Annotated in this window: 42 protein-coding genes and 4 pseudogenes (1 of these 46 cut by a window edge); 37 read left to right on the forward strand and 9 right to left on the reverse strand. The window is 46.9% G+C overall.

The window, feature by feature from the left end; all coding sequences use genetic code 11:
* Positions 1 to 183 precede the first annotated feature (183 nt).
* The 15 genes from gltB to DWW13_RS09835 all read left to right on the forward strand — a co-directional run bounded on the left by gltB (position 184) and on the right by DWW13_RS09835 (position 18,055).
* The gene (gene gltB, locus DWW13_RS09770) at positions 184 to 4,722 is read left to right on the forward strand and encodes a glutamate synthase large subunit (RefSeq protein ID WP_118719983.1); all 4,539 of its coding nucleotides are present in this window, start codon (positions 184 to 186) and stop codon (positions 4,720 to 4,722) included.
* A 14-nt stretch (positions 4,723 to 4,736) separates the two neighbouring features.
* Positions 4,737 to 6,221 (forward strand): glutamate synthase subunit beta, encoded by a 1,485-nt coding sequence (locus DWW13_RS09775; RefSeq protein WP_118719985.1) that lies wholly within the window; start codon positions 4,737 to 4,739, stop codon positions 6,219 to 6,221.
* 139 nt (positions 6,222 to 6,360) lie between these two features.
* On the forward strand, positions 6,361 to 7,692 hold the full coding sequence (gene glnA, locus DWW13_RS09780) for a type I glutamate--ammonia ligase (protein ID WP_117761554.1): 1,332 nt from the start codon (positions 6,361 to 6,363) through the stop codon (positions 7,690 to 7,692).
* Between the two features lie 23 nt (positions 7,693 to 7,715).
* Positions 7,716 to 8,264 carry an ANTAR domain-containing response regulator gene (locus DWW13_RS09785; RefSeq protein ID WP_022462354.1) on the forward strand — a complete coding sequence of 183 codons (549 nt, stop codon included), beginning with the start codon at positions 7,716 to 7,718 and terminating at the stop codon, positions 8,262 to 8,264.
* Positions 8,265 to 8,291: 27 nt separating this feature from the next.
* The gene (locus tag DWW13_RS09790) at positions 8,292 to 9,506 is read left to right on the forward strand and encodes an LL-diaminopimelate aminotransferase (protein ID WP_118700408.1); all 1,215 of its coding nucleotides are present in this window, start codon (positions 8,292 to 8,294) and stop codon (positions 9,504 to 9,506) included.
* A gap of 166 nt (positions 9,507 to 9,672) precedes the next feature.
* Entirely contained in the window at positions 9,673 to 9,822 is a 150-nt protein-coding gene (locus DWW13_RS18835; RefSeq protein ID WP_158555021.1) for a hypothetical protein, read from the forward strand.
* A 194-nt stretch (positions 9,823 to 10,016) separates the two neighbouring features.
* Positions 10,017 to 11,345 carry an aspartate--tRNA(Asn) ligase gene (aspS, locus tag DWW13_RS09795; protein WP_118719987.1) on the forward strand — a complete coding sequence of 443 codons (1,329 nt, stop codon included), beginning with the start codon at positions 10,017 to 10,019 and terminating at the stop codon, positions 11,343 to 11,345.
* A gap of 39 nt (positions 11,346 to 11,384) precedes the next feature.
* Positions 11,385 to 11,678, forward strand: coding sequence for an Asp-tRNA(Asn)/Glu-tRNA(Gln) amidotransferase subunit GatC (gatC, locus tag DWW13_RS09800; protein WP_022462350.1), 294 nt, complete (start codon positions 11,385 to 11,387; stop codon positions 11,676 to 11,678).
* A 15-nt stretch (positions 11,679 to 11,693) separates the two neighbouring features.
* Positions 11,694 to 13,154 (forward strand): Asp-tRNA(Asn)/Glu-tRNA(Gln) amidotransferase subunit GatA, encoded by a 1,461-nt coding sequence (gene gatA / locus DWW13_RS09805; protein ID WP_118719989.1) that lies wholly within the window; start codon positions 11,694 to 11,696, stop codon positions 13,152 to 13,154.
* A gap of 15 nt (positions 13,155 to 13,169) precedes the next feature.
* Positions 13,170 to 14,606 carry an Asp-tRNA(Asn)/Glu-tRNA(Gln) amidotransferase subunit GatB gene (gatB, locus tag DWW13_RS09810; protein WP_055228256.1) on the forward strand — a complete coding sequence of 479 codons (1,437 nt, stop codon included), beginning with the start codon at positions 13,170 to 13,172 and terminating at the stop codon, positions 14,604 to 14,606.
* A gap of 163 nt (positions 14,607 to 14,769) precedes the next feature.
* The gene (locus DWW13_RS09815) at positions 14,770 to 14,982 is read left to right on the forward strand and encodes a DUF378 domain-containing protein (protein WP_055228257.1); all 213 of its coding nucleotides are present in this window, start codon (positions 14,770 to 14,772) and stop codon (positions 14,980 to 14,982) included.
* Positions 14,983 to 15,096: 114 nt separating this feature from the next.
* Entirely contained in the window at positions 15,097 to 15,246 is a 150-nt protein-coding gene (locus tag DWW13_RS18840; RefSeq protein WP_156327598.1) for a hypothetical protein, read from the forward strand.
* A gap of 485 nt (positions 15,247 to 15,731) precedes the next feature.
* Positions 15,732 to 16,538 (forward strand): transporter substrate-binding domain-containing protein, encoded by an 807-nt coding sequence (locus DWW13_RS09825; protein ID WP_055228259.1) that lies wholly within the window; start codon positions 15,732 to 15,734, stop codon positions 16,536 to 16,538.
* A 94-nt stretch (positions 16,539 to 16,632) separates the two neighbouring features.
* A complete protein-coding gene (locus DWW13_RS09830; protein WP_055217777.1) occupies positions 16,633 to 17,322 on the forward strand; it encodes an amino acid ABC transporter permease in 690 nt (229 codons plus the stop codon).
* Positions 17,312 to 18,055 carry an amino acid ABC transporter ATP-binding protein gene (locus tag DWW13_RS09835; protein ID WP_055217779.1) on the forward strand — a complete coding sequence of 248 codons (744 nt, stop codon included), beginning with the start codon at positions 17,312 to 17,314 and terminating at the stop codon, positions 18,053 to 18,055. Before DWW13_RS09830 ends, DWW13_RS09835 begins: the two co-directional genes overlap by 11 nt.
* 79 nt (positions 18,056 to 18,134) lie before the next feature.
* Here the strand turns inward: DWW13_RS09835 and DWW13_RS09840 are convergent, their stop codons facing one another.
* Positions 18,135 to 19,922, reverse strand: a complete 1,788-nt coding sequence (locus tag DWW13_RS09840) for an aminopeptidase P family protein (protein ID WP_118720021.1) — start codon at positions 19,920 to 19,922, stop codon at positions 18,135 to 18,137.
* A 288-nt stretch (positions 19,923 to 20,210) separates the two neighbouring features.
* Between DWW13_RS09840 and DWW13_RS09845 the strand changes: the two genes are divergently transcribed.
* Positions 20,211 to 22,940 carry a beta-mannosidase gene (locus DWW13_RS09845; protein ID WP_158579766.1) on the forward strand — a complete coding sequence of 910 codons (2,730 nt, stop codon included), beginning with the start codon at positions 20,211 to 20,213 and terminating at the stop codon, positions 22,938 to 22,940.
* A gap of 92 nt (positions 22,941 to 23,032) precedes the next feature.
* Here DWW13_RS09845 and DWW13_RS09850 read toward each other — a convergent pair whose 3' ends face one another.
* The gene (locus tag DWW13_RS09850) at positions 23,033 to 23,908 is read right to left on the reverse strand and encodes an AraC family transcriptional regulator (protein ID WP_022462373.1); all 876 of its coding nucleotides are present in this window, start codon (positions 23,906 to 23,908) and stop codon (positions 23,033 to 23,035) included.
* Between the two features lie 172 nt (positions 23,909 to 24,080).
* On the opposite strand from DWW13_RS09850, the gene DWW13_RS09855 reads away from it, so the two are divergent.
* The gene (locus DWW13_RS09855; protein ID WP_158579767.1) at positions 24,081 to 25,382 is read left to right on the forward strand and encodes an MATE family efflux transporter; all 1,302 of its coding nucleotides are present in this window, start codon (positions 24,081 to 24,083) and stop codon (positions 25,380 to 25,382) included.
* A gap of 76 nt (positions 25,383 to 25,458) precedes the next feature.
* Here DWW13_RS09855 and miaB read toward each other — a convergent pair whose 3' ends face one another.
* Positions 25,459 to 26,898 carry a tRNA (N6-isopentenyl adenosine(37)-C2)-methylthiotransferase MiaB gene (gene miaB / locus DWW13_RS09860; protein WP_118720023.1) on the reverse strand — a complete coding sequence of 480 codons (1,440 nt, stop codon included), beginning with the start codon at positions 26,896 to 26,898 and terminating at the stop codon, positions 25,459 to 25,461.
* Positions 26,899 to 27,582: 684 nt separating this feature from the next.
* On the opposite strand from miaB, the gene DWW13_RS09865 reads away from it, so the two are divergent.
* The 5 genes and pseudogenes from DWW13_RS09865 to DWW13_RS09895 form a co-directional block, all read left to right on the forward strand.
* A complete protein-coding gene (locus tag DWW13_RS09865; protein WP_118719997.1) occupies positions 27,583 to 28,083 on the forward strand; it encodes a TRAP transporter small permease in 501 nt (166 codons plus the stop codon).
* Complete coding sequence (locus DWW13_RS09870) at positions 28,080 to 31,454, forward strand: TRAP transporter large permease subunit (protein WP_118719999.1); 3,375 nt, start codon at positions 28,080 to 28,082, stop codon at positions 31,452 to 31,454. Before DWW13_RS09865 ends, DWW13_RS09870 begins: the two co-directional genes overlap by 4 nt.
* Before the next feature lie 205 nt (positions 31,455 to 31,659).
* Positions 31,660 to 33,045 carry a hypothetical protein gene (locus DWW13_RS09875; RefSeq protein ID WP_147398323.1) on the forward strand — a complete coding sequence of 462 codons (1,386 nt, stop codon included), beginning with the start codon at positions 31,660 to 31,662 and terminating at the stop codon, positions 33,043 to 33,045.
* A 389-nt stretch (positions 33,046 to 33,434) separates the two neighbouring features.
* Positions 33,435 to 35,011: pseudogene (locus tag DWW13_RS09880) on the forward strand (AAA family ATPase); the annotation flags it as partial.
* A gap of 475 nt (positions 35,012 to 35,486) precedes the next feature.
* Positions 35,487 to 36,176, forward strand: a pseudogene (locus tag DWW13_RS09895) (reverse transcriptase domain-containing protein); the annotation flags it as partial.
* 121 nt (positions 36,177 to 36,297) lie between these two features.
* On the opposite strand, the gene DWW13_RS19005 reads toward DWW13_RS09895, so the two are convergent.
* Both DWW13_RS19005 and DWW13_RS19010 read right to left on the reverse strand, forming a co-directional pair.
* Positions 36,298 to 36,807 carry a tyrosine-type recombinase/integrase gene (locus DWW13_RS19005; RefSeq protein WP_199674848.1) on the reverse strand — a complete coding sequence of 170 codons (510 nt, stop codon included), beginning with the start codon at positions 36,805 to 36,807 and terminating at the stop codon, positions 36,298 to 36,300.
* Positions 36,808 to 36,819: 12 nt separating this feature from the next.
* Positions 36,820 to 37,311: a tyrosine-type recombinase/integrase gene (locus DWW13_RS19010; protein WP_173839853.1), complete on the reverse strand. Its 492-nt coding sequence runs from the start codon at positions 37,309 to 37,311 to the stop codon at positions 36,820 to 36,822.
* 218 nt (positions 37,312 to 37,529) lie between these two features.
* Between DWW13_RS19010 and DWW13_RS09905 the strand changes: the two genes are divergently transcribed.
* From DWW13_RS09905 to DWW13_RS09925, 5 genes are all read left to right on the forward strand, one after another.
* Positions 37,530 to 37,739, forward strand: coding sequence for a uroporphyrin-III methyltransferase (locus tag DWW13_RS09905; RefSeq protein ID WP_118720003.1), 210 nt, complete (start codon positions 37,530 to 37,532; stop codon positions 37,737 to 37,739).
* Between the two features lie 150 nt (positions 37,740 to 37,889).
* On the forward strand, positions 37,890 to 38,105 hold the full coding sequence (locus DWW13_RS09910; RefSeq protein ID WP_117638892.1) for a helix-turn-helix domain-containing protein: 216 nt from the start codon (positions 37,890 to 37,892) through the stop codon (positions 38,103 to 38,105).
* Positions 38,102 to 38,593 (forward strand): DUF1819 family protein, encoded by a 492-nt coding sequence (locus DWW13_RS09915; RefSeq protein ID WP_118720005.1) that lies wholly within the window; start codon positions 38,102 to 38,104, stop codon positions 38,591 to 38,593. Before DWW13_RS09910 ends, DWW13_RS09915 begins: the two co-directional genes overlap by 4 nt.
* A complete protein-coding gene (locus DWW13_RS09920; protein ID WP_179964659.1) occupies positions 38,577 to 39,470 on the forward strand; it encodes a S8 family serine peptidase in 894 nt (297 codons plus the stop codon). Before DWW13_RS09915 ends, DWW13_RS09920 begins: the two co-directional genes overlap by 17 nt.
* Before the next feature lie 24 nt (positions 39,471 to 39,494).
* Entirely contained in the window at positions 39,495 to 40,520 is a 1,026-nt protein-coding gene (locus tag DWW13_RS09925) for a U32 family peptidase (RefSeq protein ID WP_118720009.1), read from the forward strand.
* Between the two features lie 197 nt (positions 40,521 to 40,717).
* Here the strand turns inward: DWW13_RS09925 and DWW13_RS20010 are convergent.
* Positions 40,718 to 40,864 (reverse strand): annotated as a pseudogene (locus DWW13_RS20010) (DUF6783 domain-containing protein).
* Between DWW13_RS20010 and DWW13_RS20015 the strand changes: the two are divergent.
* From DWW13_RS20015 to DWW13_RS09945, 4 genes and pseudogenes are all read left to right on the forward strand, one after another.
* A pseudogene (locus DWW13_RS20015) lies at positions 40,814 to 40,933 on the forward strand (DUF6783 domain-containing protein); the annotation flags it as partial. The pseudogenes DWW13_RS20010 and DWW13_RS20015 overlap by 51 nt on opposite strands.
* 79 nt (positions 40,934 to 41,012) lie before the next feature.
* The gene (locus DWW13_RS09935; RefSeq protein WP_022461118.1) at positions 41,013 to 41,225 is read left to right on the forward strand and encodes a ferrous iron transport protein A; all 213 of its coding nucleotides are present in this window, start codon (positions 41,013 to 41,015) and stop codon (positions 41,223 to 41,225) included.
* Between the two features lie 229 nt (positions 41,226 to 41,454).
* Entirely contained in the window at positions 41,455 to 42,693 is a 1,239-nt protein-coding gene (locus DWW13_RS09940; RefSeq protein WP_118720011.1) for an MYG1 family protein, read from the forward strand.
* A 279-nt stretch (positions 42,694 to 42,972) separates the two neighbouring features.
* The gene (locus DWW13_RS09945) at positions 42,973 to 44,865 is read left to right on the forward strand and encodes a phage tail tip lysozyme (RefSeq protein WP_118720013.1); all 1,893 of its coding nucleotides are present in this window, start codon (positions 42,973 to 42,975) and stop codon (positions 44,863 to 44,865) included.
* 103 nt (positions 44,866 to 44,968) lie between these two features.
* Here the strand turns inward: DWW13_RS09945 and DWW13_RS09950 are convergent, their stop codons facing one another.
* Complete coding sequence (locus DWW13_RS09950; RefSeq protein WP_117508899.1) at positions 44,969 to 45,649, reverse strand: HAD family hydrolase; 681 nt, start codon at positions 45,647 to 45,649, stop codon at positions 44,969 to 44,971.
* A 207-nt stretch (positions 45,650 to 45,856) separates the two neighbouring features.
* Between DWW13_RS09950 and DWW13_RS09955 the strand changes: the two genes are divergently transcribed.
* The gene (locus DWW13_RS09955; RefSeq protein WP_117802294.1) at positions 45,857 to 46,981 is read left to right on the forward strand and encodes a DUF362 domain-containing protein; all 1,125 of its coding nucleotides are present in this window, start codon (positions 45,857 to 45,859) and stop codon (positions 46,979 to 46,981) included.
* 87 nt (positions 46,982 to 47,068) lie between these two features.
* Here the strand turns inward: DWW13_RS09955 and DWW13_RS09960 are convergent, their stop codons facing one another.
* Together DWW13_RS09960 and DWW13_RS09965 are read right to left on the reverse strand one after the other, a co-directional pair.
* Positions 47,069 to 48,466, reverse strand: a complete 1,398-nt coding sequence (locus DWW13_RS09960) for an MATE family efflux transporter (RefSeq protein ID WP_117508901.1) — start codon at positions 48,464 to 48,466, stop codon at positions 47,069 to 47,071.
* A 20-nt stretch (positions 48,467 to 48,486) separates the two neighbouring features.
* Positions 48,487 to 50,892: a glycoside hydrolase family 2 TIM barrel-domain containing protein gene (locus DWW13_RS09965; protein WP_117804956.1), complete on the reverse strand. Its 2,406-nt coding sequence runs from the start codon at positions 50,890 to 50,892 to the stop codon at positions 48,487 to 48,489.
* Positions 50,893 to 50,980: 88 nt separating this feature from the next.
* Between DWW13_RS09965 and DWW13_RS09970 the strand changes: the two genes are divergently transcribed.
* From DWW13_RS09970 to DWW13_RS09990, 5 genes are all read left to right on the forward strand, one after another.
* A complete protein-coding gene (locus DWW13_RS09970) occupies positions 50,981 to 52,141 on the forward strand; it encodes a LacI family DNA-binding transcriptional regulator (RefSeq protein WP_243026099.1) in 1,161 nt (386 codons plus the stop codon).
* A gap of 584 nt (positions 52,142 to 52,725) precedes the next feature.
* The gene (locus tag DWW13_RS09975; RefSeq protein ID WP_117508904.1) at positions 52,726 to 53,697 is read left to right on the forward strand and encodes an ABC transporter permease; all 972 of its coding nucleotides are present in this window, start codon (positions 52,726 to 52,728) and stop codon (positions 53,695 to 53,697) included.
* 12 nt (positions 53,698 to 53,709) lie between these two features.
* Positions 53,710 to 54,612, forward strand: coding sequence for a carbohydrate ABC transporter permease (locus DWW13_RS09980; RefSeq protein WP_117508905.1), 903 nt, complete (start codon positions 53,710 to 53,712; stop codon positions 54,610 to 54,612).
* Between the two features lie 89 nt (positions 54,613 to 54,701).
* A complete protein-coding gene (locus tag DWW13_RS09985; protein WP_117508906.1) occupies positions 54,702 to 56,333 on the forward strand; it encodes an extracellular solute-binding protein in 1,632 nt (543 codons plus the stop codon).
* A 224-nt stretch (positions 56,334 to 56,557) separates the two neighbouring features.
* A protein-coding gene (locus tag DWW13_RS09990) for a glycoside hydrolase family 35 protein (protein WP_117508907.1) crosses the window boundary here: on the forward strand, positions 56,558 to 57,671 show its 5' portion. Its footprint extends 632 nt past the window's final position; the window shows 1,114 of its 1,746 coding nt (coding positions 1–1,114); it begins with the start codon at positions 56,558 to 56,560; its stop codon lies beyond the right edge, outside the window.

Consider the following 57,671-nt stretch of genomic DNA (forward strand, 5'->3'; position numbering starts at 1 on the left):
GAAAGTTAAGAAAAAATATAAAAAATTATATAAAAATTAAATTTGCTCTTTACAGGACGAAAAAAATAGAGTATAGTAAGGGCAATCCAGAAAGAACGGCGGGGAACAAAAGATTCCCCTCCATTCTTTTCAGAAAAGACAAAGGATAACCGAAAATAAGGAAAGTAAAGGAAGGGAAGCCGTATGACACAGAGCAAAGAGCGTGTCATGGGAGAAGAAGGGCTGTACCGTTCTTCCTTTGAACACGACAACTGCGGTATCGGAGCCGTCGTGAATATCAAAGGTGAAAAATCCCATGCGACCGTAGAAAACGCATTAAAAATCGTAGAAAATCTTGAACATAGAGCCGGCAAAGACGCCGAGGGTAAAACAGGAGACGGAGTAGGAATCTTGTTGCAGATATCGCACAAATTCTTTTCCAAAGCCTGTTCGACCCTCGGTTTTTCATTAGGCGGAGAACGGGAATACGGCGTCGGCGTATTCTTCTTCCCACAAAATGAGCTGAAACGGAACCAGGCAAAAAAGATGTTTGAGATCATCGTGGAAAAAGAGGGACTGGAACTCCTTGGGTGGAGAACCGTGCCGACCGTTCCGGAAGTTCTCGGCCATAAGGCAAGAGAGTGTATGCCTTACATCATGCAGGCATTCATCAAAAAACCGGAGGATGTGGAAAAGGGAATCGCTTTCGACCGTCGTCTGTACGTCGTACGCCGTGTTTTCGAACAGAGCAACGACAACACCTACGTGCCATCCCTTTCCAGCCGTACCATCGTATACAAAGGTATGTTCCTCGTAGGACAGCTCCGCACCTTCTTCCGCGATCTGCAGGATGTCGATTATGAATCTGCAATCGCCATGGTGCATTCCCGGTTCAGCACGAACACGAACCCAAGCTGGGAGAGAGCCCATCCGAACCGTTTCATCGTACACAACGGCGAGATCAACACCATCCGCGGAAACGCCGACAAGATGCTGGCCCGTGAGGAGACGATGTCCTCCCCGATGCTGCAGGATGAACTGCACAAGGTTCTGCCGGTTGTCAACACCCAGGGTTCTGACTCTGCAATGCTCGACAACACACTCGAGTTCCTGACCATGAGCGGTATGGATCTTCCGCTGGCTGTCATGATCACGATCCCGGAGCCGTGGGCAAACAACGATACGATTTCCCAGGAGAAACGTGATTTCTATCAGTATTATGCAACGATGATGGAGCCGTGGGACGGACCGGCATCGATCCTGTTCTCCGACGGAGATGTGATGGGAGCAGTGCTCGACCGCAACGGTCTTCGTCCTTCCCGTTACTACATCACTAACGATGGATTTCTGATCCTCTCCTCTGAGGTCGGTGTTCTGGAAGTTCCGGAAGAAAAAATCGTCTTAAAAGAGCGTCTCCATCCGGGCAAGATGCTTCTCGTCAACACCGTACAGGGAAAAGTCTTAAACGATGAGGAAGTCAAAGAATATTACGCAAAGAAACAGCCGTACGGCGAATGGCTCGACAGTTATCTGGTACAGTTAAAGGATATCAAAATCCCGAATCTGCCGGTCGAAGAGTACACGAAAGAAGAGCGGATGCGCCTGCAGAAAGCGTTCGGCTACACCTACGAGGAGTACCGTTCCTCCATCGGAAAGATGGCATTAAACGGTGTCGAGGCAACCGCTTCGATGGGTATCGATACCCCGCTTGCCGTTCTCTCCCATGAGCATCAGCCGCTGTTCAACTATTTCAAACAGCTCTTCGCACAGGTAACGAACCCGCCGATCGACTGCATCCGTGAGGAGATCGTAACTTCCACAAGCGTTTACGTCGGACGTGACGGAAACCTGCTTGAGGAGGAGCCGAAGAACTGCCAGGTATTAAAGATCAACAATCCGATCCTGACCAATACCGATATGCTGAAGATCAAGAACATGAAAGTCGAAGGCTTCAAGGCAGTGACCGTTCCGATCACCTACTACAAGAGCGCACCGCTTGACCGTGCGATGGACCGCCTTTTCGTCGAGGTTGACCGTGCACACCGGGCAGGAGCCAACATCCTGATTCTCTCTGACCGCGGTGTCGATGAGAACCATGTGGCGATTCCATCCCTCCTGGCTGTATCTGCGGTTCATCAGCATCTGGTAAAAACGAAAAAGAGAACTTCTCTTGCGATTATTCTGGAGTCCGGCGAGCCGCGCGAGGTGCACCATTTCGCAACACTGCTCGGCTACGGTGCCTGCGCAATCAACCCGTATCTGGCACTCGACACGATCCATGAGCTGATCGAAGAGGGCATGATCAAGAAAGATTACTACGCAGCCGTTGAAGATTACAACCACGCAGTCATCTCTGGTATCGTAAAAATCGCAGCGAAGATGGGTATCTCCACGATCCAGTCGTATCAGGGTTCCCAGATCTTCGAGGCCATCGGTATCTCAGCAGATGTCATCGACAAATACTTTACCGGTACGGTCAGCCGTGTCGGCGGTATTACCTTGGAAGACATTGCAAAAGATGTCGATGAGCGTCATTCCCAGGCATTCGATCCGCTGGAGCTGTCTACCGATCTGACACTGGACAGTATCGGCCGTCATAAATCGAGAAGCCAGGGCGAGGAGCACCGCTACAATCCGCGCACCATTCATACACTGCAGGAGTCCACAAGACGCGGCGACTACAAGATGTTCAAAGAGTACACAGCAATGGTCGACAGCGAGGAGAGCGGCTATCTGCGGAGCCTGATGGACTTCGATTATCCGGAGCAGGGCGTTCCGCTCGAAGAAGTTGAGAGCGTAGATTCTATCGTAAAACGATTCAAAACAGGTGCGATGTCCTACGGTTCTATTTCCCAGGAGGCACATGAGACACTGGCAATTGCCATGAACCGTCTGCATGGAAAATCCAACACTGGTGAGGGCGGTGAGAGTGATGACCGTCTCGAATCCCCGGAGAGATGCTCCGCGATCAAACAGGTAGCATCGGGAAGATTCGGCGTTACCAGCAAATACCTTGTCAGTGCAAAAGAGATCCAGATCAAGATGGCCCAGGGTGCAAAACCGGGCGAGGGCGGCCACTTACCGGCCGGAAAGGTTTACCCGTGGATTGCAAAAACACGTCACTCCACACCGGGTGTATCCCTGATTTCCCCGCCGCCGCACCACGACATCTACTCCATCGAGGACCTTGCACAGCTGATTTATGACCTGAAAAACTCGAATGTGAATGCAAGAATCTCCGTTAAACTGGTATCCGAAGCAGGTGTTGGTACTGTCGCAGCCGGTGTTGCAAAAGCCGGAGCACAGGTTATCCTGATTTCCGGATATGATGGAGGAACGGGAGCAGCACCGAGAAGTTCCATCCACAATGCAGGACTTCCATGGGAGTTAGGCCTTGCCGAGACCCATCAGACGCTGATCAAAAACGGCCTCCGTAACCGTGTCATGATCGAGACCGATGGTAAGCTGATGAGCGGCCGTGACGTTGTGATTGCAGCACTCCTTGGCGCCGAGGAATTCGGTTTTGCGACCGCACCGCTTGTAACGATGGGATGCGTTATGATGCGTGTCTGCAACCTCGATACCTGCCCGATGGGTATTGCAACCCAGAACCCGGAGCTGCGTAAACGTTTCCGCGGCAAACCGGAGTACGTCATCAACTTCATGCACTTCATCGCAGAAGAGATGCGGGAATACATGGCAAAACTTGGCTTCCGCACCGTTGACGAGATGGTCGGCCGTTCCGACCTCTTAAAGAGAAATGATAAAGTGACGAACGAGCACGCAGACCGCGTAGACTTAAGCCAGATCCTGAACAATCCGTTTGCAAAAGCAGGCGAGAAGGTAACGTTCGATCCGAAAGATGTTTACGACTTCAAACTTGGCGCAACCCTGGATGAGAAGGTACTCTTAAAGAAATTCGGTCCGGCAATGGATAAGAAAGAGAAGAAGACCGTCAAAGTCGAGATCACCAACACCGATCGTACCGTGGGAACGATTCTTGGTGCCGAGATCACCAGAAAATTCGGCACCTCTCTGGAGCCGGATACGTACACCGTACAGTGCAAGGGTGCCGGCGGACAGAGCTTCGGAGCATTTATTCCAAAAGGACTGACCCTGGAACTTGAGGGCGATTCGAACGATTACTTCGGAAAAGGCCTCTCTGGCGGAAAACTGGTTGTCTACCCGCCGAAAGCAAGAAAGTATAAACCGGAAGAAAACATCATCGTCGGAAACGTTGCCCTCTACGGCGCAACGAGCGGTGAGGCGTACATCAACGGTATCGCAGGAGAGCGTTTCTGTGTCAGAAACTCCGGTGCTTACGCCGTTGTCGAGGGTGTCGGTGAGCATGGATGCGAGTATATGACCGGCGGCCGTGTCGTTGTCCTCGGCGCAACCGGAAAGAACTTTGCGGCCGGCATGAGCGGCGGTATCGCTTATGTCCTGGATGAAAAGAGCAACCTGTACCGCAATTTGAACAAGGAAATGATTTCGATTGAACTGGTAGAAAGCAAATACGATATTGCAGAGCTGAAAAACATGATTGAAAAACACGTCGCACACACCGGCTCTGAAAAAGGTAAAGAAATTCTCACACACTTTGACGAATATCTGCCGAAATTCAAGAAGATCATTCCGAATGACTATAAGCGCATGATGATGCTGAGTGCCCAGATGGAAGACAAGGGCCTTAGCAGCGAACAGGCACAGATTGAAGCATTTTACGAAAGCATGCGTAAGTAGGAGGAAGAAGAATTATGGGTAAGCCAACTGGATTTATGGAATATCAGCGCAAGACGGGAAACACCGTTGCCCCGCTTGAGCGTATCAAAAACTTTAAGGAATTTCATCTGCAGCTCCCGAAAAAGGAGCAGCAGATGCAGGCTGCCCGCTGTATGGCATGCGGTGTACCGTTCTGCCAGGCGGGAACCATGATTGCGGGAATGGCCTCCGGCTGTCCGCTGCAGAACCTCGTTCCGGAGTGGAATGACCTTGTGTATCTTGGAAACTATGAGCAGGCATACCGCCGCCTCACCAAGACAAACTGTTTTCCGGAATTTACCTCCCGTGTCTGCCCGGCACTCTGCGAAGCAGCCTGTACATGCAACGTAAACGGAGACCCGGTCTGCACGAAGGAAAATGAACGCGCGATCATCGAAAACGCATGGGCAACCGGCCTGATTACGCCGCAGCCGCCGAAAGTGCGCACCGGAAAACGCGTTGCCGTTGTAGGAAGCGGTCCTTCCGGCCTTGCAGCAGCGATGCAGCTCAACCGCCGCGGCCATTCTGTTACGGTCTTTGAACGCCGCGACCGCGTGGGCGGACTTTTACGCTACGGTATTCCGAACATGAAACTCGATAAGAGCGTCATCGACCGCCGTGTGGATCTGATGAAGGCCGAGGGCATTGAGTTTGTGACGAATGCTGATATCGGAAAAGATGTAAAAGCTGACAAACTCTTAAAAGAATTTGACCGTGTCCTGCTCTGCTGCGGTGCGGCAAATCCAAGAGATATCAAGGCAGAGGGAAGAGATGCAAAGGGCATCTACTTTGCTGTCGATTTCCTGACCTCCGTAACGAAGAGTCTTCTGGATTCCAATTTTGAGGATCATGCCTACATCGATGCAAAGGGCAAACACGTTGTTGTCATCGGAGGCGGCGACACCGGTAATGACTGTGTCGGAACTTCCATCCGTCTCGGTGCCAAATCTGTGACACAGCTTGAGATGATGCCGAAAGCACCGGATCAGCGTGCCGAGAACAATCCGTGGCCGGAGTGGCCGAAGATCTGCAAGACGGATTACGGCCAGGAAGAGGCAATCGCCGTATTCGGCCGTGATCCGCGGATTTACCAGACAACCGTAACGGAATTTATCAAAAACAAAAAAGGTGAAGTCTGCCAGATCAAGACCGTAAAACTGACACCGAAAAAAGATGAGAAATCCGGCCGTATGATGATGGTTCCGGTTGAGGGAACAGAAGAGATTCTCCCGGCAGATCTCGTTCTTATTGCAGCAGGCTTTTTAGGATCCCAGAAATATGTGACCGATGCATTTAAAGTGGAAGTCAACCAGTGCACCAACGTGAAGACAGGTGACGGAAAATACCAGACAACAAAAGAAAATGTCTTCACCGCAGGCGATATGCACCGCGGCCAGTCCCTGGTCGTATGGGCGATCCGCGAGGGACGCGAGGCAGCAAAGGCAGTCGATGAATCCCTGATGGGATACACGAATCTCTAAGTTTTTCTTGACAAAACACGCGAAAAACTGCTATAATATGCCCAAAACAAGGGTGTTTTTACGCAAGGTGTCTTTCTGCCCTGCCGCGTGAAAGCACCCTTTTCGTTTAGAATCGTCTTTGATAAAGGAGAGAATCGATATGGCAAAGTATACGAAGGAAGCGATCCTTCAGATGGCGGAGGAAGAAGATGTTGAATTTATCCGCCTGCAGTTTACCGATATGTTTGGAATGATGAAAAATATGGCCATCACCGCCGGACAGCTGGAAAAAGCCCTGAATAATCAGTGCGTTTTCGATGGCTCTTCGTTCGAAGGATTTGTCACCATCGAGGAAGCAGACATGTTTCTGCACCCGGATCTCGACACCTTTGCAATACTTCCGTGGCGTCCGCAGCAAGGAAAGGTTGCAAGATTGATCTGTGATGTGTATGATAGAGAGGGGAATCTTTATGCAAAGAGTTCCCGAACCATCCTTCAGAAGGTAATTTCCGAAGCGAAAGCGATGGGCTATGAGTTTGAAATCTCACCGGAGTGTGAATTTTTCCTGTTCCACACCGATGAGGACGGCGGAGCAACGAGTGTAACGCACGACAAAGGCGGTTATCTGGATCTTGGACCGCTGGACCTGGGAGAAAACGCGCGGCGCGATATGGTGCTGACTCTCGAAGAAATGGGAATCGACGTTGAGTCTTCCTTCCACGAGGTAGCGGCAGGCCAGCACGAACTGGATTTCTGTCCGGCTGCAGCACTTCGGACGGCAGATCAGCTGATGACTGCCAAATTTGCTATCCGTACGATTGCAAAACGTCATGGCCTTCACGCAACCTTTATGCCAAAACCAAAAACCGGAGTTCACGGATCGGGTCTTCATCTTTCCTTCTCCCTGTTTCAGGAGGGAAAAGATGTGTTTGCCGACAAATCCGATGAATACGGGCTCAGCAAAGAGGCATATTACTTTATGGGCGGACTGATGAAACACATCAGCGGAATCGCAGCGATTACCAATCCGCTTGTAAACTCCTACAAACGTCTGACACCGGGATACGGTGCACCGATCTACGTGGCATGGTCTGCAAAGAACAGAAGCCCGCTGATCCGCATTCCGCTGACGGGAGACGGTATTATGGCCATTGAGCTTCGATGCCCGGATTCGGCAGCCAATCCGTACCTGGCACTTGCTGTCTGCATGGCAGCAGGACTTGACGGTATCAAACAGAAAATCGTTCCGCCGTCCCCGGTGGACCGCAATATTTCCGATCTGACAGAAGAAGAACGAAACGCGATGCAGATCACCCTTCTCCCGGGAAGCCTTGGAGAAGCGGTCGCAGAGTTAAAGAAAGACGATTTTCTGTGTCAGGTACTCGGCCAGGAATTTGTGGATGGATATATCAATGCCAAAGAAGAAGAGTGGCATGAGTATCTCCGCCAGGTATCCGACTGGGAGACCGAGAAATATCTGTACCGTATTTAGACGACGAAGGGGCCTGAAAATGCATGAGCAGCATAGTGATAGTACTTCCCAAAATAGAAGATGGAAAGCGCATCCGGGATATTCTGGCAAAAAGAGGATATGAAATCGATGCTGTCTGTTCGACAGCGGCAGCGGCGCTCGGAGAGATGAACAACTTAAACGGCGGTATCGTCATCTGCGGCTACAAGCTTCCGGATATGTTTTTTACGGATCTGAATGAGTGTATGCCGTCCGGCTTCCAGATGCTTCTGATTGCATCGAGCCGCGCATTAAGTGCGGTGGAGGGAACCGGAATCATGGCGGTTACGATGCCGCTTTCCGTGTACGAGCTGGTCAATACACTGGAGATGATGCTGCAGAGTGCGGCACGGCGCAGAAAGAAAGAGCGGGCAAAGCCCAAGGTGCGCAGCGCCGAGGAACAGCACATCATCGATCGTGCAAAAAGCCTTCTGATCGAACGAAATCACATGACCGAGTCGGAGGCCCATCGCTACATGCAGAAATGCAGCATGGACAGCGGCACCAATCTGGTTGAAACGGCACAGATGGTGCTGACGCTTTTGACAGAGTAAGAAAAAGTGAAAAGGAGCGACATAATAATGTTCAAAATCAATGACAATTATCTGAAATTGCCGGGAAGCTATCTGTTTTCCACCATTGCAAAAAAAGTTGCAGCTTACACCGAGGCAAATCCGGACGCGAAAATCATCCGTCTTGGAATCGGCGACGTAACCCAGCCGATCGCACCGGCGATCATTGAAAAGCTGCACGGAGCAGTGGATGAGATGGGACACGCAGAGACCTTCCACGGATATGCACCAGATCTTGGATATGCTTTCCTTCGCGATACCATCGCAAAAAATGATTATCGGGACAGAGGATGCGATATCTCATCTGATGAAATTTTTGTATCGGACGGCGCAAAATGCGACTGCAGCAACATTCAGGAGATCTTCAGCCTGGACAACAAGATCGCTGTATGCGACCCGGTTTATCCGGTTTATGTAGACTCCAACGTAATGGCAGGCCGTGCCGGTGACTACGACGCAGCAACCGAGCGTTTCACGAATGTGATTTACATGCCGTGTACTGCAGAAAACAACTTCACCCCGGATCTCCCGAAAGAAACCCCGGATCTGATTTATCTGTGCTTCCCGAACAACCCGACCGGCGCTATGGTTTCCAAAGCCGAGCTGCAGAAATGGGTTGATTATGCAAATAAAGTAGGAGCCATCATCCTGTATGATGCTGCATACGAGGCATATATCTCAGAAAAAGACATTCCACATTCCATCTATGAGTGCGAGGGTGCAAGAACATGTGCCATCGAAATGCGCAGCTTCTCCAAGAACGCAGGCTTTACCGGTATGCGTCTTGGATTCACCGTTATCCCGAAAGACATCAAATCCGGCGATGTGACTCTGCACAGCCTGTGGGCACGCCGTCACGGAACGAAATACAACGGAGCTCCGTACATCATCCAGAGAGCCGGCGAGGCTGTTTACTCTCCGGAAGGAAAAGCACAGTTAAAAGAGCAGGTTGCTTACTACATGAAGAACGCAAAAGTCATCTACGACGGATTAAAGGGCGCAGGCTACACCGTATCCGGCGGCGTCAACGCTCCGTATATTTGGCTGAAAACACCGGAAAATATGACTTCCTGGGAGTTCTTTGATCACCTGCTTGCAGACGCAAACGTAGTCGGAACACCAGGATCAGGCTTCGGCCCGAGCGGAGAAGGCTACTTCCGTCTGACTGCATTCGGTACGTATGAGAATACAGTAGAGGCAGTGGAGAGGATCAAAAAACTGTAAATTGTGTGCGAAATACCAATAAAACAGAATTTCTGCGCAATTTTATAAACGCGCGAAAAAATAATTTTGTATAGATAAAATTCACGAAAAATGCATTAGAATTTATATAAAATCCGTAAAAATTAGGTGTTTACAAATGCAAAACTGCTGTGCTATAATGCACAATATGAAAAAGGCAGTGAAGGAAACTCCGTATGCGGAATCTGACAGGAAGCCGATGTCACCGACTGAGAGCATCAGCATGGAGGAAACATACAATGGGGAACATTCCGGAGCCGGTCTGCTGAACATGAGATCCGAACAGGAAATCAAGTAGGCAGATCCGTGATACGCGTTAAGTATAAATGAGTGGGCGTTTTCCCCCGGAAAATCGGAGAGAAAAACGCAATGCGGGTGGTACCGCGGGAACATAAAATATCCCGTCCCGGAACAGTAGTTAAAAAACTGTTCCGGGACTTTTTTATTTGAAAAAGCAATCCGGGACAGGCGAGAAAGAGAGGAGAACAAGACATGGAATTTATGACAGGCGTAAAGAAAAAAGAAGACATCTCCGTAAAAACTCTGCTGGAGACACCGGAAGGCACAGAAGTAAAACTCGAAGGAGCCGTACACATCATCCGTGACATGGGCGAGGTTGCCTTTGTCATCTTAAGAAAGAGCGAGGGACTCGTTCAGTGTGTGTACGAAGAAGGAAGCGTTGACTTCCCGCTGAAAGATCTGAAAGAGGAATCGGCAGTTGCCGTAACCGGAACGGTCAAAAAAGAGGACCGCGCACCGGGCGACGTCGAAGTCAGGCTGCAGACCATCACCGTTCTTTCCGAGCCGACCGAGCCAATGCCGCTCGCAGTCAACAAATGGAAAATGAACACCTCCCTCGAAGCAATGCTGAACATGCGGCCGATTGCTCTTCGAAATGTCAGAGAGCGTGCAAAATTCCGTATTCAGGAAGGCGTGGTACGGGCGTTCCGTGATTTTCTTCATTCCCAGGGATTCACCGAAATCCATACACCGAAGATCGGCGCGAAAGGCGCTGAGGGCGGCGCAAACATCTTCAAGCTGGAATATTTCCACCGCCCGGCTGTCCTGGCACAGAGCCCGCAGTTCTACAAACAGATGCTCGTCGGCGTGTTTGACCGTGTCTTTGAAGTCGGACCGGTTTTCCGTGCAGAGAAACACAACACGAAACGTCATCTGAACGAGTATACCAGCCTTGACTTTGAGATGGGCTACATCGAGGATTACACCGACATCATGGCAATGGAAACCGGATTTTTACAGTACATGGTGGAGCTTCTTAAAGAGGATTACGCAAAAGAGCTGGAGATCCTGAAAGTTATGCTTCCAAAGACAGAAGAAATCCCAACTGTACCGTTCACGAAAGCGAAAGAGCTGGTAGCCGAGAAATACAACCGAAAGATCCGCAACCCGTTCGACCTTGAGCCAGAGGAGGAGCTTCTGATCGGCCAGTATTTCAAAGAGGAGTACGACGCAGACTTTGTATTCGTCAGCGAATATCCGTCGAAAAAGAGACCGTTCTATGCGATGGACGACCCGGAGGATAAGAGATACACAAAGAGCTTCGACCTGCTGTTCCACGGTCTGGAGATTACAACCGGAGGCCAGCGTATCCACGATTACAAGATGCTTTCTGAAAAGATCGCAGCCCGCGGCATGACAGAAGAGGGCATGGAGCAGTACTTGAGTGCTTTCAAACACGGTATGCCGCCGCAAGGAGGTCTTGGCATCGGTCTGGAGCGTCTGACCATGAAGCTGATCGGTGAGGACAACGTCCGCGAGACAACGCTGTTCCCGCGTGATCTTACAAGACTGGAGCCGTAAGCAGATCCTGCTGGAAAATAAAAAAGGAGAATGAGTGAAATGGCAAATGTGATTTCAGATGAAACGATGGAATATGTCGGCATCCTGGCAAAGCTGGAATTAAAGGATGAGGAAAAAGAATCCGCACGGCAGGATATGCAGAAAATGCTGGATTATGTAGATAAATTAAACGAGCTCGACACCAGCAAGGTCGAGCCGATGACCCACATTTTCGAGATGGGAAATGTATTCCGCGAGGATGAAGTAACCAATGGCGACGACCGCGATGCAATGCTTGCCAATGCACCGGAAGTCAAAGAGGGCCAGTACAAGGTTCCGAAAACGGTAGAATAGCAGGAGGAGATTGATATGGAAATCAAAGATATGACAGCAGTACAGCTTTCTGCCGCAATCAAAGAAGGAAAGATCACTGTAGCGGACGCTGTAGAAGCGTCACTTGCGGCAGTCAAAGCATCGGAAGAATCAATTCACGCATTCCTTCTTGTGGATGAAGAGGGTGCAAGAGCACGCGCGGCCGAAGTGCAGAAGAAAATTGACGCAGGAGAGCTCACCGGTCCGCTGGCCGGCGTTCCGATTGCGGTCAAGGACAACATCTGTACGAAAGGTCTTGCGACGACGTGTGCGTCAAAGATCCTGCAGAACTTTGTTCCGACGTACGATGCAGAGGTTATCACACGGCTCGAAGAGGCGGGAGCCGTTATCATCGGAAAGACAAACATGGATGAGTTTGCGATGGGAAGTACGACAGAGACTTCCGCGTACGGCGTGACGAAAAATCCATGGAACACCGAACACGTTCCAGGTGGTTCCTCAGGCGGTTCCTGCGCAGCCGTTGCAGCAGGAGAAGTACCGATGGCACTTGGCTCCGATACCGGCGGATCGATCCGTCAGCCGAGTTCCTTCTGCGGCGTAACCGGCATGAAACCGACGTACGGCACCGTTTCCCGTTACGGACTGATCGCTTATGGTTCCTCCCTTGACCAGATCGGACCGGTCGCAAAGGATGTGACAGACTGTGCAGCACTGCTGCAGACGGTCGCTTCGTATGATGCAAAAGATGCGACATCGATGAAACGCGACGATTACGATTTCATGAGCGCTTTAAAAGAAGATGTCTCCGATCTGAAAATCGGTATTCCGAACAGCTGCTTCGGCGAAGGCCTGGATCCGCAGGTGAAGGAATCCATTTTAAAAGCTGCCGATGTCCTGAAGGCACGCGGAGCAGAAGTAGAGTATTTCGATCTCGACCTCATTGATTATGCCATTCCGGCTTACTACGTTATTGCATCCGCTGAGGCAAGCTCCAACCTGGAACGCTTCGACGGCGTGAAATACGGTTTCCGTGCCAAAGAGTACGAAGGACTCCACGATATGTATAAGAAGAGCCGTTCTGAGGGCTTCGGTCCGGAGGTGAAACGACGGATTATGCTGGGAAGCTTCGTCTTAAGCTCCGGTTACTATGATGCGTATTATCTGAAAGCACTGCGCACGAAAGCCCTGATTAAAAAAGAGTTTGACCGCGCATTTGAAAAATACGATATGATTTTAAGCCCGGCAGCACCATCGACCGCACCGCGTCTCGGGGAATCGCTTTCCGATCCGCTGCAGATGTATCTGGGCGATATTTACACAGTATCCGTCAACCTCGCCGGCCTTCCGGGCATCACCGTTCCGTGCGGTATGGATGATAAGGGGCTTCCGATCGGCATGCAGCTTATCGGAGACTGTTTCTCAGAGAAAAAACTGTTCCGTGCAGCGTACACCTATGAGCAGGCACGCGGTGCATTCGGGCAGCCGAAAGAATGGTAAGGAGGAAGCAAAACAATGTCAAAACAGTATGAAACCGTCATCGGACTTGAAGTACATGTGGAGCTTGCGACGCGAACAAAAATTTTCTGCGGCTGCTCTACCGCATTCGGCGGTGCGCCGAACACCCACACCTGCCCGGTTTGCACCGGTATGCCGGGATCCCTTCCGGTATTAAATAAGAAGGTTGTCGATTACGCCCTGCGCGTCGGACTGGCTGCAAACTGCAAAATCAACCAGCTCTGCAAATTCGACCGGAAGAACTATTTCTACCCGGACAACCCGCAGAACTATCAGATTTCCCAGCTGTATCTGCCGATCTGCCACGATGGATATGTCGAGATTGACACCGCAGCGGGAAAGAAGAAAATCGGCATTCATGAGATCCACATGGAGGAGGATGCCGGAAAGCTGATCCACGATGAGTGGGAGGATTGCTCGCTCGTCGACTACAACCGAAGCGGCGTTCCGCTGATCGAGATTGTATCCGAGCCGGATATGCGCTCTGCGGAAGAGGTTATTGCTTATCTGGAAAAACTGCGTATGATGATTCAGTATCTCGGCGCATCCGACTGTAAACTGCAGGAGGGCTCGATGCGTGCCGATGTCAACCTTTCGGTCCGTGAGGTTGGAAGTGAGAAATTCGGAACACGTACCGAGATGAAGAACCTGAACTCCTTTAAGGCCATCGGAAGAGCGATCGAGGGAGAGCGTGCAAGACAGATCGAGCTGATCGAGGAAGGAAAAGCCGTTGTCCAGGAGACCCGCCGCTGGGACGACAACAAAGAGTATTCCTACGCGATGCGTTCGAAAGAGGATGCGAAGGATTACCGCTACTTCCCGGACCCGGATCTGCCGCCGGTGCACATTTCCGACGAGTGGATCGACCGCATTGTGAAATCCATGCCGGAATTCCAGCCGGAAAAACAGGCACGCTACGTGGAGCAGTACGGACTGCCGCAGTACGATGCGGGCATTCTGACCGGTTCCAAGAAGCTGTCCGATCTCTTTGAGGAGACGACGGCGCTCTGCGGCAAACCGAAAAAAGTGGCAAACTGGCTGATGGGCGAGACCTTACGTCTCTTAAAGGAGAACGGCCAGGAGCCGGAGGATCTGCAGTTTTCACCAAAGCATCTGGCATCCCTGATCGAACTGGCAGAAGCCGGATCGGTCAACAACCAGGTGGCAAAAGAGGTATTTGAGCAGATCTTTGCAGAGGATGTCGATCCGGAAGCATACGTCGAGGAGCACGGACTGAAAACCGTAAACGACACCGGCCTTCTGGAAGAAACCACGAGAAAAGTTCTGGAAAACAACCCTGGCCCGGTAGAGCAGTACAAATCCGGAAAGACAAAAGTCCTTGGATTTCTGGTCGGCCAGGTCATGAAAGAAATGAAAGGCAAAGCCAACCCGGCAGCAGCAGGAGAGCTGCTGCAGAAGCTGCTGTCTGAATAAAGAAAACAAAATTGCACGAATGGAGGCCTGGAAATGGTCTCCATTTTTCTGCCCGAAAAATCAAAGAAAATGCATAATCTGCCTCCTTTTGGGAAATTCTTTATAAAGAAACCGGAAGAGATAAAAAGACGATACAAAATCCGGAAAAAGGAGGTTTCTTTACATGAAAGGACTGGATTACACCGCACTCACCGTTGCAATCATCGGAGCCGTCAACTGGGGCTTGATCGGATTCTTCCGCCTCGACCTCGTCGCCCTGATCTTCGGAAACATGACGTGGCTGAGCCGCATCATCTACGCGGTTGTCGGCATCTGCGGCCTCTACCTGATCTCCGTCTACGGAAGAATTTCCGACCACGTACTGGGACAGGCGTAAGAACAGGAACCCTCTCATATACGCAGAGAAAGGCGGTATGAGAGGGTTTTCTTTTGCTGTTTTAGGAAGGACAAAACAAATATTGCGGCCCTCTGTATGGTTTTGAGCAGGGATATGGATCAGAAAAAGAAAAAATACCGGATGCTTCTGGTGCAGCTTTCCTGTGCCGTTCTTCTGGCGAGTGATGCCGCAGCGTGGGCATTCCGCGGAAGTCCGGGGAGTCTGGAAAGAGGTATTGTGTATGTGAGTAACTATCTGGTTTGAATGTGATAGATCTTGCTGAATGGATTGCCCTTGCAGCAATTTTTATCAGCTGGTTTGGAACAGGTATTTTATGCAACGGATCTGGATTGTTTCGTTGTGCTGGAACAGGATGGTGACACTCTGTTTCTACAAAGCGTGGTCTGCAAGAAAAAGACGGCGATGAAGAAAATCTTAAAAAGAATCATTATGAAAAAAGAAACCGAGAAATTTGCGAGAAACATCAAAACGGAAGCAGAGTTTCCGAACTCGCAGAGGAATATGCTTTATCGGAAAAGAGCATTCAGCGGATCCTGCGCTGCACAGCAGCAGACGGAAAAAATACGGACTGAATACAAAAACGGAAAGACAGCCATGGAAGAACCCCCGGGCTGTCTTTTGTATTTCTGTTGCTTTTTTTTCCGTTTTTCCTTGCATTTCAGAAAGATGCTGTTATAATAAGGGGAAGTGAATAAATATACATTACATGAGGAGAGAAGGAGATTATTATGAAAATGAATTTTGCAAAAAAAGCAACAGCACTTGCAATGTCCGTTTTGTTTGCTGTTTCGATGGCAGGATGCGGAAGTTCTGCATCTACCGCAAAGAAAGTAGAAGTAACATCCGTAGAGGATCTGGCAGATCTGAAGATTGGTGTACAGACCGGAACAACAGGTGATTCTCAGGCGAGCGATGCCGTTAATGCAGATTCCCAGATGCAGCGTTACAACAAAGGCGCCGATGCTATTCAGGCACTGAAAAACGGAAAGATTGACTGTGTTGTCATCGATTCCCTGCCGGCAGAAAAATTCGTTGCAGCAAACGATGATCTGAAAATTGTAGAAGGCATTTTTGATACCGAAGAGTACGCGATGTGCTTCAAAAAAGGAAATGAGTTAAGAGACGAGTTCAACACTGCATTGGCAGAGCTGAAAGAGGACGGAACTCTTGATGAGATCATGAGCAACTACATTGGTGATGAAGTCGGACAGCATCCGTATGAATCCCCGGCAGACGCAGACCACTCCAAGGGAACGCTTACCATGGCAACCAACGCAGAGTTCGAGCCGTGGGAGTACAAAGAGGGAAATGATATCGTTGGTATCGATGCCGACATTTCCAAGGCAATCTGCGACAAGCTTGGTTATGAGCTGAAAATCGAGGATATGTCATTTGAAACCATCCTTGCATCTGTCAACAGTGGAAAAGCAGACTTCGGCGCAGCCGGAATGACCGTTACTCCGGAGCGTGAGGAGAGTGTTGATTTCACCGATACTTACGCAAATGCAACGCAGGTTGTTATTGTAAGAAAGTAATCTAATAAGAGGAAAAAGAGCGGCTGTCCGCCAGGCAAAATGGTGCAGCCGCTCTTTTTGCAGGAAATGAAACCACAAAGGAGAGATGTATTCTATGGAAAATTTACAGCATCAGTTTAACCGCTACTTTGTAGACAACGGTGCTACAGAGTGGTGGCTGACCGGTCTGAAGACGACGCTGCTTGTCACAGTAATTGCACTGTGCATCGGTGTTGTGCTCGGACTTCTCATCGCGCTGATCCGTTCGACACACGAGCAGACCGGTAAATTAAAACTTCTGAACATTGTGGCACGCGTCTATCTGACGATTATCCGCGGAACGCCGTCCATGATTCAGATTCTGTTTTTCTATTCCGTTATTTTTGCAACCGTAAACCTGAACAATATCGTGATCGGCGGAATTGCATTCGGTATTAACTCCGGTGCGTACGTTGCCGAGATCTTCCGTTCCGGAATCATGTCTGTGGATAAAGGACAGACGGAAGCGGGACGAAGCCTTGGTTTAAATTCGGCACAGACCATGCGTCTGATTATCATTCCGCAGGCGTTTAAAAATGTTCTTCCGGCGCTGATCAACGAGATGATCGTGCTGTTGAAAGAGACCGCCATCATCGGCTATATTGGAACCATCGATATTACAAAAGCAGCAACCCTGGTACAGAGCCGTACGTACGATGCGCTGGTTCCGCTTCTCTCCGCAGCGATCTTTTATCTGATTCTTGTTATGATTCTGACCTATTTCATGGGCAAACTGGAAAGGAGACTGCGTAAGAGTGACCACTAACGAAAAAGTATTAATTAAAGTTGAAAATCTGCAGAAGAGCTTCGAGGATAATAAAGTTTTAGACGGAATCAGCACAGAGATCCGTCAGGGAGAAGTTGTCGCCGTTATCGGTCCTTCCGGTTCCGGAAAATCGACGTTTCTGCGCTCCTTAAACCGTCTGGAAATTCCAACCGGCGGAAAAATTTACTTCGAGGGCGTTGACATCACGGCGCCGGAAACTGACATTGACCATGTGCGTCAGAAGATCGGAATGGTATTCCAGCAGTTCAATCTGTTTCCGCACAAAACCGTTAAGGAAAATATCTTGCTCGCTCCGGTGACGTTAAAACTAATGACACCGGAAGAAGCAGAGAAAAAAGCGATGGAGCTTCTGACCCGTGTCGGACTGCCGGACAAAGCAGATGCCTATCCGGGAAGCCTTTCCGGCGGACAGAAGCAGCGAATCGCCATCGCGCGCGCCCTTGCGATGAATCCGGATGTCATGCTGTTTGACGAACCGACTTCTGCACTCGATCCGGAGATGGTAGGAGAGGTTCTGGAAATTATGAAAGAGCTTGCCGAATCGGGCATGACCATGGTCGTTGTTACACACGAGATGGGTTTTGCCAGAGAGGTGGCAACCCGCGTCGTCTTTATCAACGAGGGAAATATTCAGGAGGAGAATACGCCGCAGGAATTCTTCGCAAATCCGCAGCACCCGCGCCTGAGAGAATTTTTATCGAAAGTATTATAAGGAAAAGAAATGAGAAAAACCGATGTTCTGTGAAAATAACACGCACAGAACATCGGTTTTTTGATGTTATAGAAAGAACTTATTTGGAAATCGGGCGGGTAGCTTCTTTCAGCCACTCTTTTTCGTCCCCTTCCAGATAAGGAGAAATCTTCTCATACACTTCTTTGTGGTAATTATTCAGCAGCTCGACATCTTTCTCCGTCATATACTGCGTATCGATACCGTCGAGGTCGATCGGAACCATGGTAACGAACTCAAAGCGCATGAACTGGCCATACATGTTCTTTTCTGCTTTGCGGCAGAGCATGAGGTTCTCGGTACGGATACCGTGGCTTCCTTCAATATAGATACCTGGTTCGTCGGAGGTCAGCATGCCTTCCTCGAGAACGGCATTTTCCATGCGCTCCGGAACCATTTTCCAGCGGAAACCGTTTGGACGCTCATGGACATTTAAGAGATAGCCGACGCCGTGGCCGGTTCCGTGATTGAAGTCAAGACCTCTCTCCCAGAATGCCTGTCTTGCGAGGTAATCGAGGTTGATGCCGATGCATCCATGGAGAAATTTTGCGTTTCCAAGACGCAGGGTTCCCATCGCGGTGATGGTGAAATGCTCTTTTTCTTCCTCAGTCAGCGGTCCGACAACAATGGTTCTTGTGATATCGGTTGTTCCTTCATAATACTGTCCGCCGGAATCCACGAGGTACATGCCTTTTGGCTGTAGAACGGAGAAATCTTCTTTCGTTGCCTGATAATGGCACATAGCGGCATTCGGGCCGTAAGCGGAGATGGTTCCGAAACTCGGCTCAATGTAGCCTTCCTGCTCTTTTCGGAAGGATTCCAGTTTCTCTGCAACGGAAACTTCGTCCATCGGGATTTTGCCGATGTTTTTCTTTAACCAGTAAACGAAACGGGTTACAGCAACGCCGTCTTTGACGTGGGCTTTGCGGATATTTTCCATCTCAACTGGTGTTTTCAATGCCTTTAAGGAGGAAGCCGGGTTCATCACATTGACAATCGTGTTTTCACCCATGACGCTCTGGCAGATCGTGTAGTTGACTTTGGCTTTCTCCAGAAGAATCGTTTTTCCTGTGATGCCGGCAGCGAAATCATAGACAGCATCGTATGGATGAATCGAAATACCAAGACCGGCAAGATACTGTTTTACTTCATCATTTAAAGTTGCTTCCTGAATAAACAGATGGCCTTCGGTTTCGGTCAGAATGAGGTAGGAGAGGACAACCGGATTGCACGGAATATCGTTTCCGCGGATGTTCAGCATCCAGGCGATATCGTCAAGTGCGGTCAGGATATGCACCTCGGCACCGTTCTCTTTCATCTTTTCGCGGACTTTTGCAAGACGGTCAGCAGCGGACTCGCCGGTATATTTGGAATCAAGAAGCCATACTGGTTCTGCAGAAAGTGCTGGGCGGTCGGACCAGATTTCACCGATCAGGTCACTTCGATAGGAGAGAAAACGCTCCGGAAGTGTCTTTTCCAGTGTCTCACCGAGCATCTCATTGACAACGCGGCCGTCGAAGCCGATGGTCATGCCTTCTTTTGTATTTGCCTGCAGGTATTCCTCTACGGTCGGAACACCTTCCTGTCCCATTTTCATTAAAGTAACGCCGGTTCCGGCAAGCTCTTTGACTGCTTGTACGAAGTAGCGGCCGTCGGTCCAGAGGCACGCTTCATCCTGGGTAATAACGGCGGTTCCGGCAGAACCGGTAAAGCCTGTGATATACGTTCTTGCTTTAAAGTAAGTTCCTACATATTCAGATTCATGGTAATCGGCGGTCGGAACCAGATAAGCGTCCACGCCGTAGGCTCTCATTTTTTCGCGGAGAGCAGCTAATCTTTCTGGTATCATAATTTTTTCCTCATCTTTCTTTTCGAAAAATACTGCCGGCATTTTTTCTCAGGATGCCGACATTTTTATTCTATCACATTTTCTAGATCTGTCAAAGTGATGATTGAGAATTTGTCTCACTGTTTCCGGAATTTTCTAAAATCGTTTCGCATTTGGAGATTTTTCCTATTTTTCAAGAGCTTTTTTGTACCATTTTGGTTAAAAAAGCAGTAAGATAAAAATAAAGTGAAAAGCGTGGCGAAACTACGCGAAAAAGCAGAAACTATGAAGAAAGGGGGACATACTGTAATGCATACAATATGTCTGAAAGACAACTGGACATTAACTGTCCTCGGAAAAAATGTTTACGATATTCCGGAAACTCCAATTGAAACGAAGGTACCGTCTACCGTTTACGGCACCCTTTTGGAGAAAGGCCTGATCCCGGAGCCATTTTATCGTGACAATGAGCTCGATGCACTGAAATTGATGGAGAACGATTTCGCATACGAGACAACGATCGTGATCAGTGAGGAAGACAGAAAAGCGGACCGTCTGTTTTTACACTTCGACGGAATTGATACCATCGCAGATGTTTATCTGAACGGAGAGAAAATCGGCTCCGCAGACAACATGAACCGTGTCTGGGAGTATGATATTACCGATCTTGTTGCAGGTGATGCAGCCGATACCGTATATCAGGTAAAAGTGGTTCTGCATTCCCCGACAAAATTCATCGCAGAAGAAGAAGCAAAATGCCCGGTTGGAGCAGCATCCGATGCAATGCCGGGATTCCCGCATATTCGTAAAGCAGCCTGCATGTACGGCTGGGACTGGGGTCCGCGTCTTCCAGATGCAGGACTGTTCCGTGAGGCTTCTGTTCTCGCAGTAAAAACTGCCCGTCTGGCACAGGTATTTGTAGGACAGGAGCATCATGTAACTGGAAAAAACGTTCATGGAAATGTGGTTGACTTCGTCCGCCTGACCGCAGATGCTGAAATCGAGTGGATGCCGGGTGTAACCGACGGTAAAGTAAAGATCGTAATGACCGTTACTTCCCCGGATGGAAAAACCGTTCTGACCGCAGAAAGCGGCACAATGGATCCGCTGACCAATTCTGCACCGGCAAAGAATCTGACCGGACTTACCTGTGATCTTCGCAGCAATCATGTACAGGCTTCCCTTACCGTAGAAAATCCGGAGCTGTGGTGGCCGAACGGCTATGGTGCACAGGCACTGTATCAGGTAAAGGTGGAGCTCGTTGCAGACGATATCCTGGATACCTGGGAGAAGAAGATGGGTCTTCGTACCATCACCGTAAATACTGACGTGATGGAAGATGAAGTCTTTGATGAGCATATGACCGGCCAGTCACCGGATTACGATGACGGCGACAACATGATCATGACCAACGGTGAGAAAAAAATCATCATTACCGATAAACCTGCAAAGACCGTAAAGGGCCGTAACTTTGCGTATGAAATCAACGGACTGCAGATCTTCGCGATGGGCGCTGACTACATTCCGGAGGACAATATCTTAACCCGTCAGACGAGAGAGCGTACCGATCTGCTGCTGAAATCCGCACAGGAGGCAAACTTTAACTCCTTGCGTGTATGGGGAGGCGGATACTTCCTCGATGACTTTTTCTATGATGTCTGCGATGAGAGAGGACTCCTCATCTGGCATGACTTTATGTTTGCCTGCGCATCCTACGAGCTGACAGATGACTTCGAAGAGAATATCTCCGCGGAGATCCGTCAGAATATGCGCAGACTCCGTTCTCATGCAAGTGTTGCTCTATGGTGCGGAAACAACGAGATGGAAACCCAGTACGAAACGCTGGCATGGCAGAAATCTAAGAAACAGACGTATGATTACATCCATCTGTATGAGTACATCATTCCGAAAATCGTCAAAGAAGAGGATCCGGAGAAATTCTACTGGCCGTCATCCCCGTCTTCAGGCGGAAATTACGAAAACAGCAATGCAGAGAACGTCGGCGATACCCATTACTGGGGTGTATGGCACGGAAGCGAGCCGTTCACCGCTTATCGTTCCCATCATTACCGTTTCCTGTCCGAGTTCGGATTCCAGTCCTTCCCGGCACTGCAGACTGTAAAACGGTTTACCGAAGACGGCGACCGCAACATCTTCTCCCGTGTCATGGAAATGCACCAGAGAAATACGGCTGCCAACGGAAAGATCCTGAACTACATTTCACAGACATACCTGTATCCGAAGAACTTCGACGAGCTTCTGTACTGCTCACAGCTTCTTCAGGCCGATGCGATCCGTTACGGCGTTGAGCATTTCCGCCGCTTCCGCGGTACCTGCATGGGTGCTGTTGTATGGCAGCTGAACGATATCTGGCCGGTAGCATCCTGGGCAAGCGTGGACTACTATGGAAACTGGAAAGCCCTGCAGTACGCAGAGAAGAAGATGTTTGCACCGGTCCTGCTTTCCTGCGAGGAGCACGGAGAGATCGATCAGAAACCGTTTGTCAACACACTGCCGCATCCGATTGATGTCAGTGCAGACCTTCATGTTGCCAATGAGACCGGTGAGCCGATCGTCGGAACCGTAAAATGGTCCCTGTGCCGTCCGGATTCTTCCGTAGTCAAAGAGGGAGCCTTCGAGGTGAATGCACCGGCTTACGGCGGACAGTGGATGCCGCATCTTGATTTCAACGATCAGGATCCGCTGGAAGTTCATCTGACCTATGAGCTGGTTGTTGATGGAAACGTAGTATCTTCCGGATCAACTCTGTTCTGCGCACCGAAGCATTACCATTTTGCAGATCCGAAGCTTTCTGTATCAGTAGACGGCGATACCGTAACCGTAACCGCAGAGAACTTTGCAAAATCTGTCAGCGTAGAGACTGAGAACGGTGTGCTTCGTCTGGACGATAACTTTGTGGATATGGAAGCCGGAACAAAGACCTTCCGCATTCTGCCGACCGCAGACTTCACCGCAGAGGGAACCGGCGTATCGGGCGCATACCGCGTAAGAAGCGTTTATGAGACTGCAGAGAGATAAGGAAAAAGTTTAAAGAAATACATAAAAAAGAAAGAGCGTGCAGCAAATGCCTGTGCGTTCTTTCTCTGAAAAAATTCGAAAACAGATGATCGTTACCGTCCAAGCTGGAGTTTTCGTGCCTGCTTCGGCGTGACGCCTTTCAGTTTTTTGTAGCAGCGGATAAAGTAACTGCAGTCCGTATAACCGACCTCCCGCGCGATAAACGAGATGTCGTGGCTGGAAAACAAAAGCATATTTTCGGCTGCATTGATCCGGGTTGCTGTAATGTATTCCTTGCAGGTCATATTGTACCGGCGGTAGAAATTCATGGAAAAGGTGGAGTGCGACATATTGCACATCGCGGCCAGTTTTTCTACGGTCAGCTCCTCAAAGTAGTGGGAATCGATGTATTCGGAAATCAGGTCAAACCTGATTTCATAAGAAGGATGAACGCCGGGAGCCAGAAAGAAATCACCATTTTTCTGCCAGATCCGCGCAAATTTGGTGACGATTTTCCGAAGATCGGCAGTTAATACCATCGAATAACCGAATTCTTTATTCTGATATTCGGAAAGAATATCGGAAAAAAGCGGAAAAAGATTCATTTGGGCCGTCTGTTCCGGAGAAAAGATACAGGAACAGCGGTAGGCGTGAATCCCATGCAGCATGGCGCGCAGATCGATTTCATCCGTTTTGCAGGACGGCAGAAGATTGGGATCGAATTTGATCACATCGTACTGAACTGGAGAAGAACCTCTCGCAAGAGCGATGGAGTGGACGCATTTGGGCGGAAAAAGAATGACAGCGCCCTTCGTGCAGGTGGATACGACATTGTCAAGGGAAACTTCGATTTCGCCTTTGCGGACGTAGAGAAGTTCTACATAATAATGCCAGTGCGCCGGAATCGGCAGGAGATCGCGGGTGCTGTCAGAAAGAAATGCCTCATAGGGGGAAGCAATTGGATCGATGTATTCGTATAAATTGTTCATGCCAGTGATGTAAAAACCTTTCGTCTAAGTTATGCTCTATTATAGCCGCATTTTGCGGTCTTGACAAGACGAGGGGGAATCAATAAAGAAACAGGAAATTCTAAAAGAGAAAGGACAGGATAGAAAAAATACCATGCAGAACACAACAAATGATATGACAAGAGGGAACAGCATGAAACTGATTTTTCAGTTTTTCCTGCCCATTCTGATCGGAAATCTGTTCCAACAGCTTTACAGCTTCGTGGATTCCATGGTTGTCGGAAAAGGAATCGGAGATACGGCGCTTGCCGCAGTTGGAAACACAGGCTCCGTTCATTTTCTGATTATCGGCTTTGCCGTCGGACTGACGGGTGGCCTTGGCATCTGTATTTCGCATTCTTTTGGTGCAAACGATACAAAAAAGCTGCGGAAAGAGATTGCCATGTCGGTCTATATCTGCCTTGCCATCGGAATCGTGATCACAACGTTCAGCCTGCTTCTGATGCGGCGGCTGTTTATCTTTCTGCAGACGCCGGAGGATATGATGACGGATACTCTCGTGTATTTCGGAACAATCCTGGCCGGAAGCACCATCACGATTTTCAATAACTTTGTGATGACACTGCTCCGCTCGGTCGGAAACAGCAAGGTTCCGCTCGTCTCCATGGTGCTTTCTGCCATTGCCAATATTGTGCTGGATCTTCTCTTTGTGTTTCCGCTTCACATGGGTGTATTTGGAGCAGCACTTGCCACGGTTCTGGCGCAGGCGATTTCCGCGCTGTACTGCTTCTGGCACATCCTCCGTGCACCGGAGTTGCTTCCACAGAAGGGGGACTGGAAAGCGGATGGAAAAATTCTTGCCGCGCTGACCGGAAAAGGTCTTCCGGTTGCAGTGATGAATTCTGTTACTGCCATCGGAGGAATGGTGCTTCAGGTCTTTGTTAACCAGATGGGAACCGCCTATGTAGCTGCGTATGCGGCATGCATGAAGGTCTGCGGTCTGTTTGAGCAGCCGGGTGTGACCGTCGGACTGGCGCTTCTGACCTTTACCGGACAGAACTATGGAGCAAAGAAGTATGACAGAATCAAGAGCGGCGTATGGGCCGGTGTGATCCTGTCGATTCTGGTCAATCTGCCGTTTGCGGCGCTGGAAATTTTCGCGCCGAAATTCCTGGCATCTCTGATGCTGAACGATCCGACCGTCATTTCCTACACCTGTATCTTTCTTCCGCTCACCGGAATCGCATTGTTTCCGCTTGGATGGCTTTTCGTATTCCGAAACGCCTGCCAGGGCATGGGAAAAACGGTACTGCCGATGATTTCCGGTGTTGTTGAAGTTGTGATGCGTGTCGGCATCGTTCAGATTGCGGTTCCGCACTTTGCGTTCCGCGGTGTCGCATTCGCTGAGATTTCCGCATGGATTGGCGCGGGAGCGATGCTGATGGTTACGTATCTGGTGTATCAGGTGCGGCTGTCAAAAGGTGTTTCGAAGTAAAAATAAAAATCCCGGATTCTGGATACCTGCCGTAAAAGCAGGAACCGAAAATCCGGGATTTTTGTTTTTGAAAGATTTAGTTGTTTTCCACCGGTGTTCCCATGTAATAGAAACCGCGGCACTCATCCAGATATACATTCTGCAGCGTGCCGATCAGGGAAGCATCACCTTTGAAATGAACGAGCGTATTGTTACTCATACGGCCGGTCACAAGGGACGGATCCTGTTCATTGATGCTCTCGACGAGAACTTCTTGAACTGTGTGGGTATGTCTTGCCGTTACCTCACGGGAGATTTCCTGTACTTCAGCAAGAAGACGGTCGAAACGGTCCTTCACAACATCGACCGGAATCTGATCCTCCATAGCGGCAGCCGGTGTTCCTGTTCTTCTGGAATACTGGAAGGTAAAGGCGCTGTCGTAGCGGACCTTACGTACCACATCCATCGTTTCGAGAAAATCTTCCTCTGTCTCGCCAGGGAAACCGACGATGATATCGGTTGTCAGGGAGACATCCGGTACTTTCGCGCGGATGCGGTCAACAAGGTTAAGATACTGCTCTTTCGTGTAGCGGCGGTTCATCAGCTTTAAGATGCGGCTGCTTCCGGACTGGAGCGGGAGATGAAGATGGAGGCAGACCTTTTCGCAGTCGCGCATCGCATCGATCAGCTCCTCAGAGAGATCCTTCGGGTGGGAGGTCATGAAACGGATGCGTTTCAGCCCTTCGATTTTATTAACCTCGCGCAGAAGCTGGGCAAACGTCATCGGCTCCTCAAGATTCTTTCCGTAAGAGTTGACGTTCTGACCGAGCAGCATGATCTCCACAACGCCGTCTGCAACGAGGCGTTTGATCTCTGCAACGATTTCCTCCGGCTTCCGGCTGCGCTCGCGGCCGCGCACATACGGTACGATACAGTAGCTGCAGAAGTTGTTGCAACCGAACATGATATTGACACCGGATTTGAACGGATATTTCCGGTCAACCGGAAGATTTTCCACGATCTTGTCGGTATCTTTCCAGATATCGATCACCATGCGGTCCTCGGTCATACAGCGGACAAGGTATTCAGCGAAGCGGTAGATATTGTGGGTTCCGAAAATCAGGTTAACGAAATGATAGCTTTTTTTGAGCTTTTCGACAACGAGCGGCTCCTGCATCATGCATCCGCAGAGGGAGATGATCATGCCCGGATTTTTCTTTTTGTATTTGCCAAGCTGTCCGAGACGGCCGTAGACGCGAAGATTGGCGTTTTCACGGACGGTACAGGTATTGTAAACGACAAAGTCAGCATCCTCGGTCTCCACAATGTGGTAGCCGACGGTTTCCAGGATTCCCTCGAGCTTTTCAGAATCGCGGGCGTTCATCTGGCATCCGAATGTTGTGATACAGGCAGTCAGGAATTCTTTGCCGTTCTTTTTCGCGCGTTCTGGGACGAGCTGCTGTTTTAAGAGCGCCATAAAGTAATACTGGCGCTGCGGTTCTGCTTCCGGAGCCGGGAGTGTGATATCAACGTCCATCAGGTCAATGCCGGAAACCTCTGCATCCGGAATCGTTCTAAGATCTATTTTCATAGTTGCTGTTCCTCTTTTCTGGGTAGTAAAAATCGTGGCAGAATGCCGAGAAAAAAGACCCGTCGCATCGGATCTTATCTGTCTGTTATTTTATCGTATCTGTGGGAAAATAGCAAGGAAAAAAGGTGCTGCAATCGAAGCAGAACAGCAAACCGAAAATTTTACGGTTTTTCAAAATTATAACAAAATTTCAGAACCAATTCTTGACAAATGACAAAAATCGCGCTAAAATTACAGCCGTCGTGTAAGATAAATTCTGGGAAGAGAAAAAGTAAATGCGGAAAAAGCGTTTGCAGAGAGCTGTCGGAGAAGGTGCGAGACAGCAGCGTGTCCGGATTGAACATCATCTCGGAGAAGGGAAACCCAAAGAACTGTTTTTATTGTTTCATTAAGATAAAGACAGGATTCCAGTAGGTTTTCACGGGAGTTTCCCGTTACAGAAACCGCGTATGCTTGTGCGTGTATTCGTACTTGTTTCAAAGGAGAGACAAGGGTGGTTTGCGGAAAAAATATGGTCCGTCCCTGGTTATCGTGGGGCGGCTTTTTTTATGCAGAAACACCGGTAATACAGCCTGGCAAGAAACAAATCCTGCTGCCAAACACGCGCAGACAGGAAAAGGGAGGAAACATATGAAAGTGTACAAAAAAATCATGAACGGCGTGGCATTTGTCGAGAAATTGATTCTTGTGCTGTCCACGATCCTGATTGTTGTGCTTACGGTCGGAAATGTCCTGTCCCGTAAGATTCTGCATCAATCCTGGTCATTTACCGAGGAACTCGTTGTTGCGGTATTTGTCCTGATTACACTTCTCGCTGCAGCGCTCGCTGCCCGTGACGGAGAGCTGGTCAATCTTTCTTTACTGCCGGACCGTCTTTCTGCGAAGGCGAGAAGAATCCTGCTGGTTGTCAACACAGTATTTAGTGTTGCCTTTACCGTAGTTCTGTTTAAATACGGCATGGACAAGGTACTGACCCAGCTTGCCAACGGAAAGAGAACGTTCGTTTTAAACTGGCCGGAATGGATTTTCTGGTCTTTCGTACCGATCGGCGCAGCCTGCATGACGCTGCACATGATCGAATATTTGATTGATACATTCGTAAAAGCAAAAGAGGAGGGACAGAAAAAATGATCAGTGCAATTCTTTTTCTTTCATTCTTTGTTTTTCTGATCCTTGGTATCCCGATTGGCATCTGCCTTGGTCTGTCTTCGATCTGCGCGATCCTGTACTCCGGTACATCCCTGACCATCGTAGCAACCAATATGTATTCCGGTATCAGTAAATTTTTGCTCCTTGCCATTCCGTTCTTTGTACTGTCCGGAAACATTATGGCAAAAGCGGGCATTTCCAAACGACTGATTCGTTTCGTCGACACCTGCGTCGGCCATAAAAAGGGCGGTATCGCGATCGTATGCGTTATCGTAGCCTGCTTCTTTGGCGCGATTTCCGGTTCCGGTCCGGCAACCGTAGCAGCACTTGGCATGGTTCTGATCCCTGCCATGATTGAGCGCGGCGGATTTTCTGCTCCGTTTTCCACGGCCCTGATGGCGACGTCGAGTTCGATTGCGATCGTCATACCGCCGAGTATTGCATTCGTTGTTTATGCATCCATCACAGGCGTATCCATTGCCGATATGTTCACAGCAGGTATCGTTCCTGGTATTCTGATGGGTGTGGCCCTTGTCATCGTTGTTCTTCTGGAGGCAAAGAAACACAACATTCAGCCGACCCAGAAAAAAGCAACAGCCAAAGAAAGATGGGATGCTTTTAAAGATGCTTTCTGGGGATTCTTAATGCCGGTCATCATCCTTGGCGGTATCTATGGAAGTGTTTTCACCCCGACCGAGGCAGCTGCCGTTTCCGTTGTATACGGTCTGTTTGTCGGAATCTTTATTTATAAAGAGATCAAACTGAAAGACCTGTGGGATCTGATGGTAGATTCTGCCAAAACAACCGGTGGAATTATGCTGATCGTCGCAAGTGCTTCTCTGTTCTCCTTTGTCTGCACAAAGTTTGGTATTGCGCAGGCAGCATCGGATCTTCTTGGAAGCGTTGCTCATAACCAGTTTGTATTCCTTCTGATTGTCAATATCATTTTCCTGATTGCAGGATGCTTTATCGATGCAAACTCTGCCATGTATATTTTCATCCCGATTATGCTTCCGGTCTGCAAAGCCCTTGGCTATGACCTGGTAGCATTCGGTATCGTGGCAACCGTCAACCTGGCCATCGGACAGGTAACTCCACCGGTTGGTGTCAACCTGTTTGTTGCCATTTCCGTAAAACTGAAAAAAGGAATGGAAGTTACCATTCAGCAGATTTCCAAAGCTGTTATGCCAATGATCGCGGCATCGGTAGCGGTTCTGCTTCTGATTACGTATGTTCCGCAGATTTCCACATTCCTTCCAAAAGCGCTGGCAAAAGACGGAGCTTATACCGGAACGGTAGCTGCAGCAACGAATTCCGATACTTCCAGTGGCGATGGTGCGGATGGCAGCACAGCAGGAAATTCCTCCGGCAATGAGGATTACAATGATATCGCTGATTACAGTGACCTTGGATGGGAAGAGCAGACCTGGAACTTTACCTGCTCCACCACCGAGAACAGTACCTGGGCAGAAGGCGGACGCAAGTTCGGCGAGCTCATGGAAAAAGCAACCGGCGGCAAGATCAAAGTCAAGGTATACGCCGCAGACCAGCTGACCAACGGAAACCAGTCCGAGGGAATCCAGGCACTGATGAACGGAGACCCGGTACAGATTTCGATGCACAGCAACCTGATTTACTCTGCGTTTGACCCGAGATTTAACGTCGTATCTCTTCCGTTCCTGTTTGATTCCGTAGAAGATGCGGATGCAAAACTGGACGGCGACGCAGGCGAAAAATTAAAAGCAATCCTCGATGAGTACGGCCTGCACTGCATGGGAATCGCCGAGAACGGTTTCCGCCAGCTGACCAACAGCAAGCAGGAAGTAAAAACCGTCGATGATATGAAAAACCTGAAAATCCGTGTCGCAGGAAGTAACCTGCTGATGGAGTGTTACAAACGCTGGGGCGCCGATGCGACCAACATGAACTGGTCCGAGACCTACACCGCCCTGCAGCAGAAAACCGTAGAAGGCCAGGAAAATCCGCTCCCGGCTATCGATGCAGCAAGCGTACAGGAAGTACAGCCGTACTGCTCGATGTGGAATGCAATTTATGACTGCCTGTTCTTCTGTATTAACGGAGATATCTATAACAACCTGACCCCGGAGCAGCAGAAAGTTGTCGATGAGGCCGGACAGAAAGCCGTCGATTACGAACGTGCGATCAACCGTGCCGGTGACGATGAGATCATGAACCGCTGGCAGAACGAGAACGGTGTCAAGATCACAAAATACGAAGATATGGACATCGATTCCTTTAAACAGGCGGTAGACGGTGTAGATGCCTGGTATCAGAACGAACTGGAAAGCCAGGGCTATGACGATGCCAAAGATCTGATTGAAGCCTTTACAAAGAAAGATACATCTTCTGCAAGCACCTACGATGTAGAAGACAGAAGCGATCTCGACTGGCCGGAGCAGACCTGGAACTTCACCTGCTCCACGACAGAAACCAGTACCTGGGCAGAAGGCGGCCGGAAGTTCGGTGAGCTGATCGAAAAAGCAACCGGCGGCAAGATCAAAGTCAACGTATATGCCGCAGACCAGCTGACCAACGGAAACCAGTCCGAAGGTATCCAGGCACTGATCGATGGAGATCCGGTACAGATTTCAATGCACAGCAACCTGATTTACTCTGCATTTGATCCGAGATTTAACGTCGTATCCCTTCCGTTCCTGTTTGATTCCGTAGAAGATGCGGATGCAAAACTGGACGGCGAGGCAGGCGAAAAATTGAAAGAGATCCTTGATGAGGACGGCCTGCACTGCATGGGAATCGCCGAGAACGGTTTCCGTCAACTGACCAACAGCAAGCAGGAAGTAAAAACCGTCGATGATATGAAGAACCTGAAAATCCGTGTCGCAGGAAGCAACCTGCTGATGGAGTGCTACAAACGCTGGGGCGCCGATGCCACCAACATGAACTGGTCCGAGACCTATACCGCCCTGCAACAGAAAACCGTAGAAGGCCAGGAAAATCCGCTTCCGGCAATCGATGCAGCCAGCGTACAGGAAGTACAGCCGTACTGCTCGATGTGGAATGCAATTTATGATTGTCTGTTCTTCTGTATTAACGGAGACATTTATGACAGTATGACACCGGAGCAGCAGGAAGTAATCGATGAGTGCGGACGTCTTGCAACACAGTACGAGCGTGAAATCAACCGCGCCTGTGATGATGAAATCATGAACCGCTGGCAGAATGAAAATGGTGTTACCATTACCAATTATGAGGATATGGACATTGATTCCTTCAAACAGGCGGTAGACGGCGTGGACGAGTGGTATCAGAAAGAACTGGAAGGACAGGGATATGATGATGCCAAAGAGTTGATTGAGACGTTTACAAAATAGGCAGGTTCGCAGATGTTTCTACAGGCTTTGCCGGGTCTGACGGGAAAATAATGCAGCCAGACTACATATGGTAGAAAATAAAAATCCATCCATAACTGGGAGGCCTTTGATGAGACTGCTCTTGGGTATGGATGGATTTTTTTATTTGAGTTTTCCAGGAAAACAGGTATACTGGATGGTAGCAGAAAACGGGAGATTTGAATCAATGAAACAGAAAAAAGAACGGGAAAAAGAAATCAGTCAATGGCCATGGATTTCCATGCTGCCGTTCGGAATCCTGGCGGGATACTGGGGAGATAAGGAAGTGCGGATTACGGCAATTTCGGAATATGGCTTTCAGACCCGCCTCGCGGCACCGGCCACAGCGGAGCAGAAAAACGCACCGTGGGAACTGGCATTTTACGATCAGAAAACGGCATCCTACCAGCGGATTCTTCTTCGTGATGCGACTTTTCTGCAGGAAAAAGAGGAAGATTTTGATGTTGTTTATACCTTCGCCACGGAACAAGAAGATTATCGAAATGCGGTACAGCACCTTGCCCTGCAATACAGCCAGTATATTCGCTGGAAAATGGAGGACGATGATGCCGCTCTTGCAGAACAGATGACAGGATATCCTGCGGAGCAGGACGCGTTTCATCTGGAAAGTCTGGAAGAGCAGAAAAAAGTATGGTTTTCCGGAATTACGAAGGAAACCTTTGTGGCATTGCAAAATAGTGCTGCCGGATCCGGGCAGCCGATTGAGCTGGCGCTCGAACTGGACCGGCCGGAATGGTATAAGGCGTATCTTTCGATGGAAAGTGGGGTGTTTTTTGATGCTTATTTTCGGAAAAACCAGATTCCAGATCCGCCGCTTTTTCACCCGGACCGGCTCTATATAGGAAATGCTTTTTGCCCGCATCTGGCGCCAACGGAAGAGGAACTGTTTGCACTGATGGACAAAGCCTGTCGGGAGTCATTTTCAATTACGCTTACGTTTCCATTTTTGCTGGAAGAAAATCTGTCGGAAACACAGCAGCGGCTGCAGCGCCTCGCTGAATGGTGCGAACGAAAGAATAAAACCGTTGAGCTTGTTGTAAATGACTGGGGAACCGCTCATCTGGCCGCTCATTTTCCTGTGTTTTCCATCTGTCTAGGCATTCTGCTTAATAAGCGAAAAAAAGATCCCAGGATGGCCTACAAGCTGGGAGACCGCACACTATTTGAGAAAAACAGCGTCCACGCGGCATTTTACCGTAAATATTTGAAAGCAGAATTCCAGATCGAGCGGTATGAATGGGAGAGCTGCGGCAATACCGGTACCGGGAAGTTCCCGGAAGGAAAAAACAGTATGCATCTTCCCTTTTATCAGACCAATACCTCGCAGTACTGTCCACTGTACGTAGCGTGCACCAAAGGAAGCCGCAGCGCGCAGATGCCGGTGCGGGAATGCCCGAGGTTTTGCGAAAAACAGGCGTTTTTATATCCGGAGCATCTGCGGATGATGGGGAGATATAATTCGTTGTTTGGGGTGGATTTGGATGTTTGGAAGAGAATGAGAGAGATGTTGAAGCTGTGTGGAGTGGATCGGGTGGTAGTGAATTTGCTATAGTTGATTGGGCTTTTTGAATAAAAAAACTTGATTTTGAGAAAAGAACAATACAATTAGGCATATGATATACCATCTATTAAAAATATTGTTGAAGCTATTATCTCAGAAATGTGGTAAAATAAACGGGTATTGATTATCGAAATCTTTGCTTGTGATTAATGTTGTATTATTTTGGGCATTAGTATGATAGAGTCGCAGTTTTTGACATTTACGATAAATAATGATGATTACAGAGGATGGCATGTACGATGGTAGATTTGTTTAATGAGAATACTCTTTTTGTGCTTTTCTTTGCAATGGTTGCTATTTATAATTATTCTGCTTTAAAAGAATATCAGCGAATGGCGATTATCTATATTAGTATTTATGCATTAGCTGCCTTATTCTTTTTGAATCTTTTTACCAGACCACGCCGATTTGGAAAAACCTTAAATAGCTTAAGAGTTTTTTTGAAATTGGAACAGATCGAACGCTGTTTGATGGTCTCTATATTTCCCGGAACCAAAAGCTGTGTGAGGAATATATGGGAAAGTACCCCGTTATTTTCCTGTCACTCAAAGGAATTGACGGCTTATCCTTTGAAGCCGCAAAATACCGTTTAACGGAGTTGATCGGGGTGGAAGCAGAGCGATTTGCATTTTTAGCGGACAGTGAAAAACTGACGGAAAATGAGAGGAGCAAATATCGGGCGATCATCCATTTAGTGAATGGTAAATATTCCATGGATGAGGATATGCTTGTCTCCAGCCTGCAGACATTATCACAGCTGTTATGCCGGCATTATGGTCAGAAGGCCATGATTCTGATTGATGAGTATGATGTTCCTCTCGACAAAGCGTTTCAGCATGGATACTATAAAGAAATGGTTTCACTGATTCGGGGATTGTTCGGACAAGCGCTGAAGACGAATGATGATCTGCAATTTGCTGTACTGACAGGATGTCTCCGGGTTTCCAAAGAAAGTATCTTTACAGGACTGAACAATTTCAAAGTTTATGCAGCAGACGACGTTCGCTATGATGAAGAGTTCGGCTTTACGAATGAAGGGGTAAAAAAACTTCTTGCAAATTACAATCTGCAGGAACATTTCGAGAAAGTGAAAGAGTGGTATGACGGTTATCATTTCGGCGACGCAGATATCTATTGTCCCTGGGATGTGATTAACTATGTGGACGATTTAGTGAGCGATCCAAATGTGCAGCCTAAGTCCTATTGGATCAACAGCAGCGGAAATGATCTTGTGAAACGCTTTATTGAACAGGCTGATATCACGACAAAAGACGAGATCGAACAGTTGATTGCAGGAAATGCAGTTGAAAAGAGAATTCGTTCGGATTTGACTTATGACGAAATTGACAACAGCATCGACAATATATGGAGTGTGCTTTTTACAACCGGATATCTCACACGGCTTGGAAAAGCTGAAAATGGCGTGTACAAGCTGATCATTCCGAATCAGGAAGTCCGCGAAGTTTTTGTTCTGAAGATCCGCGAATGGTTTAATCAGATCGTTGCGAACAACAGGGCATCTACAAATAAAATCAATCAGGGATTTCTGGAAGGAGAGGCGGAGACGATCCAGCAGGAACTGACGATGTTTCTCGGAGAAACGATCCGTGTTTTCGATACAAAGGCACGGAATGAAGAAAAAGAAATTTTTTATCACGGCATTTTACTTGGTATTTTGAAAAATTATTCTGGCTGGGTTGTGAAATCAAACAGAGAATCTGGAGATGGTTTTGCGGATATTCGGCTCAAACCGAAAAATCCGGATGCGGGAATCATAGTGGAATTGAAATACGTCCGTTCTCTGCATGATCTCGATCAGGCGTGTGAAAGAGCGCTGGAACAGATCGAGGACCGCAGATACGATACAGAACTTCGTGAAGATGGACGAAATGATATTCTTGCATATGGAATTGCATTCTGCAGAAAACGGTGTAAAGTGGTGGTTAAAAATCTATAAACAAAAAGCAGTCTATATGGGCTGCTTTTTTTGCTGCGTGCGCCTGGCGGCGCACGTTTCTAACGGGTTAAAGTCCCGAATCCGCCCGGTAGTGGGAAGGATATAGCCGAAGGCCAAGGTGTCCATCGTGAGGTGGAATCTGAAGGAAGCCGGATGTGGGAACAGACTAACCACGGGCAAATCTCTGGTCTGACGAACAGAAATCTCATATAAGGTTATGCATGAGGGTAAGGCTGCGCACCAAGTCAAAGCCCAATAACTACACGGAATCATGCGTGATAGATGAGGCCGATGGATGGAGAGGAAGAAACGTGTGGTACCCGGGGAGGTCTGTGCGGTATGCTCCGAAAGGAGTAACCACTGTACAAAGCAGTGCTGAACGCACAGAAGTCAGCAGAGGTCATAGTAGCCGAAAGGTGAAGGACCGAATCAGTAGGAGTCTTGAGTATGACTGGGAAAGGAGGAATGACTGATTATGACAGAAAACACAAACAGTGGCTGTTCGCAAAGAGATAGTGCGGAACATGAAAGGTATGCGAAAGCGTCAAGGTCATTCAATCGGATATGGAAAGAAAGAGACAGTGCACAGCCGAAACTCCTGGAAGCGATACTGTACAAAGATAATCTAAACAGAGCGTATAAAAGAGTGAAGGCGAATAAAGGAGCGGCAGGTATTGATGGAATGAGTATCGAAGAAACCCTGCCATATCGAAAGGAACATCAACAGGAACTGAAAAACCGGATACTCAGAGGAAAATATACCCCATCTCCGGTAAGGCGGGTTGAAATTCCAAAACCAGACGGTGGTGTGCGAAAGCTTGGCATACCAACGGTGATAGACCGTACCATCCAACAGGCAATAACGCAACAGTTAGTGCCAATCTATGAACCGCTGTTTGCAGATGGTAGCTTTGGCTATCGTCCGGGCAGAAGCGCCAAAGACGCAATACTTAAAGTGAAGGAGTATGCGGAACAAGGATACACATATGCAGTATCCTTAGATTTATCGAAATACTTTGATACACTTAACCATGAAATCCTTATTAACTTACTACGCAAGACAGTAAAGGACGAACGGGTGGTACAGTTGATTAAGCGTTATCTGAAAAGTGGGGTAATGGAGAATGGAGTGGTGATGGAAACAGAGGAAGGTTCGCCACAAGGTTCATTATGCCGAGCTCGGCATAACGACCCTTATGACGAGATAGATGTTATGCCGAGATACATCCGGTATTCGTAGGATTTATCAGTGTTTTCACTTTCTGAACTCGGCATAACACTCTCTATTATTTTAAGGAATTTAAAAACTGTAAAAGATCTTTGTCTTTGTTCCAGTCAGGAAGATTAGTCTCATCAGCAACTTTAGGAGCAAGCGCATTGATTGCATCATTTTTCAGGCGGTTATCAGCTCTTACATAAATCATCGTTGTAGAAATGTCTTCATGTCCGAGAAAGTCTCTGATATAGATGATGTTGATACCGGCCTCCAGCATATGCATTGCCTTCGAGTGCCGAAACATATGGCAATGCACATGTTCCGGAAATGCTGCATCTTCTTTACGAAGTGCATCAGCATATTTTTTGACGATATAAGAAATACCATCACGGTCAATCTTGTGTTGATAACGGTTAGTTATTAGCGGATCTGTTCCAACAGCGTATGAACGATACCGGCTAAGATAGTTTTCAACAAGCTTTGCTGTTGCATCTGATAACACGACTGTCCGGTACTTATTGCCTTTTCCATGTAATCTTACAGTTGTAACAGATCCTAACGCTACATCTGCTATCGTGATATCACATAGTTCCTAGACTCTGCACCCACTGTCATACATAAGTGTCAGGATTACCCGGTGCCTGAATCCGGTGGATGAATTAATATCAGGACTGTTGATAAGACAGGACATTTGTTTTACTGTCAGGAAAGATACTTCCTTTGGTGCAGACTTTTTAGCTTTGATTCCAGATACATTCTGCAGTGGAGCAATGTATTCGATGTTTTCCAGCTGTGCATAATCGCTGAATGCTTTTAATGCAGCCAGTCTTTGGTTTGCGGCTGATATACCAGCTCCACTATTCCGATACCATTCCAGAAATTCAATGACGATCTCACGTTTAAAGTCCTTGATATAAAAGGAGTTCGGTGAAATTCCTTTTTCTTCTTTTAAAAATCGCAGGAACAGTTTCAGGGTATCCCTGTAACTGAGAACGGTATTCTTGGAATAGCATCTGTGATGCGGCAGGTAGTCTGTCAGGAATCCTGTAACAAGACAGGCAAAATCAGTAGAATTCATGTTCATTGATCTCTGTCTCCTTTATCAGGTCGGGAAAAGATTCCTTCATCCGTTCTTTTATATATGGAAACCGTTCTGCCACAGCTTATCAGTCTGTGCACATCAACTATTGAAACCGCCGTGTACCGAACGGTACGCACGGTGGTGTGAGAGGACGGGAGTTAATCACTCCCTCCTACTCGATCAAAGATTAACTGTTTGAAAAAACAGCAGAATATGATTTTATGAGTAATCAAGGATTCTTTGGCAATACAAAATCTAACAATTCAGAAGAGTTGTTCTCTGAGGAAGAGCAGGATCTGTTTGCGGATGAAATGGACGAGTTGGAGATTGCTGGCTTAGATACAATGGAATTATCCATGATGGATGAGGCGGAAAGACGAGAAGCAATAGAAGATACGGGTTTGGATCCAGATGACTATGATTTTGACTGAAAAATACCTAGGATTTCCTAAAAATTATCAAATATAAAATAAAATTTATTTTCGAGTTGTCAAAACAATACATTGCCATATAATAGAATCCGTTATATAATAAAAAGGATTAAGTGAAGATTCGTGTTTATATCGAAGAGAGGTACATACATGGCAGTTTCATATAACGGATTATGGAAATTACTGATTGACAACAATATGAAAAAAATGGATTTGGTAGAACGTGTAGGTATTAGTAGTAGCACGTTAGCTAAAATGAGCAAGGGAGAAATTGTATCACTGACTGTTTTGGAAAAAATCTGTGATGAGCTAAATTGCGATTTTGGCGATCTTATCAGCTATGATCGGAAAGGGGCAAAAAAATGATGGAATACAATGCGGCCAGCGTCAAATTTCTTCTTTGGCATGTTGAAACAAAGGAAACAGCAAAATTGCTGCAGGAACATAGTTTTGACGAAATACGAAGAATGGTATTAGAAGACAACATATATCAACAAAAATCAAGAGAGCGTGCACAGAGTGAATTTAGCTGTATTAAGAAGCGTCTTCAGGCATTACCAGAGGAACTGATTCAAAAACTAATACAGTCAGATATTCAGACTACAAAAATTATTACATTTATTGCCTGCATGGTAACAGATCGCCTTCTTTTTGAACTAATGTATGAAGTGTATAGAAATAAAGTACATTATGGTGAAGAAAATATCACAGATGCTGATTTGAATATTTTTATGAATGATAAAAGAGATCAGAGTGAAAAAATGGCGGGCTTTTCTGATCTTACGATTCGAAAATTGAAACAGAATTTCTGCTTCTTATACCAGGATTGGACCTGTTCTGTCGTTTTTTCATAAACCGGATGTCAGTTATTATGGTGGTGATGGAACGGTCTATACAGATAAAATGGTGGTATGCAAAGACGATATGGGAGCAGCATACGTAGCGGGAACTTCATTTGCAGCGCCATGGATTTCACGTAAACTGGCATATTTGATTCATATTATGGGATTAAGCCGGGAAGTGGCGAAAGCATTGCTGATTGATGCAGCTTCCGGATGGAATCGAAGAGATGATATTTCACATAGAATCGGATATGGTGTTGTGCCAAAGCATATTAATGAGGTTTTAAAAACACCGAATGATGAAATACGTTTCATTATGACAGGGGCATCGGAGGAATATGAAACTTATACTTATAATCTGCCAGTGCCTGTTGTAGATCATGCGCACCCGTTTTATGCAAGAGCTACCCTGGCATATTTTCCACAGTGCGATCGCAAACAGGGTGTTGACTATACGAGTACAGAAATGGATATTCAGTTTGGCAGAGTTGTTGCCAAAAGAGGGTCAACCATGATTAAAGCAATTGATGACAATCGACAGTCTGAAGAGAAACAGATTACTTTGTACGAAGAAGATGCAAGAAAAATGTATCGCAAATGGGATAATGTGAAACATATCAGTGAAAAAATAAAAGAAAAAAGGGGTCCCCGAAAGGCTTATGATTCTGGGTTATGGGGACTTAAGATTAATACGAAAGAATGCTTGCAGAAAAGAAAAGATTCTCTTCCGTTTGGTGTGGTTGTAACGTTAAAAGAGATGAATGGAGTAAATCGTATAGACGATTTTGTGAAGATGTGTCTTGCAAGAGGTTGGCTGGTTCAGAGACTTGATATTGAAAATCAGCTGGATTTGTATGCTAAGGCGGAGGAAGAGATTGAATTTGAATGAGTCGCAAGCGAAAGGATTTAACTTATGAAAATCACATCAGGCCTCGGCTCCATTGATGACTATCCCCGTTACGTCCGCGCCGGTGCAGACGAGCTGTTCTGCGGTTACGTTCCGTTTTCCTGGTCAGAAAAATACGGAACGGTTCTGCCGCTGAATCGGAGAGAGGTCTTAAACTATAATGTACAAATCGGATCGTTCAGCGAACTGGAAATTCTGGCCAATATGGTGCAGAAATACCAGAAGCCAGTGCACCTGACGTTCAATTCATTGTATTATCGGCCGGAGCAGTATGAAGAAATTGCACGGATCATCCAACAGTGCCGCAGCATAGGGTTTGAAAGTTATATTCTTGCGGATCCCGCGCTGCTTGTGTACCTGCGAAAAGAAAAGATTGACTGTGAGGTACATCTGAGTGGGGATTTGGGAACGGTGAATTCTGCGATGACAGAGGTTTTTGCGAAAGAATACCCGAAGAGGATCATTTTCCAGCGCAAAAATACGATCTCGGAAATGTGTGCAGTGATTCGGCATATAACTGCGCAGAAAGAAGCCGCTCGAAAAGAATGGACTTATCCAACGGAGTTCGAGGCATTTGCTTTGAATGAACTGTGCCAGTTCAGTGGTGCTTTCTGCAATTCCCTGCACTGCGATGAAATGGGATATCTTTGCCGGGTTCCTTACTGGAAGAAACCGATGTCGTTTTCAGAATCTAAATTAGAAAAACAAGAAAAAAATCGTCCGGGAGAAAATATTTCTATATCCGAATGGGATTCTGCATCAGAACTGACGAATCCTGTATCGGAAGATGGTTACCTCTGTGGCGCAACCGGCTGCGGCCTGTGTACATTAAAACGGCTTTCCGATGCCGGAATCACTCATCTGAAGCTGGTAGGCCGGGGAAATTATACTGATTTTATGGAGCGTGATATCCGAAATCTGCGCCGCACACTGGAGATTCTGGAGGATTCTTCTACGGAAGAAGAATATATCCGAGCGATGAAAGCAGAGCTTTTTCCAAATGGATGCAGTCACATGTGCTATGCCAGATAAAATATGTCAATTCTTTCTGAATCTAAAGAGATAGTGGAGAACGTAATGAGAAATGTTTTCCCAGCACGCTTTAATAATTGACATAATGATGAATCGTCTTCTGCGTGATTATTTATAATAATTACGAAATGCGACGAAAATCAACCAGATGCTGCTGAAACGGATCGTGGCTGTGGCTTCGATTGCGATCGCGTGCATCAAACTCTTTCTCTGATTGAAAAACTAGAGTGTGTTTGAAAAACCATTTCCGCAGCCTGCACGCCCCACTTTGCGGTATATTTTGCCCTCATTCAGTCGCCGTAGCCCGCTACGCCTCCTTCATTCAGACAAAATCTCCCACAAATTGGAACATGCAGACTACGAAAAGCCTTTTTCAAACACACTCTAGCGCTTTGCACACAAACTTTAGTTAGAAGCGTATCCCAATTGTTCTTATTGACTAAATATTTCCTCAGGGAATACAATATAGAAAAAGCAAAAAGGAGGGATACCATGCAGGCACTTTCAAAGAAAAAAACCGGTGATATCTGTACCATCAAATGGATGTTTGGAATCCCTGATGTTCTGGATTTCCTCCGAAGCCGTAAAATCAAAGAAGGCAGCACCGTACAGGTCATCCAGAGAATAAACGGTGGATTGATCCTTGGCATGGATGGAAAACGGATTGCAATGTGTGATGCAGCTGCAGACCGGATTCAGGTATGAAAGGAAGGAAAATCAAAATGAGCGGAACCTTGGAAGAGGAGCCGCTCATTTTGATTTTCCAAATACCCACAAAAGAATTTTCGTAGATAAGTGTGCAGACTACGGAAATGATTTTTAATAAATACGCGCCAGGAAGTTTTCAAGCTTTTCTTTACATAGAACCGTTGCGAAACAGCCGCCAGATAGAGTAAAATAGAGCAGATCTTAAGAAAAAGGAAGTTGGAATTTTATGACATTATTAGAACAGATACAAAAAGAACATGCCGCTGCTTTTACGCACGGCGGAAAATTTCATGCGGATGATGTGTTCTCTGCGGCACTGCTTCTGCATTTTAATCCGCAGCTTACTATCCAGCGCGGAAATCGTGTGCCGGAGGATTTTGACGGGATTGTTTTTGATATTGGAAGAGGAGAATACGACCATCACCAGAAAGACAGCCGGATCCGGGAAAACCAGGTTCCGTACGCGGCGTTTGGCCTTTTATGGGAGGCACTTGGCACAGAAATTTTAAGTCCGGAGATGGCCGCGCGGTTTGACGAGAAGTTTGTACAGCCGCTCGATCTCAATGATAATACAGGAGAAAAGAATGAACTCGCCAGTATGATCGGCATGTTCAATCCGGTATGGGATGATAACAGCGGAAGCGATGCTGCTTTCCTGGAAGCGGTGGCAGTGGCCGGACGGATTTTGAAACATAAATGGGAGCGTTTTCGTGCGGATGAGCGGGCGGAGCAGCAGTTTGCAGCTCTTCTTGCCGAACACAGGAAGCGGATCGCAGCGGAGAAAAAGGCAGGAACAATGGATGAAAAGATTCTGATTCTGTCGGAATTTTTTCCATGTCAGAAACAGCTTTCCGCGACTGAAATTGCATTTCTGATATTCCCATCGAACCGCGGCGGTTACTGCGTGCAGCCGGTTCGAAAAGAAAATTCATTCAATTACAAGTATGATTTTCCGGAAACATGGCTTGGTCTGGAAAAAGAAGCACTGCAGGAAGCGACGGGGCTTTCCGATGTGTCTTTCTGCCACAAAGGAGGATTTCTTCTCACCGCAGAAACGCTTGACGATGCCGTCGCTGCCTGTCGCATCAGCCTTACGGGAATGCCAAAAGCACCGGTTCTGATCCACATCGGTACCGATGCGATTGATGCGGATGACGCGCTTTTGCGGCAGATGCCGGGCATGGAGCATGCAGTTATTCTTCATAAACCGCTGCAGGAGGCCCCGGAACTGAGCATCTGTGGCAGTTATGCCGTGTCATCACTTGAAAAAGCAGAATGGAAGATACGCCTGCGGGAATACCTGTCGGACCTGTTAAAAGAAAAGCCGGAGGCTGTCTGTGTCAGCGGTGATATCTTTGCGGCCTATCCGGTCATGCACCAGCTCCGCAAGAAACATATTCCGGTTCTGACGGTATCAGAGCAGAATGGAAAACGGCTTCTGATCCGCATTCCGTCCGGTTCCTGAGAATTTACAGAGAATCTCTCTCAATTTCACGCGTTAAACAGAAAAATTCCTCAATATGTGATTTGTTTCTTTGCATCTGCTGTTGTCTGTGATACAATATAGAAAATACGTGAAATTTTTGCACAATGAAAATAAATGATATCATTTTTGGTTTATCTTCAAAAAAAGAGGCCAGACTTTACAGGAACGATACATTTTCGTGATTTCATTCGAACGGCCTCAAAAGCAGAAAATGGCAGGCAGAAATCGACAAACAGCAGAGAGGAGAGCAAAACATATATGATTTCAAAGAAAAAATTTGGCACAACGGTAACAGTGTTCGGCGTGGCAGCCGGAATGCTTCTCGGTTCGGCTGCACCGGCGCATGCAGAGGAGACAGCGAAAACGGTGCAGGAAACGCAGAAAGATCAGGCGGATGCACCGGCCACGCAAAGTGAAGCGGAAAACGGAAACACAGAAGAAGCCGTTGTTCCGGCTGTAGAAACACAGGAAACCGAGACACCAGCAGAAGAACCGTCCGTACCATCTCAGGATGAAAATGCCGCTTCCACAGAGGAGCCAGAAGTACCGGAAACGCCAGAACCGACAGAGGATCCGACTCCAACGGAGACACCGGAAGACCCGAATCCAGGCGAGATGCCGGAGCCAACGCCAAGCGAAACACCGACACCAACTCCGAGCGAAACGCCGGAACCGTCTGTGACCCCGGAGCCAAGCGAAACACCGACGCCAACCCCGTCCGAGACACCGGCGCCGACAGAAACTCCGGTTCCAACTGAGACACCAACACCAACACCAACGCCGACCGAAACGCCAAAGAGCGATGAAACACAGGCGGATGACTGGATTCAGACGATTGATTATGGAAAATATATCAGCGCCATGAAAAAAGATCTCCGTGCAGGCTTTGCGCAGATCGATAAAACATACGCCTACGCCAAGGTCGACACGAAGTTAAATGTCCGTGAGAGCGGTTCCACCAGTGCACGGATCGTCGGAACCCTTCCGGCAAAAGCACTCTGCTTTGTGATTGCTGATGCAGATCAGGAGTGGGTTTACATCGAGTCCGGTGATGTCCGCGGTTTTGTCCGTACGGATTATCTGCAGCAGGGAAAGGAAGCCCTGGAATATGTGACCAGCACTGGAGAAGACCAGATGAAACTTGCGGATCAGATCATCGATCCATCTGAAAATGAAGCATTCAACTATAAAAAAGAGACTGTATATGAAGTAAAAACTTCAACCGGAAACGGTATCATTACATTTGCAAAACAGTTTGTCGGCAGACCGTATGTCTGGGGCGGAAACTCTCTAACGGACGGCATTGACTGCTCCCACTTTGTATGGCAGATTCTGACCCGCTGCGGCGCATACGATGGTGAATATACAACATCCGATGGCTGGCGCAGTCTTGGAACCGAGGTTACAAGCCTCGATGAAGCGCGTACAGGCGATGTCATCTGCTATAACGGCCATGTCGCACTGTACGACGGCGAGGGAAAAATCGTGGAGGCACTGAACGAAAACGCAGGCATCACCTGCAACCGCCCGGTAGACTGCGACACGATTCTGACGATCCGTCGTTTTGCAGCCGACGATGAAATCGGCGGAACGAACGCAGAAAAGATCTGGAATTACTTCCTGATGCACGGATTTACAAAAGAAGGAGCCGCCGGTATTATGGGAAATATTGCAAACGAGGCATCCACAGACCTCAATCCGACACTGCTTGAGTATGGCTCTACCAGCCGCACAAGCCTGAGCGGAGAGCAGTACACGAACCTTGTTGATGCCGGAATCATTTCCCGTGACGAAGTGATCCGAAGTTCCCGTTTTGGCCTTTACAGTGGCGGAAGATATGGATATGGTCTCTGTGGTTTTACAGATCCAACGATCAAAGAGTATCTGTGCCGATATACCATTGATCTTGGAAAGAGCCTTGGAAGCCTGTCCGGCCAGCTCGACAGTCTGATGGCCTACCTTTCCGACTACAATCCGAATCTGCTGGACAGACTGAAAAATGCCGAAGATGTTGACACCGCAGCAACTGCCTTCATGCGTGAATACGAAAAATGCGCAAACCAGAGCACACAGCAGAAACTGCGTACAACAGCAGCAGAACAGATCTACAATGTTATGGAATCGTATGATTCGCCGGTAGATGTAGAATAAACGAGCAGATGATGAAAACGTGTTAAAGAAAGTCCTCCGCAGCAGAAAGATTCTGTGTGGAGGACTTTCTTACAGTAAAATAATTGAATTTATGTATGATTTTTTACTTCCAGCTTTTCAGTTTGTCCGCTTCTGGAGTCTGCAGCAGAATTTCTTTACAGGCCAAAAGAGAAGGACTCACATAATCACAAAATGGAAAAAGCTTTTTTGTATACGGTGTCAGATCCGGGATCATGCAGGAGATGGCACCAGCTGCACGCGCGGCCTTCAGACCATTGATGCTGTCTTCGGCTACCATGCATGCAGCAATCGGAACTTTCAAAAGAGACGCTGCTTTTAAGAAAATTTCCGGATCCGGCTTGCTGTTGATTACCTCATCTCCACAGACCGAAGCATCGATATACTGGTCAATGCCGGACTGTTTCCAGTATCCTTCCGCAACGCGCCGTGTTGTGGAAGTGGCAACCGCAACTTTAATCGAATGCTCTTTGAGCCAGGAAAGAAACTCGTGAAGTCCCGGCTTTTCCGGTACACCATTTCGCTGAATATAATCATTTAGATACGCCGTGCGGATTGCGCGTCCTTCATCGTATGTCACCTGTCCGTGAAACCATTCCTCAAACAGCTTTCTGCTCCGCGGAAGCGCGCTGCCGCGCATCTGTGAAAGATGTTCCTCCGTGAGCGTAAAATTCAGCTCCCGGGCAGCTTTTTGCCAGCCCTCTTTCATTACAATCTCGGTGTCAAACAGGATACCATCCATATCAAATAATACTGCCTTTATCATAAATGCGACCTCCCAGAGAGTAAAAGAAAACAGACGGTTTTCGTTTACTCTGTACTCTGATTTTTTTAAAACTACCTTCAGTATACGAAAAATCCTGAAAAAAGACAAGTGCATGACTGGATCAGTGCATATTACAATCACACTTGACTTCAAGTAAGCTTAAAGTGCTATTCTGATAAAAAAGGACAAATTAGGAGGAATAACAGAATGGAAAAGTCAACGGTTTATTTTACCGACTTTCGATGTCCTGTGGGAACGAGTCAGCTTGACAAGCTGAAAAAACTCTGTATCGCTGCTGGCGTCAAAGACATTGATATGGAAGGTAAATTTGTTGCAATCAAAATGCATTTTGGCGAACTGGGAAACATGGCGTTTCTTCGTCCGAATTATGCGAAAGTGGTTGCAGATCTCTGTAAAGAGCAGGGAGGTCTTCCGTTCCTGACAGACTGCAATACGTTATATCCGGGCAGCAGAAAAAATGCCCTGGAGCACCTTGACTGCGCAAATCTGAACGGATTCAATACCATTACCACAGGATGCCAGATTATCATCGGAGATGGACTGCGAGGAACCGATGAAATTGAGGTTCCGGTTGTCAACGGAGAATACTGCAAAACAGCATTGATTGGCCATGCGATCATGGACGCAGATATTTTTATCAGTCTGAGCCATTTCAAAGGCCATGAAGCAACGGGCTTTGGCGGTGCACTGAAAAATATCGGTATGGGATGCGGAAGCCGCGCCGGAAAGATGCAGCAGCATGCCAGTGGAAAACCGGCGATCAATACGGATGTCTGTCGTGGCTGCCACCGCTGTGCAAAAGAATGCGGAAGCGATGCAATTTCCTATGTGGATAAAAAAGCAGTCATTGACTATGACAAATGCAAAGGATGCGGCCGCTGCATCGGTGCCTGCAGTTTTGATGCGGTTTATAATCCAAACAGCAGTGCAAACGAGCTTCTCGACCGGAAAATGGCTGAGTATGCACAGGCTGTCTGTCATGGACGTCCGTGTTTCCATATCTCTCTGGTACAGGATATCAGCCCGAACTGTGACTGCCATGGGGAGAACGATGCTCCGATCCTGCCGGATATCGGAATGTTTGCAAGCTTCGACCCGGTTGCTCTTGACCAGGCGTGTGCCGATGCCTGCCTGAAGGCAACTCCGATCGAAAACAGCCAGCTTGGCGAACATCTTGCAGAGCCGGGATGGCACTGCCACCACGATCATTTCAAGGATTCCAACCCGAACATTGAATGGCAGGCAACCCTTGACCAGGCAGAGAAAATTGGTCTTGGTACGAGACAGTATGAACTGAAACGTATCAAATAATAATACAAAAAAATGCTTTAGGGCAGATGAACAACAGCGGAAAGCTCCAGCTTCTCGAATGAAAAATCAACGAGAAGCTGGAGCTTTTTAAGGCCAGATTGTATTTTCTTCAGAAATAACAACGGTTTTTTTCATCCATTTGCGTGATCGCCACCGGATCAGATAATTTACACCACGGAACGCCTCATCCATGCCAAAAGCGATCCAGCATCCGAATAATCCGAATCCCATTTTTACACCAAGCAGATAGGAGAAGAATACACTCATCAGCCAGCAGGAGAGAATGGAAACACCCATAGGGAAAACCACATCGCCTGCTCCGCGCAAGGAATTTTCCTCAATGTGATTAAAGCCTCGAAAAATTTCCACGAAAATATCAAAAAACAAAATGGTATGTCCGATCGAAAGGATCGCAGGATCGTCTGTAAAGATCCGCAGCAGCACGGAACCAAAGCAGGCAAGGAGCGTGGATAGGCAGGCATTCAGCAAAATTGTGATTTTTAAATTCTGCAAATTCAGCTGATAAGCCTGTTCGTATTTTCCGGCGCCGGTAAGCCAGCTGATCAGCAACGAGGTCGAAAGACCAAGGGAGAGGCCTAGGACATACACGTAAAAAACAAGTGTGGAAACATAAATTTTGGCGGAAACAGCCTGCACACCGACAAGTGCAATAATGGAGGTTGTCACTACCTGGGATACAGAATAGGAAAGCGTACTGATACCGCCTGGAATTCCGATTTGAAGCACTTTTGGTAAAATCCGGAAACTGCTGCGTATGGACTTATGACGGAAGTCAAGGCCAAGCGGAAGAACCAGGAGCAGCAGAAGCATGGTAAAAGCGGCACAGCCCTCACTGAAGGCATAGGCACAGGCAATCCCTTCTACGCCGTGAAGCGGCAGTTCGACCGGCTGAAAGACGATCAGATAATTTAAAAGGGCATTCAGCGCATTCATTCCAAGGGTAACAAATACCGATATTTTGGGCTTTCCATAGCTTTTAAATATGGCACTGCAGATGGACACGAACGCGGCAAAAAAGGAAACACGAATGCAGATTCTCAGGTAAGAAGAGGCATATGTTAATACCTGGCCGGATAAATTCATCTGCCGCATCAGGGGCATGGAAAAGAACGAAAGTGTAGCACCAAGGAGAACGCTTAACCCGGCACCTGCAAACAGCGCACAGAAAGCCGCATCGGATGCATTTTTTTCCTTTTTGGCACCAAGATTCTGGCTGATTACGATGGACGCACCGGTACTGATTACGGAATAGAAATTCAGAATCATGCCCATAAACTGTCCGGCGGAACCAACGGCAGCAACTGCTTCATCGGAATAAAAGGACAAAGTAAAAGTATTGACGGTGCTCATCAGATTCATCAAAAACATTTCCAGAAACAGGGGAAGAAAAATCTTTGGGAGAGTCATCGTTCCCTGTGGCGTTTCTACTTTGCCCAGATCTGGATTGTAAAAGGATTTCCACATAAAGTCTGTCGTTACTCCTTTCAGAAAATAGTAACAGAATTGGATTTTAGCAGTTCTGAAGAAACCTGCACGGTAACCGGGTGATCTGCAAAAGAGCGGCGGACATAGAAAATCAGTCGTCCATGGTACAACCGGCGGCAGGAAGAAGCATACTCGGTGCAGTCTGCAGCATTTCCGTTTTCAATTCCAAGAAGGACGCCTCCGTCTGTCGTTACCTGAACCATGGAGGAATCTCCGAAGCAGAAAGCACCATCTCTGTCGGCGGCATAAACTTCGAACTGCAGAAGCGGATTTTCCGGTAAAACAGCGGAATTTTCTTTGGACGGCTTCCAGGGTCGGATCTGCAGGGCACAAGGCATAGAAGTCGTTTTCAGCTCATCCTTTGCTTCAAAAGTACAGGAAGCCCCGCCCTTTTGTGCCGCAAGCTTTCCAGAAGCAAGAACCATCAGCGTGCCCGGCTGAAAGGGAACGATCCAGCGAATCGAATCTTCAGTATAGGAAGCCTCCTTTTTGCCGAGACTGATTCCGTTTAAGAATAATTCCGCTTCGGAAAGGTTTGTGTAGCAGCGGACTTCGATATCTTCTCCATCACAGTAATTCCAGCTTTCGAATAATGGCTGCCAGCTTTCTCTCATGGAGTCTGCCCGCTGTGTGGAAAGATGGCACATCGGTTTGGATGACCAGAAGCTCATCCGCCGGTAAAACCCGGATTTTTCAAAGCCAGCCATCGTAAGAAGCCCGGCTTCAGAAGCTCGAAGCGGCCATCCGTGTGCCTCTCCCATATAATCAATGCCTGTCCAGAGAAACTGTCCGCTGATATATTCGTTTTCGGTTACCGCATGCCAGGCAGCAAGATCATGTCCGTTTTCGCTGCCTAAAAATGGGAGCGAAGGAAAATCACAGTGGCTTTCCTCGTATAAATGTTCTTTATAATTGTATCCGGCAACATCGAGGGCATCCAGAAAACCGATCTTTGCAGAGAGCTCCGGAAAAGCAGCAGCCAGTGTAACCGGGCGCGTAGGATCCACTGCGCGTACTTCGTAAGCAAGCATGGAAGCCAGTGCTTTTAATCGCTCTGCATTCGGCCGATCCGGATTGTATACGCGCTCTGCGGCAGGCTTGTTTGCATCATTGTTTCCGGTCATGGTCTGAAACAGAGGATGGCAGTAAGGATCATTTGGATAATCAATTTCATTTCCAATGCTCCAGAGAATTACACTTGGATGATTTCGGTCGCGCAATACCATAGCAGACAGATCTTCTTTCTGGTACTGAGGAAAGTACTTGTAATATCCCTGATGCTTTGGAGGATAAACATTATGACCGGTAGACCATTTGTTTTTTGGCCCTTCCCACTCATCAAATGCTTCATCCATAACAAGAAAGCCCATTTCATCACATAGATCGTACAGTTCCGGCATATGCGGATTATGGCTCATACGGATGGCATTGCAGCCCATTTCTTTGAGCTTTTCAAGGCGGCGTATCCAGATTTCTTTTGTAACGGCGGCACCGAGTGCACCGGCATCGTGGTGAACGCAGACCCCCTTAATTTTCATGGGGATTTCATTCAGAAAGAATCCATAATCGGCATCAAAACGGAAGGTGCGGATACCTACACGGAACTTGTCTGCAAGAAAGGCGGAGTCATCCTTGGCTTTGTGGAGCCATGTTTCGAGTGTATATAAAGATGGATGTTTCGGAGACCACAGTGTTGGCTGTGCTACCGTTCCTTCAGTCTTTAGTTTTGCGGTTTCTCCAGGAAGAAGAGTGGCTCTCTGCTCGGCGAAAAACACCGTGTTTCCATTTTGATCACGCAGATACTGGACCAGTGAAAAAGAGGTTTCCTGATCTTCCATATTACAGATCTCTGTTGTGATAGAAAGATCCGCTGAGATTTTATCTGCCCTGTTTATGGAAAAGCAGGTGCCATATGGTGTAACGTGAAGAAGATCTGTAACAAGGAGCGTTACCTTTCTTGTGATTCCGGAACCGGTAAACCATCGGGAATCTGAAATCTCTGTCCGGTCTACACGGACGCTGATTTCATTGATACCATCTGTACCAAAAACAGCCTGGGATGTTATGTCATAGAAAAAAGGTGTGTATCCATTGGGATGAAAGCCGTGATAATAACTGTTGAACCAGACCTGGCTTTCTTTGTAGACACCGTCAAACAGCAGCACGATGCGTTTTCCACGATACTTCTCAGGCAGGGAAAAGGTTCCACGATACCATCCGATGCCGCCGGCTGCATATCCGGTGCCGCTGGAATAGGATCTGGAAAATGGCATTGCAACAGACCAGTCATGTGGAAGCTCGACAGCTGTCCAGCCAGTATCATCATAGTCTTTTTTCCAGGCATCCGGCTCTTCGCCATAGTGAAATTTCCAGGAATGATGGAGATAAATTGTTTGGGTATTCATAGATTTATAACCTCCTGTTTTTATCATGATATTTCAATTTTTATACGTTCCTATGGTTTTTATTATAAAGAGTTCATCTGAAAAATCCATGGAAAAGAGAGGGATTTTTTGTAAAATAGCGACTTTAGGATTGACTTTTACGTGCAAAAAGTCTATCCTTGAATTTGAAATGAAAAGGGTTTCAAAAAATTGGAATAGAGTAAGAGTTTTAAGAGGGCGATTTATGAAAAAAGAAAAAAACATTTATACTATTGCAAAAGAAGCAGGCGTTTCGCCGGCGACGGTGTCTCGGGTCATGACGAAAAATGCCCGGGTAAGCGAGGAAAAAAGAAAAAAAGTGGAGGAAATCATACAAAAATATGATTATCGCCCCAATGCGCTAGCACAGGGGCTGACAAATGCAAGAACAAAAATCATTGGCATTCTTGCAGCGGATATGATGAATCCCTTTTATGCACAGCTTGTGGACGAATGCGTAAAGGAAATTGGTGCAAGTGGATATGTTCCCATGATATTTTCATCTCAGAGCAGTTATGAAATGGAAGAACAGTATTTGCAGAAGATGTTTGACCTGCGTGTGGATGCAATTATTTTAATGGGAGGAAAATCAGACCAGCTCGTTACAGATTTGGAATATGTGGATTTGCTTGATCGAATCACAGACACTACACCGATTATTACAACTGGAAAAATAGAAGGATCTCTTTGTTATCAGGTATGCATTGATGAAATGGCGAGTGTAGACCTTGCCATGGAGCATCTTTTTTCGCTTGGCCATCGGCATATTGCACTGATCGGCGGGAAAAATCACATCCGGTCAACATATGATAAACGAATGCGGTATCGTATGCTGCTTCGTAAAAATGGAATCACATACAGAGAACGCTATGTAACGGATTCGGATTACAACATCGAAGGGGGGTACCAGTGTATGGAAAAGCTCTTTCAGGAAAATCGTACGATGCCGACTGCCGTAATTGCAATCAATGATTTCAGCGCAATCGGAATTCTTCGGTGTATTGAGGAACATCATTTGTCTGTTCCGCAGGATATATCGCTTGTCAGCTTTGACGGAACCTTTCTGTCAGATATTGTTAACCCGAAGCTTACCAGCGTTTGCTATGATTATGCTTCTTTTGGAAAAATGCTGGCTGCGTCTGCGGTAAAACTTCTTTCAGGAGAAGAGATTCCGAAAATTCAGCAATGTGTGTCGCGTTTAATCGTACGCGAATCCACGATATTGCAATAATATCACATTATCGATTCAGAAGCATGTAATTTCATATAGCCAGATAATTCTTCTCTTTGATTTTAAAAGACCATCAGAGAGAAGAATTTTTTTGCACTAATTTTGGAATGTTTGCAGACATGGTGATATTGATCCTGGAACAGATTTTGGCTTTTGTAAGAGAGATACCGACAGATCAAAATGGCGGTAAATAGCGCGTTTTCAGAAAGAAAAAAAGTGGATATACATAGAGGAATAAAGGGGTGATTTGTCAAATTGTCAACTAATTCAGATGGCTTTAAAAAAAAGAAAGCAAATTATACAAAAAACAAGTTGACAAATCAAAGCGGAAGGAGTATAGTACGAAATATGAAAAGGGTTTCACGAAAGTGCCAATTAAAAAGATATGTGATTTGGAAAGATGTATAAGTTAAGTGCTTTTTAGATGGAATTATCGTTATAATATACAGGAAAAGCAGTAAAAACAAAGATACATTCATCATGATCACTTTTGTTTTTGGAAAAACGTGAAAACGGTTTCATATAAAGGCTGCAAATTATGTGCAGACAAATTTTCACAAACTGCAAAATAGGAGGAACGCAACGTGAAAGGAAAAAGGAACCAAACGACAGCAGCTCTTCCGGCTGTCCCCAGTAAAAAGAATCGAGCATGGAAGACTTTTCGCAACAACAAAACACTTCTTCTGATGTGTTTGCCAGCAGTCATCTTTTTTATCGTGTTTAACTATTGCCCATTGCCGGGCGTATGGATTGCATTCACGAGTTACAATTTTCGGGATGGTATTTTTGGAAGCCCTTTTGTAGGATTATCAAACTTTGAATTTTTGATTTCTTCCGGTGAATTGTGGACTTTAACGAAAAATACAATTTTATACAATCTGGTTTTTATTCTTCTTGGAAATGTTTTTCAGATCGTAATTGCTCTTATGCTGAATGAAATCAGAAGTAAATTTTTTAAAAAGGTATCACAGACAATCATGTTCCTTCCGTATTTTATTTCTGCTGTACTGATTGGGGCGATCGCATTTAATATTCTGAATTATGACACGGGTGCATTAAATGCACTTCTTCGTGAAACGGGTGCTGACCCAATACAGATTTACAGCAAAGCTGGTTTATGGCCCTTCATCATTATTTTCTGTAACATGTGGCAGCAAACAGGTTATGGTTCTGTTGTTTATTTCGCGGCAATCTGCGGTATTGATTCCAGTATGGTAGAAGCAGCAGAGGTAGATGGCGCTACCAGCTGGCAGAGAATTCGTTACATCATTCTTCCTTCCCTGAAAGGAACCTTTATCATTCTGCTTCTGTTTGCGCTTGGCGGAATCATGAAAGGAAACTTTGGTTTGTTCTGGAACCTGACAGGTGGTGCGAATTCACAGTTGTTCCCGACAACTGATATCATTGAAACCTTTGTATACCGTACAATGACGACACAGAATAACTTTGCAACATCTTCTGCCGTAGGTTTGTATCAGTCTATTTTTGGATTTGTTCTGGTTATGTTCAGCAACTGGGTGGTAAAACGACTTGATCCGGACTATGCACTGTTTTAGGAGGAGAAGAAAATGAAAAATCGTAATAAAATCAAACTGGATCCAGGGACGCGAGCTTTACGAATTATCTCCTACGTATTTGTGAGTATTTGGGCGCTCATCTGCTTACTTCCATTTATCCTGGTTATTTCTGCATCTTTCAGTACCGAGAGTATTGTAGCGAAAGAGGGATTTGGGCTTTTACCCAAAGGGTTTACTCTGAGTGCATATGAACTGGTATTTCGTTCACCTAAAATGATTCTTGGCTCATACGGAGTTACCATTGCACTGACGGTATGCGGAACAGTTGTTGGTCTGTTTATCATTGCGATGACCGGTTATGCATTACAAAGAAAGGACTTTCCGTTTCGAAATGCATTGTCATTTTTTATTTACTTTACAACACTGTTTTCCGCCGGTATGGCACCAACCTATATCTGGGTTTCCAGGTACCTGAAATTAAACGGAAGTTATATGGCAGTATTTTTACAGCTGTTAATGTCTCCGTGGCTGATCATTCTGATGAAGAATTTTGCAAAATCGGTACCATATGAAATTACAGAATCCGGAAAAATTGACGGAGCGGGAGACTTTAAAATTTTCGTATCACTGATTTTCCCGATGTTAAAGCCGGCACTTGCAACGGTAGGACTTTTTCTGGCACTGGGATACTGGAATGAATGGTATCTTTCTTCTCTGTATCTGAACAGTTCTGTAACCTATAAACCATTACAGTACTACTTATATCAGATCATCAATACAGCAAATGCACTGAAAAACTCTGTAGCAGGTGCAAATGTCAGTGTGGCAGACCTTCCATCTAACACATTGAAAATGGCAACAGCAGTTGTTGCAACCGGACCGATCATCTTTCTGTATCCGTTTGTACAGAAATACTTTATCTCTGGTATTACAGTAGGCGCGGTCAAAGGCTGACCATGGAAAAAGTATGATGTGAGATTCCCCTGTGTTTTGACGGGGATTCACATAAAATTCCGAAAAAGCAGGAAAAGAAGGAGGACGCTATGAGAAAACGCGTAACAGGTAAAAAGGCAGTAGCACTGGTAATGGCTTCCCTGATGATTGCAAGTATGGCAGGATGCGGAAGCAGTGGGTCCGAAAGCAGCGGATCCGGCAACACAAGCGTAAAGGAAGATGGAAGTATTGATACTTCCAAGCATGAAGTAATTAACATGCTGGTGCTGGGAAACAAACCGACCAATGGCAGACTGGAAGCCATGCTGGACAAACTGAATCCGATTTTGACGGAAAAAGTAAATGCAGAACTCGAGTTTACGTACATAGAATGGACAGACTGGCAGACACAGTATAATCTGAAGCTGTTGAGTGGAGACAGCAGTCTGGATTTGATTTGTACGGCAACGGACTGGCTGTACGGATGGGAAAATACAAAGAAGGGCGCATTTCTTCCACTTTCCGAGGATATGCTGAAAACATATGCGCCAAAGACCTGGGAACAGGTATCCGCAGACGGAGACTGGGATATCTGCAAATATAACGATGAAATTTATTTCATACCGGAAGATCACTATACACAGTATACGAACCATGGTATGTTCTATCGTGGAGACTGGGCAAAAGAAGCAGGTCTGGAAAATGGAAAAATTACAAAATTTGAAGATCTGACGACGTATTTCCAGTATATTAAAGATAATAAGGAAGATGTTATTCCGTGGGATATCGCTGGCAAAAACCAGACGGGAGGTATTCTTGGCGGCTATATTACTTCGAAAAAGGAATATACGGCATTCAATTGCGCCAGTGTTGGTATTTACACAGACTTCTGGGGGGTTATGCAGGACGATCCGACAACCGTTATGTCTCCGTATGTAGAGGATGACAGCCTTTATGATGCGGCAGAGCTGATGAAAGAATGGAATGACATGGGTGTATGGAGAAAAGATGTCCTGAACTTTGACGGAGACACCAGAGAAGAGTTTTATGCCGGAACAACCGGTGCGGATCAGCATCATGCCCAGACCTATTATTCTACGATTGTTCCGAATATGGAGAAGAAACAGCCGGGTTCCGATCCGCAGTTCTATTACTGGGGCGAAGAAAATCAGAACGTACAGCATCCGCTGAAAGAGCATGGTGCATGTGCTATCAGTGCAAACTCCACACATCCGGAACGCGCCCTGATGGTATATGATCTGTTAAGAAATGATGAAGAGTGCTATCGTCTGTTAAACTATGGTATTGAAGGTGAGGATTATATTGTAACAGAAGATGGCAAGCTGGGCAGACCAGATGGATTTGATTCCAGTACAGATGCCCTGGATTCCAATTTCTGGATGGGACGTAATGATGATCTGGAACTGCAGGATGAAAGCTGGTGGGATGGAACCGATGATCTGATCAGTTCGCTGGATAAAATCGGTTATGATTATCCATTTGAAAACCTGATTGTTGATACAACTGCAATTGAGGCAAAGCAGGCAGCACTGGCTAATGTTCTCGCAAAATATATCCCGCAGCTGGCATATGGTCAGGTAGATGATCCGAAGGCAACTGTCGATCAGATGAGAGAAGAACTGAAAGCGGCCGGTTATGACGATGTAAAGGCAGCAATTCAGAAAGATTTAGATGCTTTTGTAGAGGAAAATGGAACACCGGATTTCACAAGAGGTGAATAAAAAAGGTGTTCACTTGACCGTAGAACAAGAAAGGTTAGCGACAAAACCTGGCAGATAATTCTGTGATTTCATGATAAGCAAGATAAGGGAGATACCGGAAAAGACATGATGCCTCTGGTGTCTCCCTTTTGCGAGTCAAATGTTTCCGTTCCGGTCACGGGAAATTTGGCAGACATATTATTTTTAACATAAAAAAGATGGAAATTTCAGAAACAGGAGGAACTATGAAGACGTTTGAAGTAAAAGAAGATTTTTATCTGGACGGAAAGAAAGTAAAAATCATTTCCGGAGGTATGCATTATTTTCGTACTGTGCCGGAATACTGGCGCGACCGACTGGAAAAATTAAAAGCTCTGGGCTGCAATACGGTGGAAACGTATATTCCATGGAATCTTCACGAAAAAGAGAAAGGAAAGTTTGATTTTTCCGGAATTCTGGATATTACCAGATTTGTAAAACTGGCCCAGGAGCTTGGTTTGATGGTGATTCTCCGGCCATCTCCCTATATTTGTGCAGAATGGGAGTTTGGCGGATTGCCATACTGGCTGCTGAAGGAAGACGGCATGCGCCTTCGCTGTTTCTATCCGCCATTTCTACAACATGTGAAAGAATATTATGAAAAATTATTTGAAGTGATCGCACCGCTTCAGATTACACGGGGCGGTTCTGTTATTCTGATGCAGGTGGAAAATGAATATGGATATTTCGGAGATGACAAATCGTATCTGGATTACATGAAACAGCTGATGATTGACTGCGGCTGTGAAGTGCCGATGGTTACATCGGATGGTCCTTGGGGAGATGCTTTTGACTGCGGAAAAGTGGAAGGTGTTTTACAGACCGGAAATTTTGGTTCCAAAGGAAAAGAGCAGTTTGCCGTCATGAAAAAGAAAATCGGCGATAAACCGCTGATGTGTATGGAATTCTGGGTTGGATGGTTTGATAACTGGGGTGTAGAAACGCATCAGACCGGTGATTTAGAAGAACATGCAAAAGATCTGGACGAAATTCTTTCCGAGGGCCATGTGAATATCTACATGTTTGAAGGTGGAACCAATTTTGGTTTTACGAATGGATCCAATTACTATGATGAGCTGACACCGGATGTTACTTCTTATGATTATGATGCACTGCTGACGGAAGACGGTCAGATTACGGCGAAGTATACGGCATTCCAGAATGTAATCCGGAAATATACCGAAATTCCGGAAGTAAAACTTAGTACAGAAATTCGCAGAAAATCATATGGAAAACTTCGTGTCAAAAGAAGCACATCTTTATTCGGAAACAAAGACCGGATTAGTAAAGCGATGGAGAGTGTATACCCGGTGTCAATGG

The sequence above is a fragment of the Blautia sp. AF14-40 genome, assembly GCF_003479665.1.
Lineage (GTDB): Bacteria > Bacillota > Clostridia > Lachnospirales > Lachnospiraceae > Fusicatenibacter > Fusicatenibacter saccharivorans.

What these genes read in the sequence shown, in the direction of transcription:
- DWW13_RS09950 (WP_117508899.1), bottom strand. Translation starts at nt 45,649, where the DNA reads ATGATAAAGGCAGTATTATTTGATATGGATGGTATCCTGTTTGACACC.
- DWW13_RS09875 (WP_147398323.1), top strand. Translation starts at nt 31,660, where the DNA reads ATGAAACAGAAAAAAGAACGGGAAAAAGAAATCAGTCAATGGCCATGG.
- glnA (WP_117761554.1), top strand. Translation starts at nt 6,361, where the DNA reads ATGGCAAAGTATACGAAGGAAGCGATCCTTCAGATGGCGGAGGAAGAA.
- DWW13_RS19010 (WP_173839853.1), bottom strand. Translation starts at nt 37,311, where the DNA reads ATGAACATGAATTCTACTGATTTTGCCTGTCTTGTTACAGGATTCCTG.
- DWW13_RS09865 (WP_118719997.1), top strand. Translation starts at nt 27,583, where the DNA reads ATGAAAGTGTACAAAAAAATCATGAACGGCGTGGCATTTGTCGAGAAA.
- DWW13_RS09850 (WP_022462373.1), bottom strand. Translation starts at nt 23,908, where the DNA reads ATGAACAATTTATACGAATACATCGATCCAATTGCTTCCCCCTATGAG.
- aspS (WP_118719987.1), top strand. Translation starts at nt 10,017, where the DNA reads ATGGAATTTATGACAGGCGTAAAGAAAAAAGAAGACATCTCCGTAAAA.
- DWW13_RS09785 (WP_022462354.1), top strand. Translation starts at nt 7,716, where the DNA reads ATGAGCAGCATAGTGATAGTACTTCCCAAAATAGAAGATGGAAAGCGC.
- DWW13_RS09980 (WP_117508905.1), top strand. Translation starts at nt 53,710, where the DNA reads ATGAAAAATCGTAATAAAATCAAACTGGATCCAGGGACGCGAGCTTTA.
- DWW13_RS09925 (WP_118720009.1), top strand. Translation starts at nt 39,495, where the DNA reads ATGAAAATCACATCAGGCCTCGGCTCCATTGATGACTATCCCCGTTAC.
- DWW13_RS09960 (WP_117508901.1), bottom strand. Translation starts at nt 48,466, where the DNA reads ATGTGGAAATCCTTTTACAATCCAGATCTGGGCAAAGTAGAAACGCCA.
- DWW13_RS09830 (WP_055217777.1), top strand. Translation starts at nt 16,633, where the DNA reads ATGGAAAATTTACAGCATCAGTTTAACCGCTACTTTGTAGACAACGGT.
- DWW13_RS09915 (WP_118720005.1), top strand. Translation starts at nt 38,102, where the DNA reads ATGATGGAATACAATGCGGCCAGCGTCAAATTTCTTCTTTGGCATGTT.
- gatB (WP_055228256.1), top strand. Translation starts at nt 13,170, where the DNA reads ATGTCAAAACAGTATGAAACCGTCATCGGACTTGAAGTACATGTGGAG.
- gltB (WP_118719983.1), top strand. Translation starts at nt 184, where the DNA reads ATGACACAGAGCAAAGAGCGTGTCATGGGAGAAGAAGGGCTGTACCGT.
- DWW13_RS09970 (WP_243026099.1), top strand. Translation starts at nt 50,981, where the DNA reads ATGGAAAAGAGAGGGATTTTTTGTAAAATAGCGACTTTAGGATTGACT.
- DWW13_RS09910 (WP_117638892.1), top strand. Translation starts at nt 37,890, where the DNA reads ATGGCAGTTTCATATAACGGATTATGGAAATTACTGATTGACAACAAT.
- DWW13_RS09985 (WP_117508906.1), top strand. Translation starts at nt 54,702, where the DNA reads ATGAGAAAACGCGTAACAGGTAAAAAGGCAGTAGCACTGGTAATGGCT.
- gatA (WP_118719989.1), top strand. Translation starts at nt 11,694, where the DNA reads ATGGAAATCAAAGATATGACAGCAGTACAGCTTTCTGCCGCAATCAAA.
- gatC (WP_022462350.1), top strand. Translation starts at nt 11,385, where the DNA reads ATGGCAAATGTGATTTCAGATGAAACGATGGAATATGTCGGCATCCTG.
- DWW13_RS09815 (WP_055228257.1), top strand. Translation starts at nt 14,770, where the DNA reads ATGAAAGGACTGGATTACACCGCACTCACCGTTGCAATCATCGGAGCC.
- DWW13_RS09870 (WP_118719999.1), top strand. Translation starts at nt 28,080, where the DNA reads ATGATCAGTGCAATTCTTTTTCTTTCATTCTTTGTTTTTCTGATCCTT.
- DWW13_RS09790 (WP_118700408.1), top strand. Translation starts at nt 8,292, where the DNA reads ATGTTCAAAATCAATGACAATTATCTGAAATTGCCGGGAAGCTATCTG.
- DWW13_RS09840 (WP_118720021.1), bottom strand. Translation starts at nt 19,922, where the DNA reads ATGATACCAGAAAGATTAGCTGCTCTCCGCGAAAAAATGAGAGCCTAC.
- DWW13_RS09905 (WP_118720003.1), top strand. Translation starts at nt 37,530, where the DNA reads ATGAGTAATCAAGGATTCTTTGGCAATACAAAATCTAACAATTCAGAA.
- DWW13_RS09935 (WP_022461118.1), top strand. Translation starts at nt 41,013, where the DNA reads ATGCAGGCACTTTCAAAGAAAAAAACCGGTGATATCTGTACCATCAAA.
- DWW13_RS09940 (WP_118720011.1), top strand. Translation starts at nt 41,455, where the DNA reads ATGACATTATTAGAACAGATACAAAAAGAACATGCCGCTGCTTTTACG.
- DWW13_RS09845 (WP_158579766.1), top strand. Translation starts at nt 20,211, where the DNA reads ATGCATACAATATGTCTGAAAGACAACTGGACATTAACTGTCCTCGGA.
- DWW13_RS09955 (WP_117802294.1), top strand. Translation starts at nt 45,857, where the DNA reads ATGGAAAAGTCAACGGTTTATTTTACCGACTTTCGATGTCCTGTGGGA.
- DWW13_RS09855 (WP_158579767.1), top strand. Translation starts at nt 24,081, where the DNA reads ATGAAACTGATTTTTCAGTTTTTCCTGCCCATTCTGATCGGAAATCTG.
- DWW13_RS18835 (WP_158555021.1), top strand. Translation starts at nt 9,673, where the DNA reads ATGAAAAAGGCAGTGAAGGAAACTCCGTATGCGGAATCTGACAGGAAG.
- DWW13_RS09945 (WP_118720013.1), top strand. Translation starts at nt 42,973, where the DNA reads ATGATTTCAAAGAAAAAATTTGGCACAACGGTAACAGTGTTCGGCGTG.
- DWW13_RS09825 (WP_055228259.1), top strand. Translation starts at nt 15,732, where the DNA reads ATGAAAATGAATTTTGCAAAAAAAGCAACAGCACTTGCAATGTCCGTT.
- DWW13_RS18840 (WP_156327598.1), top strand. Translation starts at nt 15,097, where the DNA reads ATGGATCAGAAAAAGAAAAAATACCGGATGCTTCTGGTGCAGCTTTCC.
- miaB (WP_118720023.1), bottom strand. Translation starts at nt 26,898, where the DNA reads ATGGACGTTGATATCACACTCCCGGCTCCGGAAGCAGAACCGCAGCGC.
- DWW13_RS09965 (WP_117804956.1), bottom strand. Translation starts at nt 50,892, where the DNA reads ATGAATACCCAAACAATTTATCTCCATCATTCCTGGAAATTTCACTAT.
- DWW13_RS09775 (WP_118719985.1), top strand. Translation starts at nt 4,737, where the DNA reads ATGGGTAAGCCAACTGGATTTATGGAATATCAGCGCAAGACGGGAAAC.